Here is a 57,671-nt window from a genome sequence, read left to right on the forward strand (position 1 = left end):
CTCAAATGGCTGCAAACCATGTGAAAGGCGTACAAAGTCAAGGGATTGGAACGTCATTAAAACATTTCGCTGCTAATAATCAGGAGCACCGCAGAATGTCTGTAGATGCAATTGTTGATGAAAGAACTTTGCGTGAAATCTATCTTGCTAGCTTTGAGGATGTCATTAAGGAAGCACAGCCTTGGACAGTGATGAGTGCTTACAACAAGATAAATGGTGAATATGCTTCGGAAAATAACTATTTATTAAATGATATTTTAAAAGATGAATGGGGATTTGAAGGTTTTGTCGTTTCTGATTGGGGTGCAGTAAATGAGCGTGTTGCAAGTTTAGCGAATGGCTTGGAGTTAGAAATGCCTTCAAGCTTTGGAATTGGTGAGAAGAAGATTGTTGATGCAGTTAATGGTGGTGAGCTATCTGTAGAAAAGCTTGATCAAACTGTAGAGCGTCTTCTTAACATTATTTTTAAAGCAGTGGATAACCAATTAGAAAACGCTGTGTATAGTAAGGACGCACATCATCAGCTTGCTAGAGAAGTTGCTAGTGAAAGTATGGTTATGTTAAAAAATGAAGATTCCATCCTTCCGCTGAAAAAAGAGGGGACAGTAGCGATAATTGGAGAATTTGCAAAGCAACCACGTTATCAAGGCGGCGGAAGCTCTCATATTAATCCAACAAAGCTTGAAAGTATTCTCGAAGAAATCGAAATGGTATCAGGTGAAAAAACAAACATATTATTTGAACAAGGCTATAATCTTGCAAGCGATGATGTAGATGAAAACATGATTAATGAAGCAAAAAAGATTGCAGAAAGCGCAGATACAGTGGTCCTTTTTGTTGGACTTCCAGATCGTTATGAGTCAGAAGGTTTTGATCGAAAGCATTTACAGATGCCAGAAAATCACGTGCAATTAATTGAGGCTATTGCTGAAGTTCAAAGTAATATCGTTGTAGTTTTAAGTAATGGTGCTCCAATTGAAATGCCATGGATAGGTAAAGTAAAAGGAATACTTGAAGGCTATTTAGGTGGACAAGCATTAGGCGGAGCAATTGCTGATTTATTATTTGGTGATGCGAATCCAAGCGGGAAATTAGCAGAAACATTCCCGAAAGTTTTAAGCGATAATCCTTCTTACTTAAACTTCCCTGGTGAAGGTGACAAAGTAGAATACAAAGAAGGTGTCTTCGTCGGATACCGTTATTACGATAAAAAAAATGTTGAACCATTGTTCCCATTTGGTTTTGGGTTAAGCTATACAAACTTTGAGTATAGTAATCTTTCAGTAGATAAGAAAGAAATAAAGGATACGGAGACAGTTTCTGTAACTGTAAACGTGAAAAATATTGGTAGTACGGTAGGGAAAGAAATTGTTCAACTCTATATAAAAGATGTTGAAAGTACTATGATTCGTCCTGAAAAAGAATTAAAAGGATTTGAAAAAGTAGAATTGCAGCCGGGAGAAGAAAAAACGGTTAACTTTACTTTAAATAAAAGATCATTTGCTTATTATAATGTTGAATTGAAGGACTGGCATGTTGAAACAGGTGAATTTGAGATTTTAGTAGGTAAGTCTTCAAGAGAGATCGTTTTACAAGATAACATGTATGTTCAATCAACGACTATAATTCAAAAAACAGTGCATCGTAATACTTTGCTAGGAGACATATTTGCAGACCCAATTTTAGCACCAATTGCAAAAGGGCTTATGGAAAAAGCATTAAAAGATAGCCCGTTTGGTAGTATGGCTGAAGGGGATAGTGATGTCTCTGAAATGATGGATGCTATGCTGAACTATATGCCATTACGAGCATTAGTAAACTTTAGCGCAGGTGCTTTTACAGAAGAAATGTTGAGTAAAATTATTGGGACTTTGAACGATGCGCAGATGAATTGATAAGTATGAATGAACTTTTTATCACATATTAATGGCCCGGAAATGCCCGATTGGTTTGGGTTAATAATCAGTGGGGGATGGACAAAATCCCACTGATTTAAGTTTTATGTAGGACGTTTCTCCAACAAAAAAAGAAAATGAGAGTTAGAATCTCATTTTCTTTTTTTTGTACTTATGCTGCTAAATATAGAAGCATTCGCTTGTCTATCATCTTTAATCATCACTTATAAATATGAACGATGAGCTGGCCATGAACCTTGGAGTTTACGAAGTTGTATAATTTGTCCTGTATGATAAGCATCGTGCAAAAGGATATTCATATATTGTTGCCAAACAGGTAGAGAAGGACTTGGTTGATCCAGTTCTGCTTCTTGAAGGGATGTTAATGAAGATTGTAAGGCAGCATGTACTTGAAGCGTTCGCTTCACTGTTTGCTGCCAAGCATCCTCATCATTAGGTCCACCTTGGACAAACGTGTCATCATTATTTTGTGGAGCAACAAATGTGTCATCTTGATGTAAGCGAGAAAGTAAGCGCTCTTTAAAGGTTAGTAAATGGTTTGCATTTTCCCAAATCGTATTACTGGCCTTTCCTTCTGGTTGCCAACATGCTTGTGCAGCGGTAAGATTCTTTAACGCTTCTGATATCGGTGGGTACCATTCTTCATCGTAAAAAACTTGTTTGACTCCATTTTGCAATATTTCTTTTTTACCCATCCATATAGCCTCCTTAACTATGAGATAGACCAACAATAAGTGTTAGAGAAATTAGGTACGTTTCTAAAAGAATAATATGACGCCGTTGTAGCAATTGCAGAAATAAACTTATGCTTTCTAACTCATTTTTCTTACTGCAATAAATTCTCCTTTCTCTTCAAGAAACCTGCCTCATAGTTGAACATGAAAAGCAACTGCAGCTTAAATTTAAAAAATTGTAGTGAAATAAATTTCGGAATGTTTCAAAATTCTAAAAAAATAGAAGGTATAATTCGATAAATATAGAATTTATTACTTAGCAAATAAGGAGGGGATTAAATGGAAGTCTTTCACGTAACGAGTAGAAAAAGGGAAACGTATAACGTTCAAATGAAGTATTCGATACTTTTCGAATGTGTACTTGGCATTGCAGCAATTACTCATAAAAGGTTAATCGACACGCTTGAAAAGCCTCAAAGCGAATGGGAAGAAATTAGAAAATCTTTATCTCATGAAATGATAGAGCATTTGCAATTTGTCGAGAAGCACAATACGTGGAAAGCGTTGCTACAGTTACTGTATGATGGAGATTTTACGGATTTATCTCAGTTTGTTCATAATATCAATTCGCTATCGGAAGTAGATTTTAAATATGTGTGCTTACCGTTTTTAGGAGAAATCCATCAAGAAAAAAGACATTTAGCAGCTAGCGGAGAAGTTTCAGTAGCACAAGAACTAATGGAATTAACACAGGAACATCAGTTTTTCTCTGCGTATATTGAGTTTATATGTAATACAGATATGCAAGTATTAAAAGCGCATTTAATCGCTGTTATGACAGGATGGTATGAGAGTGTTATTAAGAAAGAGGAAGAGGAACTACTTTCTATACTAGAGCGAGATTATGAAGCGAAAAATGAAATGAATAAAAAGATGAAACCGGAAGAGTTTGTCGAGTGGGCAACAGGTGGAGTTATATACATGCCAGAACCAAGTGTGCATCATGTACTTCTTATCCCGCAAATCACATACAGACCGTGGAACATAGAAGCAGATATTGAAGACACGAAAGTATTTCATTATCCGGTCGCAAATGAAAGTATTCATCCGGAAGATCCATATGAGCCGAGCTATTTTTTAGTACATAAACATAAGGCGCTTGGGGACGAGGCGAGATTGCGTATTGTAAAACTATTATTTGAACAAGAGCGTACACTGCAAGAAATAACGGAAAGATTACAACTAGGAAAATCGACAGTACATCATCATTTGAAACTTTTACGTTCAGCAAAGTTAGTTGATATTCATGATGGGAAATATGTGTTAAGAAAGAAAGCATTGCAGTCTTTAGCGAAAGAATTAGATGCATTTTTGAATAGATAGTATACAACGAGAATGTACATAAAGGGAGGAATTTAATAGAAAAGTTGGTGAGCTATAGTGAATAGTGTATTGAAAAATCGTTCGTTCTTTTTTATGTGGATTGGCAGTGCAATTTCAGAATTAGGTGGGGCTTTCGGGACGTTATGTAATTCAATTCTTGTTTATGAATTAACAGGATCAAAAACAGCATTAAGTAGCATGTGGTTACTATATTTTATCCCGTCTCTCATATTGCAACTTATAAGCGGGCCATATATTGATAAATGGAGCAGAAAGTGGATTATGATTTTTTCGCAATGGATGCGAGCTGTGGTTTTCTTATTGCCGTTAGTCATGTTAGTTACTAGTAGTATAGAAGTTTGGCATGTGTATGTCGTACAAATTATAATCGGGCTTATTACGCCGCTGTATACACCTGCAAGTCAGGCGATTACACCAAGTATTGTAAGTAAAGAGAACCTACAAGAAGCAAATGGATATATTGATGGAATGACTCGTCTTATGATGTTTCTGGGGCCCGTATTAGGTGGAGTAGTCATTCATTTTATTGGAACAGAACTTACATTATCTTTCGTATGTATTTGTCTATTTATTAGCGGTGCATTATTACTTAATATAAAAGAAAAAAGAACAACACAACCTATTCGGAAAACGTGGCTAGAACAGTTTCTTCACGGGTTTACATACTTTTTCACAAAACCAGTCATCGTTTGGCTCGGGGTATTTCTTACTTTCGTTCAATTTGGAGTAGGGGTAACGATGGTCACAAACCTTCCGTATATAAAAGACGAGCTGTCAGCGGGATATGCGGAGTATGGCTATTTTATGGCAGGGTTCCCGCTTGGCTATGTAGTTGGCTCCATGTTAGTTGGGAAAGTGAAGAATAGAAGTCGTCGACTACTTATGCTTGGAGGATTATTCGTAGGGGGACTTACTTACATTTCACTAGGTTTAAATAATAGTATTATTATTGCGATTGTAATCGAAGTAATTGCCGGTATATGTATTGCATTTTTCAATGTTCATAACACAACAATATGCCAACAAACTGTCCCAAATAATATGATAGGAAAAGTATTTTCAGTGCGACTCTTTTTCATACGATCAGCTATGCCATTAGGTGTGTTATTAGGAGGCATACTGAGTGAAATGTGGGGAGTGAGAGCACTATACTTTATCATCGGTACGATTATATGTGTCACTTCTTTAATAGGGATATTGCTACCGTATTTTAAATTTTTAGATGAGTCGATTGAGGAGAAGTCTGCATAATTCTAAAAATTTGAAACTTTTTAATTGAAAATAATTATCATAATCAATTATAATAGGAGAATACTAGTATTGGTATTACAAAGAGGGAGTGGAATATATGTTTATCGAAACGAAGACATTTACAGTAAAAGAAGGTACATCAAATATAGTTGTGGAACGCTTCACTGGAGAAGGAATTATTGAAAAATTTGAAGGATTCATCGACTTAAGTGTTCTTGTGAAAAAAGTAAGACGCGGAGACGAAGAAGTTGTAGTTATGATTCGCTGGGAATCGGAAGAAGCATGGAAAAACTGGGAAACGAGTGAAGAGCACTTAGCTGGACATAGAGCGGGCCGCGGTAAGCCAAAACCAGATCATATCATTAAGGTTGAGCACGGGGTTTATTATGTGAAATCATCGAAATCGGCTTATCAACAGTCGTAAAAATACATTTGTTTAATTATATTCTTTCGAATAAATAACCATCTATCTGCTTACTGATAGATGGTTATTTATATTGAATAAAGAGAATGATTCGCATGTGATGTAAGGAGAATTAACGGACAGGTTAAAACTAGAAATGTTATAATATAAACTCGATCAGTGAGTAAGATTAGGAGGGACAATAATGGTTCAATCGATAGTTCATATTGCATTAGTAGTAAAAGACTATGATGAGGCAATAGAATATTATACAAAGAAACTAAATTTCACATTAGTTGAAGATATTTATCAGCCAGAAGAAAACAAACGTTGGGTAGTGGTATCTCCTCCAGGTTCAGTCGGCACCACAATATTATTAGCTAGGGCATCTAAACCAGAGCAAGAGCCCTTTATTGGTAATCAATCAGGTGGTAGAGTATTTCTTTTCTTAAATACTGACGATTTTTGGAGAGATTATAATGAAATGATTTCAAGAGGAATAGAATTTGTGAGAGAACCGAAAGAGCAATCATATGGAATTGTGGCAGTATTTAAGGATTTATACGGGAATTTATGGGACCTGTTGCAACTAAAAGATGATCACCCAATTGCACAAAGAATTAATAGAAAGCAATGCGACTAAGCATTTCGCAAGTATGTAAAAATTAGCAGTGTTTATAATGGTAATGTATGAGAAAAAATATAATTCAATATCGTTTAAAAGGTGTTTGCGTATTTTAGAAACTGAGAAATATCGATATATTCTTATAGGAATTATATTACGTGCTCAATAACTTGGAGGGTAAAAATGATAGAAAATCTTTCATTTATTACATATGAAAACCATAAAGAGTTAGTACATAAAATTCTAAATGAGCATATAGATAGGAAAGATGAGAGTGGATTAATGCTCATCGGATCTATCGCAAGAGGTGACGCATACCCCGAATCCGATTTAGATTTATACGTTCTTTTAGGGAATGGACAAAAGAAAGATTTTCATTCTGAAAAGAGAGAAGGTATTTTAATTGAATATAAGTATGCAGATTTTAAAAGAATTCAATTAAACTTTAAAAATAATCCAATGGAATTATACTCTTTTCTAGAAGGAGAAATTTTATTTGATCGTAACGGTGAGTTGAAAAGGTTAAAGGAAATAGCTCAACATAAATATGAAAACTATTCTGTTTCTAGTGATAAAGTAAAAGGCATTTCTCATTGGTTACATAGTTCGCTTATTAAAATTCAGGCTGCTTTAAAAGCAAAAGATGAGTTAAAAGCTTCATACATAGTTCACACATCAATGTGGACATTGCTAGAGGGAATATGGGCTATTAATAACAGACCAACACCTCCAGCTGGATCTGCTTTAAGGTATATTCAAGCATTATCTATTAAACCGACTAATTTTGATGATTTACTTAATAAAGTGTTTTTAGGAGATACGACAGAGCGGATCTCTTCAGCAATTTCCTTGATTGAGTGGATTTTACTTAATTTGTAGACTAAATAATTTGGCTATAACACTTGTCAACTTATATAGGTAAATCGATACTCCATGTCGAATTGTTCATATGATTGCATTCCTTTCGAAAAACGTTCTAAGCTATAGGAAAAAGCATAAGACTATAAAAAAGTCTTAGACGGTATATCTTTCTTTACATATGTAAGTGTTATCAATATGAGTATATATTACCCTCTGCTTAAAAGGAGATGAGTAAATGAAGTTAAATCATATGAATCTATGTGTTGATGATTTATCAGAAGCGAGACATTTCTTTGAAACATTTTTTGATTTTCAATTTTTGGAGCAAAAGGGAAAGGCACTAGTAGTGATGAGTGATGAGAGTGGATTTATACTTGTGCTAAGCGATCCCAAAGCATTTAAGGGGAATAAGGAAGTTACGTATCCGGAAGCTTTTCATATTGGTTTTTTAGTGGAAACTTCAAGTGAAGTTGATCAAGCATATAATCGATTAGTAGCTGGTGGCATTGAAATAGACAAGGAACCGTATGCAATGAGAGGTAGTAGTTATGGTTTTTATTTTACAATGTTTAATGGATTGTTAATTGAAGTGTCTTGCCTTGACTATAAAGATGGTAAGAAAGTTCCAAAGCTTAATGATGCTCATCAAGAGTAGTTGTTTGAAGATGTAAATATAGCCCCTATCCAGTTTGGAAAGGGGCTTGATCATTTTATTTGTATGATAAGTGAAAAACAAACTGTTAATAAACTAGAGGGTATTCATCTTAAAGCCAATATTGTATGTTTAAAATAAAGTTGTATAAAAAGGTCTATTTTTTAGAGGAATTGCTTATGCATAAAAGAACTCTAATTTTTTTGTGCTGTTGCTAGAAAATTTAGAGAATCAATCTTATTTTTGATGTGATGAGGTGCGAAACTATTATGAGTAGTACAGTGATATAAGTAGGAGGTTCTCACTATGACAACTTCATATAAAGCTATGGCATTCCAGCTGAAAACGGAACGACTCGACCTGAATATGTGGGAGGAATCCGATGCAGTCTGGCTGAGAAAATTAATTGGCGAACGTGGTGTGGACATGCCAACCATTGACTCTGTTCGTAGCTATCTTATTGAGATGCGCAAGAAAGCAGCTGAAAATGGTATTTCTCTTCTCACTATCCGTAGGCGAGACGAAGGCGATTTCATCGGATACTGTGGCTTAATTATCGGTCGTTCAACGCTTGAAGAGCCGGAGATTGCATACGAGTTGTTCCGCAGTGCTCATCGCAAGGGTTATGCGACAGAGGCAGCATCAGCTGTGCTGGAGGCTGCGATTGCTACGGGGCGCCAAAGACTTTGGTCGACTGTAGGCGCTTGGAATGTTGCGTCCTTCCGGGTATTAGAAAAGATAGGATTTAAGCGGCATCACAGTACGTGGGGTGAGCGCGGTGAGATTGTTTGGAACGTACGCGATCTGTAGAAATCTGACCAAATTCGGAACAATAAAAAATGTAAAAGAAAGCCCATATGTTAGGTTACTCAGTAATCTAACATATGGGCTTTTCCTTATAGTAAATATAGATTTTGTATATATTTAAGTGTAATAGTCTGTCTTTTACCTTAATTTTTCACATCATCATAAAGTTCCAGCGCTTCTTTCACATTCAATCTATTTTTTACAATGCCATGAATTGCTTGAATCATCGCAGCTGGATGTTCGGATTGCCATATGTTTCGGCCCATGTCTACTCCGATTGCGCCTTCTTGGAGGGCGTTGTAAGTAATGTTTAATGCGTCTTCGATTGAATCTAGTTTCGGACCGCCCGCGATTACGACTGGAGCAGGGCAAGTGCTCGTTATTTTTTCGAATCCTTCGCAGTAGTACGTTTTAATAATGTCAGCTCCCATTTCAACACATACGCGGGAGGCGAGCGCTAGAAAGCGAGCTTCACGTTTTTGTAGTTCTTTCGCAACGGCGGTAATACCGAGTACTGGCAGGCCATAATCGTGAGCTTCAGATACTACATTTGCGAGATTTGAAACGGTTTGTGTTTCATAGTCTGATCCAACAAAGACAGAAACGCCGACGCCAATTGCGTTTTGTTTAACTGCTTCTTTTACAGGTGTAACAATTGCTTCATTCGCTAAATCTTTACCGACGACGGTTGCCCCGCCGGATACACGCATAACCATCGGTGTGTTGCAGTTTTCAGGTATACAGGAGCTGAGTACACCTCGTGTTAAAAAGAGGGAGTCTGTATAAGGAAGTAAGTTTTTAACTGTTTCTAACGGTTGTTCTAGTCCATGAATTGGTCCTAAAAAGTAGCCGTGATCTATCGCTAACATAACTGCTCTGCCATCAGGTAAAATTTTGTTTAATCGATTTTTAAATCCCCAAGTCATTAGGAATCACTCCTTCGTTAATGTTGGATTTTCAGTTTGTACTGTATCTTTATTTGGTAAATGTGGTGATTTTATAAAAACAGCTTTAAAAGGTTTGTCAGAATGGTTAATAAGATAGTGAGATTCATGAGGGCGAACTTGCAAGACGTCACCTTGTTTGATTGGAACTCTTTCATTATTTACATAGAAGTCTATTTCTCCTTCTAATGCATAAAAGACTTCTTCGCACGTTGTATGATAATGATTTTGAAACTCTTGCCCAGGCTGAATAACAACAAGGCCAAGATCAATATTTGGACCTTGTATTAAATATTTCGGCCCGTTATCACCGAAGCGATATGTGAAATCATCTTCATTCACTTTTAGCATAGAAATCACTCCTTTATGTAATGTGTTACAGTGCACCGGGGGCAATCCACATATGTGATGTGAAACCTTTATCGGCTAAAGAAAGTTGGCTAGCATACACTGTTTTCCATGTTTCATAGAATCCTTTATAGAGCTCATGATTTTCAGCGTTTGGCATAAATGTTTTTTCCCACTGTACAAATTGCTCGGCAGTTTCTGGCATTGATTCATATATGCCTGCACCAACACCAGCGGCAATTGCTGTACCTAAAGCAGCTGCTTCTTTAACAACTGGTACTTTGACTGGGATTCCAAGAACGTCTGAAAGAATTTGCGGCCAAAGCTTTCCTTTAGCGGCACCGCCAGCAAAGATTACTTCAGAAGGGAATTTACCAGTGAGAGCTTCAATTAATTTCAAGTTGCCAAGTGTAACGAAGGCCGCATTCTCTTCAATTGCACGAAACATCTCTTTCTTCCCACATTTATCAGCATCTAAGCTCAAATTTAAAAAGGATGGTGCAGCATGTCGCCAAGAAATATAATTCATTACATTTGAAAAAGTAGGAATGATGCCATGTGAACCTACAGGAACTTCTTTCGCTTGTTCTTCTAATAATTCATATGCATCTACACCGAGTTTTTCAGCGAGTCTTTTTTCTTCTTGGCAAAAGGCATCTCGAAACCATCTCATAACAAGGCCAGGGAAGAAAGCGATTGTTTCGTATTGCCATAGGTTAGGAATGACGTGGCAATTTACACGAATCGCCGCATTTGGATCAGTTTCTGATTTTGTTATATTTACTTCTTGTTGCCAAAAACTGCCCCCGCATATAAATGTTTGTTCAGGTTTTACAACTCCAGTTCCAAGTGATGCCATTTGTGCATCTCCGCCGCCAGCAACGACAGGAATTCCTTCATGTAATCCTGTTAATTCAGCACTTCGTTTTGTGATATTCCCGATAACTGTACCAGCTTCATTTACTTTTGGAGCAAAGGCTAGAGTAAGACCGCATTGCTCAGCAACCGATTTATCCCAAACTCTATTTTGTAAATCGAATATACCGGACGTACATCCGTTTGAAGGATCAATTTGTAGTACGCCGCACAATTTATATAAAATCCAATCGTTTAACATCGTGAAAGAATGGATGTTCCTGTATACGTCTGGTTCATGCTTTTTAATCCAAAGTAAGCGAGGTAAAGCACCTAATGAAAAAGTTTGACCAGATTTTTTATATAAATCCTCTTCAATTTCGGAACGAATTTGTTTTAGTTCACTAACTTCCGCTGATGCGCGGCCATCAACATTTGCACAAGCCCATATTTCTTGCCCGTTTTTATCGTATAAAACAAAGCCTTCGCGCATGCTTGTTGCACTAATACCTTTAATAGAAGAGGAGGACGTATTACTTTTTTGCAGAACATCCTTCGTACACTCTTGAACGAGTTTCCAGTTTTCTTTTACATCAAAATTCATAGAACCGGGATAACGACTATCTGATTTATGAATCCATTCTTTTTGACTAACAGCAAGCTGATTTCCTTGTAAATCAAAAAGGACTGCTCGAATACTTCCTGTACCAGCATCGTAAGCTAATAAAGAGGACATTAAGAGTCACCTTCCTTTCTTAATAAGGAGAGGGCAGTATCTTCATCGGTAATTAATGTATGAATGAATGTTCCTTTTAAGGCACCATAAATTGCATCTATCTTTTCCGTGCCGCCAGCTACACCAACGACATGCTTCATATTTTTAAGAACAGAGAGTGGTGTGCCGATAAGACGATTATGATGGGGAAGTTCTAATTGTTTTCCAGCAGTATTATAAAATTGCCCTAAAATATCTCCGGCCCCGTACTGACTACGTATATATGTCATTTCATGTAGCGTTAATTTTTCTTCTTTCACAATAGTGGCGTCTTGAGAGAGGCTGCCAATGCCAACTACTGCTGTATGGGCAAGTGAAGCAACGTGAAGCATATCTTTCACACTCGGCTCTGATAGAATACTTTGTGCCATTTCGTTAGTGGATGCTAGAAAAGGGGTAGGAATGATGTGAAGATCTCCTTGCATGTAGTTCAAGTAGTTTTGTTTTCTCGGAATATAATGGTTAACACCGCCTGTAAGGGTAACGATTGAAAGATTCATAGAAGTTTCAAAATGAATATTTTCTAGCATTTTACTTATCGTTTCGCCCCAGCCGATGCCGAGTAAACCTCCTTGTTGCAGATGAGTTTCTAAATATTGTGCAGAGGCTTTTCCAAGTGATGATGCATAATCTTCAGTTGGTGTTGGAATAACGAAAGCATCTTTTAGATGGAATTTTTTCATAAGGTCACGTTCGATGCTTAAACAGTGTAAACCAGTACCTTTGACGTGAAATGTGACGACACCTTCCGCACGTGCTTTATCTAACAACCGAACAACTTTATTTCTTGAAATGTGGAGAAGTGAAGCTATTTCTTGTTGCGTTAGTTGATCTTTATAGTAATACCATGCCACTTTTGTTAACAAATTTTCTTCAAAGTTCAGCTGTGACATTCTCTTCATCCCTTTCAACAATTGACCACTGCTTAAACATATGTGTTCGTTATTTTGTTTATTCCAGTTGAAACGATAGTTAGTCCAGTGAAAAAAGTGTTCTAGATATGAAAAAAGGAATATACAATGCTACAAAACAAGTAGAACAAAAAATCATTTTCTCAAAAAATGTTCTGCATAAAGGCAGGTAATATCATGTGGAGAGCGTGCCCTTATTACAAGTTACAAAGATGAGTAAATCATTTGCAGATCAACTCGTATTAAAAGAAGTCAATTTACAATTAGAGCGTGGAGACGTATACGCTTTAGTCGGTGGAAATGGTGCCGGGAAATCAACGTTAATGAAAATATTAACGGGTTTGCATTCATACGATTCAGGTGAGTTGTTTGTAAAAGGGGAAGTACAACAGTTTTCAAACACAGCAGAAGCGCATCAACATGGCATTTATTTAATACCACAAGAGCCCCTCATATTTCCTCATATGACAATTGAAGAGAACATTTGTATCGGAATGAAAGCGAAAAAGCAAGAGCTTCGAAATAAGATTAATAAGTTGCTAGAAGAATTAGGGTGGAACATTCAACTTCATGATCTAGGGTTATCGTTATCCATTGCCCAGCAACAATTGGTAGAAATATTGAGAGGATTAATAAGGGAAGCTGAGATTCTTATTTTAGATGAGCCAACATCGACATTAACAACTCACGAAATTAAGAGTCTTTTTGTGTTGATGAAAAGTTTAAGAGAAAAAGGAATTGGCATGATATATATTACGCATCGTTTTCCAGAAATTTTTGAAATTGCGAATAAAGTAGCGATTTTGCGTGATGGAATAATTGTAAGTCAAGGTAATGTATCGAATTATACATACGACATGCTAATGGAGGGATTACTGCCGAAAGGATATAAACTTGAGGAGAAGAAAGAAAGTGTGCATGAAGAAATAGAGCCTTCGGAAAAAATATTAGATGTCACGAATGCGTCTAGTTACGCGTTTCAAAATGTATCATTAACTGTACATGCTGGAGAAGTTGTTGGGATTGCAGGTATCGTCGGATCAGGTAGGACGGAATTAGCTGAATCAATATTTGGATTAATACCTTTGAAATCAGGTTCCGTCTTATTAGAGGGGAAATCCATTACGAAGTATTCGGTACATAAGAGAATAAAAGAAGGGATGGTGTATGTGCCGGAGGACCGGGCAGGGAATGGCATATTTTCAATTGCGTCTGTTAAGGAAAATATAACATCTGCATCTTTAAACAGTATGAGTAGCTTCTTTTTAAATAACAAAAAAGAAAGCGCTTTATCCGAATCGTATATAAAACAATTTCGAATTGTTGTCTCTCATATAAATGAAGAGATGACGTCTTTATCAGGTGGAAACCAACAGAAGGTTGTACTGGCGAAATATCTTGCGTGTAATCCGAAAGTGATTATTCTTGATGAACCGACCCGCGGTATTGATGCGAAAGCAAGACTAGAAGTATACGAAACTATATTAAGTTTGAAGAGAAAAGGACTGGCGATCATATTAATTTCTTCAGATGTAGAAGAAATTGTTCAATTAGCAAATCGTGTATATGTCATGAGAAACGGAGAATTTGTATCTCATTTAGAAAAGAAGGAAATTAGTATAGATGAAGTTACACGCCTGGCATATGGAGGAAAGGGAGGTGTAACGGAGTGAAACGTGTATTTAAGATGCATGAGACGTCTATTATTATTTTATTACTTCTTTATATAGCCTTCGTTGGAGTAATGAATCCTAGTTTTATTCAGTTTAGCTCATTATCTTTAATGCTGAAATCAAGCGTTATTTTAGTTGTTTTGGCAATTGGTCAATCTTTCGTATTATTTACGAAAAATATTGATGTATCAGTAGGATCTATTATGGGCTTAAGCGCTGCGGTTTGTGGGATGTTGTTAACAGATGGATACAGTGCCTTTATTTCAATATTTGCGGCAATTATACTTGGTGCTCTTATTGGTATGGTAAACGGAATTGGCGTTACGAAATTTCGAGTGCCAGCTATCATTATGACATTAGGAATGCTCGGGATTATTAGAGGTGCAATGTTACTATTTACGGGCGGAAAGTGGATTGAAGATATTCCGAATAAGTATAAACAGATTTCTTCTATTATGATGCTCGGTATTCCGATAACCGTATGGACCGTTCTTATCATATTACTGCTACTATATTTCTTTTTAATGAAAGTACAAATTGGAAGATATTTTTATGCGGTAGGTGATAATGAAGATGGTGCAAGGCTTATTGGAATACATGTAGATAAAGTGAAAATATACGCGTTTATCATATCAGGCATAAGCGCTGGGATCGCTGGATGCATATTCGTAATGAATATTGGGTTCGTTCCAAATCAAACAGGTACAGGGATAGAATTGCAAGTGATCGCCGCTGCTGTTTTAGGTGGTATTCATTTAAAAGGAGGAACAGGTTCTATATTTGGAGCGGCATTAGGTGCATTCTTTTTAGAAGTTATAAGCAGCTCACTTGTCTTTTTAAAAATACCTGCATTTTGGAATAGTGCTATTTCAGGATTTTTACTTTTACTCATCATTATATTAGATAGCGTCTTAAAAAAATGGAAGAAACTCCAGCAATTAGAAGAAAGGAGGGTGAATCTATGAGGGGAATACGTAGTTTGTATAGATGGGAAGGGGTTCTTCTCTTATTGCTTCTCATAGAATTCATTTTCTTTAGTATCATAAATAGTGATTTCTTAAACATTAGTAACCTCCTTTTTAGCATGAACGATTTCCTCATTATTTCAATTGCGGCTATTCCGATGACATTTGTCATTGTAACTGGCGGAATTGATGTATCAGTAGGATCTATTATGGGGCTTACTTCGATTCTTATCGGCGTACTTTGGATGAATGGTATGCCGATACTGTTGGCAGTTATCATTGCGCTCGTAGTAAGTTGTATAGCCGGCGGATTAAATGGACTTATTATAAAAATGACAGATGTAGAACCTCTTGTCGTTACACTTGGAACGATGTTTTTATATGCAGGAATCGCCCTTGTTATTTCAGGTGGTTCGGGGGCAGCGGGCTATGAAGGAATTAGTGGTTTACCAGATTCGTATGTGCAATTGGCAAATGGTAGTTTTATCGGTATACCTAATTTATTATGGCTCCTTGTCATTTTAACGATAGTATTTACGATATTGTTTCACCATACAACATACGGTCGTCACGCAAAACTAACTGGCGCAAATGAAAGTACGGCGAAATACTCCGGGATTCGAACGAAGAAAGTAGTGATTATTGCATACGTACTTTCTGGGTTAGGAGGTGGATTAGGAGGAGCTTTCTTAACAGCGTATTTCGGTTCTGCTCGTGCTGATATTGGAAGTGAAACGATTTTGCCAGTTATTACGGCAGTTGTTTTAGGTGGAACACTTATTACGGGCGGAAAAGGGAGTATTATTGGGACAGTACTAGCGAGTATTTTTATAGGACTTATGCAGTACGGTTTGCAAATGACTGGCTTAACGAATGAACAATCCAATGTAGTAATTGGTATTATCCTTATTCTTTCAGTTATTATGAGACATTTCAAATTACATCAATTCTTAGCGGGGAAAAGACGGAATTTGCATAAGGGGGAAATGTCATGAAGAGAAAACTGGGGATTGTTATTATTATGTGTATTTGTTTAATCGGTTTAATCGCTTGTTCTAGTCAAACAGCGGATAAGAAAAAAGCAGATGATGTAAAATTTGCGTTCATTCCGAAATTAACAGGAGTTGGCTTCTTCACATCAGGCGGTGAAGGTGCAAAAGAGATGGGGGATAAGTTAGGTGTACAAGTGAAGTATGATGGACCGTCTGAGGCGAGCGTATCAGGGCAAGTAAAATATATAAACAATTTTATTAACCAAAACTATGATGCGATTATGGTTTCATCTACGTCAGTTGATGGTCTCTCGCAATCACTGCAACGTGCTAAGAAAAAAGGGATGACGGTGTTAACATGGGATTCTGATGTGAATCCGAAAGACCGTTCTTTTTATATAAGCCAAGGAACGCCAGACCAACTTGCAAATTTATTAATTGAAATGACTTCTAAGCAAATAGGGGATAAAGGAAAAGTAGCATTCTTTTATTCAAGTCCGACTGTAACAGATCAAAATCAATGGGTAACGAAGGCGAAAGAAATTATTAAAGAGAAATATCCGAATTGGGAAATTGTAACGACGCAATATGGTGAAAATAATGCACAAAAATCTTTATCAGTAGGGGAGAGTATTTTAAAAACGTATCCGGATATTAACGCAGTAATATGTCCAGATGCAACAGCACTTCCAGCGATGGCGCAAGCGGCTGAGAACTTAAAAATGGATAAAAAGGTAGTCGTAACTGGGTTTTCAACGCCGAACGTTATGCGTGATTATGTAAAACGAGGAACAGTAGAGCAATTTGGTTTATGGGATGTTAAACAACAAGGTGCACTTGCAACGTATGTCGCAAATGAAATTGTTGTAAAAGGGAAAAAGTTAAAAGTAGGGGATAGCTTTGAAGTAAAAGGAATCGGAAAAGTGAAAGTAGAACCAAACTCTATTCAAGGGTATGACTATGAGGCAGAAGGAAATGGTATTATCGTATTACCTGAACGAGTTGTATTTACGAAGGATAATATTGATAAGTATAATTTCTAGTTGAGAGTTAAAATGAATTTGTCGTTTCTTGTGGGTAAGTCGATATAAATTTATCTACTATTATTTATTCGCAAGACAAAGTAAAAAAACGTCCGAATACATCGGACGTTTTTATTATGTCGTTTTTTTAATCTATCCGTTAATTGTGAACAGCTTCTTTTTCATTTAACCCAAGTGTGCGTCCTGTTGAAGCGTGAAGTTCTTGGAACAGTCTTGGATTTTCCGTTAGTGATATGCCATAAGAAGGGATCATCTCTTTTATTTTTGGCTCCCATGCTAGAATGCGTTCTGGGAAGCATTTTTCTAATACTTCAAGCATAACGTGAACTGCAGTAGAAGCACCTGGAGAAGCACCAAGTAACGCAGCGATTGATCCGTCAGATGCACTAACAACTTCCGTACCAAATTGCAATGTTCCTTTACCACCTGCATCAGTATCTTTTATTACTTGCACACGTTGACCAGCAACTACAATATCCCAATCTTCACTTTTCGCGTTCGGAATAAATTCACGCAATTCTTCCATACGCTTTTCATGTGATAGCATAACTTGTTGGATTAAGTATTTTGTTAAGCCCATTTCTTTTACACCAGCTGCTAACATCGTTAAGACGTTATTCGGTTTTACAGAACCGATTAAGTCAAGATTTGAACCAGTTTTTAAGAATTTAGGTGAGAATCCAGCGAATGGTCCAAACAGTAAAGCTTTTTTATTGTCTATATATCTCGTATCAAGGTGAGGTACAGACATTGGCGGAGCACCAACTTTAGCTTTACCGTAAACTTTAGCATGATGTTGCTCTATAACTTTTTGGTTTTTACATACCATAAATAGTCCACTTACTGGGAATCCTCCAATATGTTTTGATTCAGGAATACCAGTTTTTTGTAGTAGAGGTAGACTACCGCCACCGCCTCCGATAAAGACGAATTTTGCAGTATGGTGTTCGATTTTACCACTATTCATATCATGTACTTTCACTTCCCACAAACCGTTCTTCGTACGTTTAATATTTTCGACACTATGTTTGTAGTTTAGCTCGACATTTTTAGTTTTTAAGTAATCAAACAACATGCGCGTTAACGCACCAAAGTTAACATCTGTTCCAGAATCAATTTTCGTTGCAGCCATCAGTTCATTAGAGTTTCGACCTTCCATAATAAGTGGAAGCCATTTTTTTAATGTGTCAGGAGCATCAGAAAATTCCATTCCTTGGAATAGAGGGTTTTTTGAAAGCGCTTCAAAACGATTTTTTAGAAACTCGACATTTTTTTCCCCTTGCACCAAACTCATATGAGGTAGTGGCATAATAAAATCTTGTGGATTACGAATTAAGTTTTTCTTAACAAGATATGCCCAAAATTGTCTTGAAAGTTGAAATTGCTCATTTACTTTTACAGCTTTACCAATATCTATAGACCCGTCAGATTTTTCGGATGTATAGTTAAGCTCACATAGCGCAGAATGTCCTGTACCGGCATTATTCCATTCGTTAGAACTTTCTTCTCCGGCATTTGCGAGTTTTTCAAATACTTTAATTTCCCATTCAGGTGCCAATTCTTTCAGTAATGATCCTAACGTTGCGCTCATAATTCCAGCGCCAATTAAGATAACGTCTGTTTTTTGCTGCATGTTGCTCATGATAATCTCTCCATCCCCTATATTGGCAAAAAAGAGTAGGTGTTTTTATGTCTAAGCCGTAAGAAGAAAACACCACCTAGGCCCCACCTAGGTATTTACCTTTTTTGTCTCAATTATATAACCATCTCATACTCTATTATAATAATTAATAGACTAAAATATCTAGTGTTATCTGATAATTTTAAACTATTTAACGCTTTATTTTGTAGAATTCTTCTGCCATAAGGGTAAAAAGCATTGTAGTAAAGCGGAATTTGGAGAAGAATTCCAGTTTGATGTTATCTCAAAAAAACTTACTAATACTTTTATTTTTAAGTTTTAATCTTTGGGAATTTGTAAAAATCTGTTTTTATTACATCTTATTTGAAAAAAATAACAAATAAATGATAAGATTATTCTGAAAATAATTAAGGAGGGATACCAATGCTTACGAAAGAAAAAGTCGCAAACTTATTTCGAAACTTTTCTGTGAATGAATGTAAAGGATCTAGTGACTTATACGAATATTTATCAATAAAAATTTCTGAAGATGAGGAAGTTCTTACGTTAGCTTCCTACGCACAACCTGGTAAACCAGTCCCAAACTTATTATTAGGTGCAGTACACTATTTATTGTTAAAAGGAAAAGAACATACTTTAAAAAGGTATTATCATAGTTTAGTTGATAATGCTGATACAAATTTTGAGAATGCCTTTTACCAATTTAAAGATTTTTGCCATGTATATCGAGAAGAAATTATCTCTTTATTACAAACGAAACTTGTTCAAACGAATGAAGTAAGACGATGTGCCTATTTATATCCAAGTTTCTGTTACATATTTAATAAAGTGAACAAACCGTTAGCGTTAATAGAAATTGGTACAAGTTCAGGATTACAACTATTTTGGGATCAATATAGTTATTCATATGGAATGGAAGAAGTGTATGGAAATACACAATCGAATGTTCAGTTAACCTCTGAAATAAGAGGGGAGAATATGCCGAATCTGCTAAAACAAAGTCCACCTGTCGTAGAAAGAATCGGACTAGATTTACACGTGAACGATTTAAATGATGACGAAGACTATTTATGGTTACGAGCGCTTATTTGGCCAGAACATAAAGAAAGACTGGTACTATTCGATCAAGCAGCAGAACTTGTAAAAGAACAATCAGTGCAATTAATTGAAGGAGATGGTGTAGTGCTTCTACCATCCATTGTAGATCAAATAAGAGAAGATGCAGTGATTTGTATTTTCCATACACATGTAGCGAATCAAATATCAGAAGGTGTGAAACATACGCTAGAAAAACAAATTAAAGAAATTGGTGCAAAACGTGATGTATTCCACCTATATAACAACATGTGGGACCGGGACCTTCATATTGATTATTATATTAATGGAAACGAATATTGTGAAACGGTTGGGGAAACGGAAGGGCATGGAAAATGGTTTAGTTGGGGATTGGGGGATAAAAAATTTATGCTAAAGTAAACCTAATAATTATGGGTTTCATCACCAAAATTCGTAATAAAAATAGTTGATGGAAGACACTCCATCAACTGTTTTTTACTTTTCATAAAACTCATTAGGTATCTAAGGTAAGCGTCAAATATTCCTCACCTACAAGTTGTAAATAGCCCATGAGATTCATCTTCTTACATCTAAGGATTTAAAGAAATTGGATTATTAAAACCTGACAGGTGTCAAAAAAGAACATACCGGTTAATCAGCTATATTACTGGTTCAAGAAATTATTACTTCAAACGGAAGAGCCGAAGGGAAGTAAATATTTAAAATGAATATATAATACATGCGAGAAAGAGCACAATTTGATAGGGAGGCTTCCAAATGCATATGGATGAAAAAATGAATTTGCAGTTAACAAGCCAGGCTCTTCAGGTAATGAATAACGGAATTGCTGTCATAAGTCATGATGGAATCATCACATTCAGCAACCAACTATTCTGCAGCATGTTACATAAAAAAGAAAATGAAATAATAGGTAAGCATATATCAACGATTATTCCTGATCGTAAAAAGCTAGTAGTGAATCAAATTGATAGTTTGTACAAGTACGAGTGTAAGGTGGGCAACCAAGTATTGATTATGAATGAATCCCGTGTATATCAGAGCGGAAAAGAAGATGGATCAATTGCCATTTTGGAAAACAAGGAAAAAAGTATACAGTCCTTGGAAAGTATCATCAGTCGATATGAAAATGCCTTAAATTTACTGTCGGAGTGTATTCTAGGGGTAAATGAACAAGGGATTGTCAATTTTTTAAGTGGTTCTTATGCACAATTTTTAGGGATTGATAATCCAAAGGAAGCGATAGGTAAGCATTGTACGGAGGTTGTTGAGAATACGAGGATGCATATTATCGTGAAGACGGGACAGGTGGAAATTGGGCATATACAGCGCATAAATAACCGGAATATTATCGCAACTCGCATACCTATTGTTAAGGACGGTGAGGTTATTGGTGCGATTGGTAAAATTATGTTTCATGATATACAGCAGTTTAAAGCTTTGGGGGATCAGATTAGTGCAATGGAATCAAAGTTATCTTACTATCAAACTGAATTACAGCGGTTGCAAGAAGGTAGGTTGTCCTTTCAAAGTATTATAGGAGAGAGTGCGAAAATGAAAGAAGTTAAAACGATGGCCTTGAAGGTTTCTAAAAGTCGGTCGACTGTTTTGATAAGAGGAGAGAGCGGTACAGGGAAGGAGCTCTTTGCGCATGCGGTACATCGTGCAAGTCCGCGTGCTAGGGGTTCATTTATTCGTTTGAATTGTGCTGCGATTCCGAGGGATCTTTTGGAGGCTGAATTATTTGGGTACGAAGAGGGGGCTTTTACAGGAGCGAAAAAAGGTGGTAAGCCTGGGAAGATTGAGTTGGCCCATAAGGGAACTTTGTTTTTAGATGAGATCGGTGACATGTCTTTGGACATGCAGGTGAAGTTGCTGCGTGTGTTGCAAGAGAAAGAAATTGAAAGAATTGGTGGTACGAAAATTCAAAAGATTGATGTCCGTTTCATTGCGGCGACACATCGAAATCTTCGTGAAATGGTGCAAAGAGGGGAATTTAGGGAGGATTTATATTATAGGTTGAATGTGTTTGCGATCGATATTCCTCCGTTACGAGAGAGAAAGGAAGATATGATACATATAATGGAATTTTTAATTCAGAAATTGAATGGGGAGCTGGGTAGTAGCGTTCTTTCATTGGATGAGAGAGTAAGGGATATATTCATGGAGCATGATTGGCCAGGGAATATTAGGGAGCTAGAGAATGTGTTAGAACGAGCGATGAATGTTATAGAAGGAATAATTATTCAAGTGCATCATCTTCCTGTCTATTTGCGGAAAACAGATTTGGAAGATGAGTTATATCATGAAATATTTGCGGTGGATCAAGAGAAGAATGAGATGAGTTATTCACTGCAGGAGGAAGTGGAATCGGCTGAAAAACGGGCGATTACAAGGGCTTTGGAAAAGACAGCTGGAAATATAAAAGAGGCAGCCAAGCTTTTAGGGATTCATCGGGCTAGCTTATATCGAAAAATAGAAAAATATGGAATGTTATGAAGGCAAGTAAAGGGCAAACAGGCCCTTTTTTTATTTGGTTTGCAGTAATATAAACTGTCTCTTTTTTGCGACACTTTCTTATAGATGCGACATGATCGTAATCATTTGTAGCGCAAATGCGACATGTGAAGGTGGACATGTAAGGGAGACTTGGGGTATGTCCCTGAAGGAATAAGAGAATAGGGAATGAGTCGATTTTTGGCATGTTTCTTGCTATATAAATAAAAAAGATTATAGCCAGAAGGGATGGAATTCAATGCTGGAAAATCACAGTTTGCCGCATTTTATTATGCAAAGTATTGAAAAAACACCAAGTAAGGTGTATTTACAATTTGAAGAACAAAAAGTTACGTATGAGGAGCTCTATCATCGAATTACAAAAGCTGCAGCGGGATTTTGTGAGCTCGGTATTCAAAAAGGGGACAAGGTTTGTATTATGCTTAATAATACTCCTGAATATCTGGATGTATGGTTTGCTTTATCTTTTATGGGAGCAATTGCAGTGCCTCTGAATGTGCATTTAAAAGGAGAGGGCCTACAGTATATTTTATCTCACTCTGATTGTAAGCTAATTATCGTTGAGAAGGAATTTGTTCCTCAAATTGATTCTTGTTTGTCTTTTATGCAAAGGGACATTCAAATTGTTGCTTACGGAAATAATGAAAGCGTAATCATTACGAACGATGGTAAAGAACGGCTCGTAATCGAATTGAAAGATGTACTGAATACAAATAACCATCACCTTCCAACTGAATTTGTTTCCTCCTCTGCTATTAACAGTATCCTTTATACCTCTGGAACGACTGGATTACCTAAAGGGGTCATGTTAAGTCATTCTGCCTATGTAAATTCTGCGCAGTCATTTGCCGCCTATATGGTTGGCGCAAGTTCAAAAGATGTTTTATTTACAGCGCTTCCGTTATTTCATATTAACGCCCAGGCTCATACAGTACTCGGAGCTATTTCTTCCAATGCGACGATTGCTCTTGGCAAGCGGTTTAGTGCTTCTAGATTTTGGGATGAAATTCGTGGTCATGGAGCGACCATTTTTAATTCTTTAGGATCTATGATTCCTATTCTCTGCAAGCAACCAGAAAAGGAAAATGATAATGAAAATTTTGTAAGGGTGACGGCTTGTGCTGCTACGCCTAAGGAATTTTGGAAGCCGTTTGAGGAAAGGTTTGGCGTCCAGATTGTAGAAGGTTACGGATTAACGGAAACGACGGGTTTTTGTGTAACGAATCCATTGAATGCCAATAAGCCGCCTTCTATTGGAAAGCCTTATTCTTATGTAGAGACGAAGATTGTCAATGAGGATGGAAATGAAGCTCGGACTGGTGAAATTGGAGAGATTTTTATACGTTCCTTACAGGGACAAGCATTCATGGAAGGCTACTATAAAATGCGGGATAAAACAGAAGAGGCGATGAAGGAGGGATGGTTCCATACAGGAGATCGTGGTTATCTAGACGAGGAAGGTTACTTATATTTTTGCGATCGAATCAAACAGTGTATCCGGAGGCGTGGAGAAAATATCTCCTCTTGGGAAATCGAAAAGGTATTGAATAATCACCCGAAAGTACTTGAATCAGCGGCCATCGGTGTTCCATCGGAAGTGGGAGAAGAGGATGTCAAATTATATGTGATTGTAAAGAAAGGAGAAACGATGTCCCATGAAGAGATTATAGATTGGTGTCAAGAACGTATGGCTTACTTCATGGTGCCGCGATATGTTCAGTTCAGTGAAACTTTTCCAAAAACCGCGACGGAACGGATTCAGAAGTTCAAGCTGAAGGAGGAAGGGATCGGTACTGCTTGGGATAGTGAAAAGGTCGGCTATGTAATTAAAAGAACGAATTGATGTGCTGACGGTAGTAAAAGTATCTCATTACATATTGGAAAGAAGGGATTGAATTGGAAAATAAGCGGGTTGTTACATGGTCCAAAGAAAAAGGAATCGCGACAATCATCATTGATAATCCTCCTGTGAATGTATTGAGCGGTGCTGTGGTGGAGCAACTGACGGTAGTGGTCGATGAAATTGAACGGGATGATGAAGTGATTGCTGTACTTTTAACTGGAGTTGGAGAAAAGGCCTTTGTTGCAGGAGGGGATATCAAGTCATTTCCGGACTGGATTGGGAAAGGGAGTGAATATGCAGAGGGAAAATCATTGTGGCTTCAGAATCCATTAAATAAAATAGAAAGATTGCCTAAGCCTGTAATCGCTGCTATTAACGGTTTAGCGCTTGGGGGCGGGTGTGAATTAGCTTTATCATGTGATTTACGGATTATAGAAGAACATGCTCAAATCGGGCTTCCGGAAGTGAAGTTAGGCTTGTTTCCAGGTGCGGGAGGAACGCAACGTTTGCCTCGATTAATAGGAACTGCAAGTGCGAAAGAAATGATGTTCACTGGTGAACCACTCACTGCCGAAGTAGCTTGGCGAGTTGGTTTGGTGAATCATGTTGTCCCGCGTGGCGAATCGCTGAATAAGGCGAAGGAACTAGCCGTGAAGATGGCTCGATTTTCCCTTCCTGCTTTATCTTTGATGAAGCAATCTATCAATAAGGGATTATCTTCTTCTCTTGAGGAAGGACTAAAAATAGAAGCTGAGAATTTCGGACATGTATTTCAAACGAGTGATGTAAGAGAGGGAGTGGAGGCTTTTATAGAAAAAAGGGTACCACTTTTTCATCATAAATAAAAAGCTATGAAATAATATGCAAAAAGCAATGCCTGCCTTTGGCAGGCATTGTAACAATATATACAAACATAAAAGAATGTAAAGTTAAGAGAATCCATTTTATTGAGGGGGATTACGGTTATGGATTTATTGATTGTATTGCTATCGCTTGGCTTGCTTATATTTGTGGCTTACCGAGGATTCTCAGTCATTTTATTCGCTCCGTTATGTGCATTGCTAGCTGTGTTTTTAACAGAGCCGGAGTACGTTTTACCGTTCTTTTCCAATGTTTTTATGGCGAAGATGGTCGGATTCATAAAATTATATTTTCCTGTGTTTTTGCTTGGAGCGATATTTGGTAAAGTGGTAGAAATTACTGGAATAGCAGAAAAAATCGCGAAAATTATCATACGTTTTATAGGTGTGAAAAGAGCGATTCTTTCCATCGTGTTAATGGGGGCGATTCTTACATACAGTGGTGTCAGTTTATTTGTCGCAGTATTTGCGATTTATCCATTTGCGGCGCAATTATTTCGTGAGGCGGATATTCCGAAACGTCTCATTCCAGCGACAATTGCATTCAGTGCTTTTACGTTTTCGATGGATTCGCTTCCTGGATCGCCTCAAATCCAAAATGTTATTCCAACTACGTTCTTTAAAACAGATATTTATGCGGCTCCTACATTAGGAATTATAGGAGCATTGTTTATCTTTATATGTGGCATGCTGTATTTGGAAAGCTGTAGGAAAAAAGCTGCTGCTAAAGGAGAGGGGTACTTTGGTAAAGGCGGTGCCACTTCTGAACTTGCTGCCACAACTAGCGCACAATCGGTGCAAGCGCCGATTGCTTCCAGCGATGTTATTCCAGCTAGTTACTGGGTAGCTTTTCTTCCGCTTGTACTGGTTGGAGTGATGAATAAAGTCTTTACAGAATTCATCCCCGTTTGGTATACAAAGGGATTTGATTTTGCATCCATTGGTTTGAAGGAGTACGGAACGATTGATATGGGACAAGTCGTGGGTATTTGGTCAGTGGAAATGGCACTTCTTATCGGAATATTGGCTGCTATATTATTAAACTTCCAAGCGGTAAAAGAACATTTTCAATCTATTACAAGCGTAGGCGTAAGTGGTTCAATCTTAGCTGCCATGAACACTGCAGCCGAGTATGGATTTGGTGCCGTTATAGCAGCTTTACCCGGATTTGTCATGATTCAAAATTCTTTGACAGGGACATTTTCAAACCCTTTAATTAGCGGAGCGGTCATGACGAATATTTTGTGCGGTCTGACGGGATCAGGTTCGGGTGGAATGAGTATTACATTAGGTTTAATGGCAGAAAAATATATTGAAGCGGCAGCGAACTTTGATATTCCGTTAGATGTGCTGCATCGTGTAATTGCAATGGCAGCAGGAGGTATGGATACTTTACCTCATAACGGAGCAGTTATAACCTTACTTGCTGTTACAGGATTAACGCACCGGGAAGCTTATAAAGAGATTTTTGGTATTACGATAATTAAGACGCTTGCCGTTTTCTTCGTTGTTGGAGTGTATATGATGTTTTCTATTGTATAGGAGGGAGGTTGATTGGCTGTTATAAATAACGCAGCCATCAAGTTAAGATTATGTATAATGGTAAACAGAAACAGCCATCATTTCATGGAATGATGGCTGTTTGTATGTTTTCAATGAATTTCACAAAAAACTTCAAGTGTAGATTGGAATTGAACTATCCACTTGGTTTAGAGGAGGGGGATAAAGCCCATGAATCTTTATTACTTACACTAGGTATGCTAGATACAATTGTCGTTCAAAAGGATCCCATCTGTACGTACTAAATTTAGTGATGATGCAAAAGTTACAGATCGGGATACAAAGCAAGCTCTTACCTCTTTAGTTCAAAGTGTAGTAGACGAAATAAAAGGATAATAATTTAATTTGTATAAAAACGATAATGGGATCTTTAAAATTATAAAGAGGGAAAAAGGCAATACTACCGATAGTATTGCCTTTTATATAGTTAAATATATTTACTCAATATCTCTCCAGGTAATCCATCAATCTCACAAACTACATCTGATGTAAAACCAACGTTAATTAATATTTTTCGAGAGGGGATATTATTTGGATCGATAATTGCCTTTAGTACGTTTACATCTGTCTGCTTCGCTATTTCAATTAATTCTCTTGCAATATAACTACCATATCTTTTTCCCCAGTGCTCTGGCAAAATCATATACCCAATTTCAGCTTCTTTTACATGATCTTCATGCACTGTTACATGTCCAAGGCCGATAAATTCATTTGTTGCACTGTCATAAACTGTATAAGACCCAACCAGTTTATGTTTTTCATTGCGCCTTAACAATTTTTCATAGTCGTTTTGTGCCTCTTCTAGCAGAATAGCACGCTCTGTAATTTGTGCCATCACTCTTTCATTTGATACGAGCTGAAAGTATAGATTAAAATCTGTTGCTTCAAATTTTTTGAAATGTAGTTTATGCATCGGATTCCTCCAAACGAATTTTTAATTGTTCTTCAGAAAAGATAAAACGACAGTTAAATAGTAATCTCTATTTGATTACCTCCCGGATCGCTTATTACACTTTCATAATAGCCATCTCCAGTGAAACGTGGTCCATTTAATAAAGGATAACCTGCTTCTTTTAACGTTTTTGTTAGTTCATTTACACGTTCTTCACTACCAACAGAGAAAGCCATATGTGCATAGCCAGTTATATTTAGGTTAGGCTCGTTTTCTATGCCTTTCTTACGCATAATTTCAAGACGCGCTCCAGATTCGAACGTAATAAAATATGATTCAAATTGTTTTGCTTCGTTATGATATAAAGAGTTTGTTTTGCCGTTGAAATACTTTGTATAAAAAGTACGCATTAATTCTAAATCATTTACCCAAATTGCTATATGTTCGATTTTCATTCGTTTCACCAATCCTATCTTTATGTAAATTTTAAAAAGTATACTCTGTAGTAATTAGCGGAGGTGAACAACACTAATTAGATGTTCACTTTATTAAATTTGCAATCATATTTCAAGAAATAGGAAAAAGCGGATTGTAATAAAAAAGTTTTATTAATGGTATTAGATAATTTTTAAGTCATAACATGCATACAATGTCTAATTAAGTGAATTACGTACGTCAAAATTTCAAATAAGGAGGGGCATTTGTGGGGCAATTTGAACAAATGATGATTGTCGGTATTTCCATGTCTTTTATACTATCTATTATGATATTAGGGTCTACATATTATAACCCTCGCCTTTGGTTAAATGATTATCCGAAAGATATTCAAAAAGTAGTTTTGCCAAAATCGATAAATGAAAAAAAACAAACGTTTTATTTCGGAATTATTTACAATATTATTCTCTTCGGAACACCTTTCATTTCTACATATATACTACATCACCATGTGAAATTATTGTATATTGAGGCTTATTTACATACTTTTGGGATTGTAATGATTTTTAATTTAGTAGATTTATTAATAATCGATTGGCTTATATTTTGCTGGATTACTCCGAGGTTTGTTGTTATTCCTAGTACTGAGGGAATGAAAGGATATAAAGACTATAAGTTTCACTTAAGAGGTGCAATAGCTGGAACGCCATTTTTAGCAATTGTAAGTTTATTTTTGGCAGGAATTGCGACAACTATTTAGTATAAGGAAGAGAGGGACGAAACGTTAATACTTATACTTAAAGGAGTAAATAATGAGCCTTGTGATTAGAAAACTAGAAATAAATGATTTAGACCATTTACCTGAAATTGATGATAGTTTTACAGTGAATGCTCGGTTAGTGCTTTCTGTTTCAAAAATAAATAACCGAATAGAATATACAGTAGAAAACGTACCTAGTTATGAAAAAAGTTATTCAGAAAATCAGTATGATGACGATGAAGAAGAACTAGCTTACAATGAATATATAAATAATTCTAATCAAGTAATTTACATAGCGCTTTTACATAACCAAATCGTAGGAGTTATCATATTGAAAAAGAATTGGAATCGCTATGCATATATAGAAGATATAAAAGTGGATAAAGAATGTCGAGAACTCGGAATTGGTAGAAGGTTAATAGAACAAGCAAAGAAGTGGGCAAAAGAAGGTAATATGCCAGGTATTATGCTTGAAACACAAAATAATAATGTTGCAGCGTGTAAGTTTTATGAGAAGTGTGGATTTGTAATTGGGGGATTAGATTTTCTCGTATATAAAGGGATAAATGAGAAAAATGATGAAGTTGCGATTTATTGGTATTTAAAATTTGCAGCGTAATTATGTTAGTAAAGTTAAAGGCTAGGTGTACCTTATGAGAGAAGTAAGAGAGATCATTCAAACAAGGAAAACAGGAGTAGACGAAATAGATATAAAGGAAACGGAAGAAAAGTTAGGTGCTATTTTCCCAGAGCAATATAGAGACCTTTTCAAATTAGTTAATAACGCTGAAATAGGGGAATGGATACTATATCCTATTAAAGATAGTAGAAATCTAAAAAAAACATGGGATGATATTATTAGACAAAATATTGAAATGAGAGAAGAAGATATACCTGAAAACCTTATTATAATTGGTGATGATGGTTCAGGGGATAAGTTGTGCTTCAAAATAAATAATGGAGTAATGAGTGATGTAATATATCTTTGGTATCATGAAGATGCAGAGATTGAAGAATATGCCCAGGATTTAAAAGGTTTTATCACAGCAACTACTCAGGAAAATTGAAAAGATTTTATTGATTTAAATGAAGCGAGGATTAAAAATGACAATGGAATTATATGGCGAACATTGGGATGGAATAAAAGGGTATAGAGTAATGGAAGGGAAAGATTCATATAATCATTATTTCGGTGGTCAAGATTGTGAATTACCATTGTGTAAGTTATGCGGTGAGAAAATGCATCAAATTTTTTGTTTTGATTTGAAAGATGAGAGACTTGCTGAACTTAAAAATGATGAAATGAATGTGTTACCATTCGTCTCTTGCTTAAATTGTGCGATGGTGTGGGAGCCGCAATATTTTCAATTAAGTAATGGGGGCAAAACGGTACAAATAATAAAACAAGACAATACGGAAGAGTGGATTATGGAAGCTGAGGATAAGCTACCGGCCAATCTTCCAAAAACTAATGTAAAGCTAACGAATATGAAAAATGAAGATATACCTACTGATGAAGATAGTTACTGGGAAGCTTTTGACTTATTCGGTTCGGAATATGTATGTAGATTGTTAGGACCGCCTTTATATGGTGATGTTCCAGAAGATTTAGGATGTCCAACTTGTTCGAAAGAGATGAAATATGTTGCTACAATTACACAAGATCTTGAGGGACGGGAACTTATTTCAGTAGTTGATTTTCAGTTTGGGGAAATGAATATATATTATTACTTATGTAAAGATTGCTCCTTAATGAAAACCGAAATACAAGGTACATAATAAAGTAAGACTGACATAATGAGTCAGTCTTATTTTTGTTGCGTCACATCATTAACAATCGCATGAAATATGTCTTTTTGCGTGAAATCATCTGTAAAAATAGTTTCTCTATCAACTTCAATTGAATCGTGCGGGTTATACCATTTACTTAATAAATCTTCTCCAAATTCAAGTCTTTTTTCTCTCGTATTATGCCGTCTAATTGTTTCTTCAAGTGATAAATCAAAATAATATGTATAAGCGTTTCCTTCAAAATAATGTATTAATTCTTTTAACATATCACCGTATCTACGACTGTTTAGTATACCTTCTAAAATAACAAATTCACATTTTCCTTTTCCGTACTTCGTAATTTCAAAAATTAAATCGTGAGACAGATTTCCCATTGTGTCGTGAACTTTTAACATATCTCTACGAACTACATCTTGAGAGACTAGTAGTGTTCCTTGCCCGAAATGTTCTTGCAGTTCTTTTGCGATCGTTGTCTTGCCACTTGCGGAGTTTCCTCGAAGAATGATTAATGTTGATTTCAAAGTCTCATCTCCAAATTGTAAGTGTTTTTTAGCGCTTTATGTGGGAAAATCTCTTAGTTGGATAAGTAATAGTTTATGGCATTTGTTCTAGGTTGAACAGTTTAAATTTTATTTGTAAAGATACAGCGAATAGCGAATAGGTAAACTCATCGTAAGTTAAAAGATTGTAATCGACAAATCTTATTTTGCTATAAAACTTTTGTACAGATATGTTGTCAGGGTGAACTGTTAAACGAATTCGCTGACAACATATAAATTATAAAAGTAGAAGTAGTTTTCAATTGTAATGTTTTGTGTATTATTTAGAATTTTTTTACAATTTAACAAAATAAAGTGTATAATCAATGTGATGAAAAATAAAGAGGGGATAAAGTAGGTGGGAGATATAATTACAAAAGGACAGCCTGTATGGAAACGGACATGGTTTGGCTATTTAGAGGCAGTTTTACGTATTTAATTACTATTTATTATTTGTGAAGTCACTACATGGGCACCACACTTTAGAACGGGTGGAGAATTTTTTAATACAATATTAAACTCTCAATTTTTCACGGAATGGTTCGTACCATATCAAATCCCACAATTTAATGTATTTACAGCGTTTTTTGCGATAACATTACTACCAAATGCGTTAATAGGTGCAATTAAAGATTTAATCTTGAGAAAAAATATAAATAATTAATAAGAGGTACTACATGCTATTTCAAAAAGAAAATTTATCGGTTAGGTACGTAATAAAAAAAGATGCACCTATCATTTCCACATGGTTAACAAACCCAGAAGTTTTACAGTATTACGAAGGACGAGATAATCCGCAATCTGTAGAAAAGGTACTTGCTCATTTTATACATAATCCAAACAGTAATGAAAAAAGATGCTTAGTAGAATTCGACGAAATGCCGATCGGTTACATTCAAATGTATCCAGTTGATTTTGAATGGAAAGCGTTATATGGATATGAAGAATCACAAAATGTATGGGGAATGGACCAATTTATCGGTGAACCACCCTTTTGGGGAAAGGGAATTGGAACAAAACTCGTTCAAGCAGCAATTACATACATTATGAAAGAAGAGGGGGCAGAAACAATTGCAATGGACCCTAAAGTAAATAACGAACGTGCGATAAAGTGTTATGAAAAATGCGGATTTAAAAAAGTGAAGATTTTAAAGGAACATGAACTGCATGAGGGGAAATTAGAAGATTGTTGGATGATGGAATATAAACAATTATAATGATTTATGAAAGGGCTTATACAAACAAAGGGAGCTGTGTAAAATGAAAAAAGCATTAATAGTAATTGATGTGCAAGCGGGTATGTATACAGCAGGAATCCCAGTACATAATGGGGAAAAGTTTTTAGAAACATTACAAGAACTTATTGGGGAATGTCGTTCAAATGGTATTCCGGTTATTTACGTCCAACATAACGGGCCAAAAGATCATCCATTAGAAAAAGGGACAGATGGTTGGAAAGTACATGCGGCAATTGCTCCGCAAGAGGATGATAGTATCGTTGAAAAGACGACACCCGATTCATTTAATAAGACGAAATTGAACAAAGTTTTACAAGAAAAAGGCATAGAGCATGTTATTATTTCAGGAATGCAAACCGAGTACTGTGTTGATACAACAACGCGTAGAGCGTTTAGTGAAGGATATAAAGTAACATTAGTAAGTGATGCCCATAGCACGTTTGATACAGATGTATCACGTGCTGAAGATATTGTGAAGCATCATAACGTCGTGTTGGGATCATTTGCAGATGTTATTGCGTTAAAAAATTTAAAAGTAGAAGCGTAAGTAAGTGTTGAAGGAGAAGCTATTCTAAATGGAAATTTGGAACAGCTTCTTTTTATTTTTATCGATAAATCGCAAATATAATTTCATTCACCGTAAAGATAATGTAAAAAAGGAGCACCAGATTATCAACAAGGGTACTCCTTCACCAAAACGTTATTTCTTCTTATCTTTATCCAACACATTCTGTTCCTCAGCAAACTCCGTACCATATGCAAATCTGCGATTAATACGAATATTATCGTTGTTATGACGAGTACGTGAATGAGAAAAGCGATGAACAATTACTTCAGATAATGTAAAGACGATGGCAGAAAGGATACTGCCCCAAGCAATTTGCATGTAGTTGTCTAATAAAATATTTCCGAAGATCCAAACGCTTAAATACGTAAGTAAAAAGTTTGTCATAATGGCAGCAGAATCGCCAATTCGATTTAAAATGATTTTATCAACAAACATATAAGAAACGATTGTGACAAATAGACTAAAAGAAATAATTTGGACGAACGTAGCAGGGAAAAATAAAGCTAATCCGATACTAAAAGCGATGATACACGATATAAATTTAATTACTATTACAGTAAAATCATTCAACATTTACACCTCCGATTTATACATAGTTTTACAATAAATTCAGGAGTTCATACATTGGAACTGATTTATTTAGATAAAACTTTTTCATGTTTGAATTTTTGTCTAAATATTAAAAAAACAGAAGAAAAATGTTATAGTAAAATGAGAGCGTATGACATTTTTAGGTAAGGGGGAATCCGGGATGTGGATAACTTCAGAAGTAGAAATTCCAGATGAGTTAATCGATCACCTTGAACAAGGGAAGTTAGTATTATTCGTTGGAGCAGGAGTTTCTATGAAGGGGAAATCAAACTTACCGAATTTCGATGATTTAGTTGATGAAATTTCGAAAGCTTTATATGTCGAAAAGCGTGAGATGACAGAACCCCACGATTATTATCTTGGTAAAATTGCGAAAACGAAAGATGTGCATCAAGTTGCAAGAGATCTCGTTAATATAGATAAATCAAAACCAAACCCATTACACTATGCTATTCCAAGGCTGTTCCCAGTAGATACGGATGTTCGTATTGTAACGACAAACTTTGATCAACATTTTACATCTGTAATCGCTGAAATGAAAAGAGAGCTGAATATTTATTATGCGCCAGCTTTACCGACAGGGAGAGCGTTTAAAGGATTGGCTTACATACATGGAAATATAGAACAGGAGAAAGAAGCTTTAATTTTAACAGATGGTGATTTTGGAAGGGCTTACTTAACAGAAGGTTGGGCGAGACGATTTTTAGTTGATTTATTTTCTAATTACACCGTTTTATTCGTTGGTTATAGTCATAATGACCCAGTAATGAAATATTTAGCAACAGGTTTACCACCGAGTACAAGGCGTTATGCTTTCGTCGCACAAGGTGATAATACATACCACTGGGAACATTTAGGAATAAGACCGATTGTGTATCCGAATAAAGCTAATAATCACCAGTCACTTGTGAAAGCGGTGAAACGATGGGCGGAATTAATGGGTGATAATTATATTACGAAAAGAATGCGTATTCGTGATATTGTAACCGTTCCTCCATCAGTAGAACAGGAGCAATTATCATATATAAAACAATCAATAAAAAAAATCGAAACAGTTCGGTACTTTGTTGAATTTGCTCGTGATTACGAGTGGGTGGAATGGCTTGAAGCAGAGGGGAAACTAAGAAATTTATTTCAGCTTACAGCAAATTATGATGAAGTAGATGAATTACTTGCAGAATGGTTAGTGGAGCAATTCCTTTTTACTCATCAAAAAGAACTATTTCAATTGATTTTTAAAAATCATTCTAAAATATCCCCGTTATTGTGGCGAATAATTTGTACTTACTTGAACGAAACGAAAGAAACGATGGATCCTTTGTTGTTTGCAAAATGGACATTGCTTATATTAGAAACGGCAGAAAAAGATAGTAGCTCTATTGAAATGATTTCATACTTACTGCAAAAATGTTCTTTCCCAGAGCATAAAGAAATTGCTTTATTGTTACTAACGTTTATTTTAGATGGAAAACTTAAATTGAAGCGTGTAAGAAAATGGGGAAATGATACGCAAGAATCAATTGAACTAGAGGAATCGAGTCGTTTACCGGTGTCTAAATTTTCTCATGTGGAGCTAATTTGGAATGATAAGATGAGACCGCATATTACTTATTATGCTGTTCCCATCATGATGATGGGATTAGAAAAGATTCGCCTGTTGTCATTAAGACAAACAGCACTGAAAAAAAGAAATAAGGATAATGTGGAGAGAGAGTTTTATCAAAATGACCTCGCATTTTTAATTCAAATTGTAAAAGAGTGTCTTACATATTTATGTGAAAACAATGAGAAAAAAGCGGATTATTATATTACAGAAATGATAGGAACAGATAGTATACTTCAAAAGCGAATCGCGATTGAAGCGATGAATAAAAATGTGTTCGTTACTGCGGATGTCAAATTGAAGTGGTTACTACATGAAGGCCTTCTGTTAGATTTCACATATAAACATGAAGTGTTTCAACTGTTAAAGAATTATTATGCAGATGCTTTAGAAGAAACAAAAGAAGAAGTGATTCAAACTGTATTAGAACATCTTGCAGAAGAGAGGGCGTTTGATGCTTGTCTCGTATTAGATTCATTATTTGCATGCGATGCGAATAGTCGAAGCACGATAGAAGGATATGAATTAATGAAACAGAAGCACCCTCATTTTTCTTCTGATCGATACAGTGTTCCGAAGAAAGAATCTATTGAACAAAGCATTACTTGTAATGTAACAGCTGATGGATTACTACAGCTGAAAGACGATGAAATAATGAAGCAAGTTCTGCAGTTTTCTCAAGATGGTGTTTTTGAGCAACGCCATTTTTTAGAGATGTTATCAAAAGCATGTAAATTGAATGTAGAGTGGAGTATTTCGTTTGCTTATCAACTAGTAGGCGTACATGAAATTAGTAATGAAGTTTGGTTTGTTTGTATTAGAGAATGGCGAAATAATAGGAATTTAACGAGTGAGCAAATTCAAAGGATTATTCCGTTATTGCAGAAGTTTTCTCGAAATACTACTTTTCATTGGCTAATTAGTAGTTTTCTATATGAAATTAGCAATCGATTAGAAGAGCTAGAAGAAAATAGTATACGGGTTGTAAAGCGCTTTGCTTTTTCAGTATTTCCACAAGTTATGAGAGGGGAAACAGATTTTAAAATTGGAAAACAAGAGTTTTACAATGAGTCTATACAGCATCCTGTTGGGAAGATGACAGCTGTATTACTAAAACTGTTAGCGTATGATCACTTATATGATCGCAATGTGTATGAATATTTATTTTTATTTGAGGAACAGGTAAGGGTTACTTCGGAAAGAACGAACTTTATGTTAACTCGTTTAACAGCAGATATTACGTTTTTATACCATATTGAGAAGCAATGGTGTCGAAAATATTTATTACCTTACTTAGATTTAAAGAAAGAAAATGAGCTGACCAAATATGCGTGGGCGGGATTATGTTATACGCAAATTAATTTACCTCTATTTACAGAAATAAAGAGATATATTAAATATGCGGTAGAACATTTAGAGGTGCTGCACCCGTATACGAGAGAAGCGTTTTTAAAATGGCTTAGCTTTGTATTTATTAAATGTGTACTGTATTGGGAGCAAAAAACAGATTGGTTATACCCACTCTTAATGCAAGTAAACGAAAATAATAAAATTAAATTTATGCAGTATGTATGCTACTACGTAAAAACGTTAAGCGGAAAAGAACAACAAAAATTTTGGACAGCATGGCTAAGTGTATTTTTAAGAGAACGTCCGAAAATGGGTGTAATAACTACGAGAGAATATATGATGCTTTTACGTATTGTATTATGTATGGATGAAATTTTAGAAAAAGGACTTTGTATTATATCAAGTAAATTTCTAGGTGTAGAAGGGCAATGCAATCAAGAGGAAATGAAACAGTTATTTACTGAGATGCTTGAAAAGAAGAATGGCATGAAAGAATATAAAGGGCTTTATGCAAATGTCTTTTTTATTTTACTTCAAACACGTCAAGAAGCTGATTTACTTGAGAAGGAAATCATACAAATAAAAGAACAATTAACCCAGTATGGAGTAGAAAAACACGTATTAAAATTAATTGAAAATGAGATGATTCGTATCGGAATAGTAATGGAGAATTTGCACGAAGAATTCTAGGGTGAAAGCGGAATTTTAAAAAAATAAATAAAAAGTTGTTGACAGTGTTTTAAAAAGCGTTCTATAATACGAATCATACTTATTCAATTTCAAAAACATTTGAATAAACAAAGTGCAATGAAGAGATCACAGTAGTGGTTAGTCTTACTGTAACAGAGAGCTGGTGGTTGGTGTGAACCAGTACAGGGATAATCATGAATTACAGTCTTGGAGCATCTTTTTCGTAGTAAAGATACAATTGTCTTTATGAAGAAAGAGCGGTCAAATGATCGTTAACAGTGAAGAGAGGTAGACGGAAATTTAGTCTACAACTAGGGTGGTACCGCGATAAATATCGTCCCTACTGATTTATTCAGTAGGGACTTTTTGTATTTTGACGGTCCAACTTGAAAATATAATAAACATGCGTTGAAAGGAAAAGCAGTAGTTGTTGTTTCCCTGTAACAGAGAGCTGGTGGTTGGTGCGAACCAGTACAAAAACAAGAGCGAATTACAGTCCTGGAGCATCTTTTTCGTAGTAAAGATATGTATCTTTATGAAGGGAAAGACGGTCACATTGATCGTTAACAATGAAGAGAGGTAGACGACAGTTGTCTACAACTAGGGTGGTACCGCGATAAATATCGTCCCTACTGATTGAATCAGTAGGGCTTTTTTGTACAAAAAAGTGGCTTATTAACTAGTAGTTAGTGTCTTTATGGTAATTATTAGTTTAAAATAAGAAGAGGTATCGATTCCACTTTAAATTTGTATAATTAACCAGTTCTGAAAATAGAGAATTTTTCATTCTCTTACTATACTTTTAAAACATTAGAGGAGGATTTCCAAATGGCAAATCATGAATTAGATCAATTACGTAAACAGGTAGATGAAATTAACTTACAACTATTACACCTATTAAACAAACGCGGTGAAATCGTTCAAAAAATCGGGGAACAAAAACAAGTACAAGGTACGAAACGTTTTGACCCAGTACGTGAGCGTGAAGTGCTTGATATGATCGCAGAGCATAACGAAGGACCATTCGAAACGTCAACGGTTCAACATATTTTCAAAACGATTTTCAAAGCAAGCTTAGAATTACAAGAAGATGATAACCGTAAAGCGTTACTAGTATCACGTAAAAAGAAAAAAGAAAATACAATCGTTAATGTGAAAGGCGAATTGATTGGAAACGGAACACAAACGTTCATTATGGGACCTTGTGCAGTAGAAAGCTTAGAGCAAGTTCGCCAAGTAGGGCAAGCGATGAAAGATCAAGGGCTAAAATTAATGCGCGGTGGTGCTTTCAAACCGAGAACATCTCCATACGATTTCCAAGGTTTAGGAGTAGAAGGATTACAAATTTTACGCCAAGTAGCAGATGAGTTCGACTTAGCGATTATTAGTGAAATTTTAAATCCGAACGATGTTGAAATGGCGCTAGACTACGTTGATGTAATTCAAGTTGGAGCACGTAACATGCAAAACTTCGATTTACTACGAGCTGTAGGTAAAGTTAACAAGCCAGTATTACTAAAACGTGGATTAGCAGCAACAATTGATGAGTTCATTAACGCAGCGGAATACATTATTGCGCAAGGTAATGACCAAATTATTCTTTGTGAGCGCGGTATCCGCACATACGAAAGAGCGACACGTAACACATTAGATATTTCAGCAGTTCCGATTTTAAAGAAAGAAACACATTTACCAGTTATCGTTGACGTAACACATTCAACTGGACGTAGAGATTTACTATTACCAACAGCGAAAGCAGCACTTGCTATTGGAGCAGATGCAGTAATGGCGGAAGTACATCCAGACCCAGCAGTTGCTTTATCAGATTCTGCGCAACAAATGGATATTCCGGAATTCCATAGATTCATGGATGAATTAAAAGGTTTCAAAAATAAATTATCTTAATTCCATATCATATATGCGCTGAAGAGGAAACAGTAGTGCTTATCTCACTGTTAAAGAGAGCTGATGGCCGGTGTGAATCAGTACAAAGGTAAGCATGAATTACAGCCTTGGAGCATCTTTCCCGCCAATTTGTGGAGGGGAAGACGGTCAAACGATCGTTAAAGAAGAAGAGAGGTAGACGATAGTTGTCTACAACTAGGGTGGTACCGCGATAAACATCGTCCCTACTGAGCGCTCAGTAGGGACTTTTTTGTACAAAAAAATAGTAAAGGGGCAAGAGAAATGAGATACATTACAGCTGGAGAATCACATGGTCCGCAGTTAACGGTTATTTTAGAAGGTGTACCGGCAGGTTTAACATTAACAGCGGAACATATTAATAAAGAATTATTAAGAAGACAAAAAGGACATGGGCGCGGAAGACGCATGCAAATTGAAACAGATACTGTTGAAATTGTAAGTGGTGTTCGTCACGGGATGACACTTGGCTCACCAATTACGTTAATCGTAAAAAATGATGATTTCAAACATTGGACGAAAGTAATGGGTGCAGACCCGATTTCAGAGCAAGAAAGTAAAGAAATGAAACGTACAATTACAAAACCACGTCCAGGACATGCAGATTTAAACGGAGCTATTAAATACGGTCATCGTGATATAAGAAACGTATTAGAGCGCTCATCTGCAAGAGAAACGACAGTTCGTGTAGCTGCTGGTGCAGTTGCAAAACAAATTTTGAAAGAGTTAGGTGTGGAAATTGCAGGGCATGTGCTTGAAATTGGTGGAGTGCAAGCGAAGCATATTTCAAACTTACCAATTGAAGAAATTAAAACGATAACTGAAAATTCACCTGTTCGATGTTTAGATAAAGAAGTAGAACAAGAAATGATGGATGCAATCGATAATGCGAAAAGCAGCGGAGATTCAATCGGTGGTATTGTTGAGGTAATTGCAGAAGGTATGCCAATTGGCGTTGGTAGCTACGTTCATTACGATCGTAAATTAGATGCAAAACTTGCTGGTGCTATTATGAGTATTAATGCATTTAAAGGTGCTGAAATTGGTGTTGGTTTTGAAGCGGCAAGACAACCAGGAAGTAAAGTGCACGATGAAATCCTTTGGGATGAAGAAAAAGGATACACGAGAAAAACGAACAATGCCGGCGGTTTAGAAGGCGGTATGACAACGGGAATGCCAATTGTCATAAGAGGCGTAATGAAGCCAATTCCTACATTATATAAACCGTTAGCAAGCGTAGATATTGATACGAAAGAAGCATTCCAAGCGAGTATTGAGAGATCTGATAGTTGCGCAGTACCAGCAGCAGGTGTAGTAGCTGAATCTGTTGTGGCATGGGAACTTGCAGATGCACTAGTCGAACAATTCGGAAAAGATCGTATGGAATTATTAAAGCAAAACATTACACAACATAACAAATACGCAAAAGAATTTTAAAAAAAGGTGGGTTTAACATGCAAGTAAAAGATCAACTATCATCATTACAACCATATAAACCAGGTAAATCCCCAGAGCAAATGAAAGAAGTATACGGAGATCATTCGTTTGTGAAATTAGCATCGAATGAAAATCCATTCGGTTGTTCACCACGAGTTTTAGAAGAGTTGCAAAAATCGTGGTTGGAACATGCTTTATATCCTGACGGAGGTGCGACAACGCTCCGTCAAACAATCGCAGACAAATTAAATGTTCAAATGGAACAAATACTTTGCGGCAGTGGTTTAGATGAGGTCATTCAAATAATAAGTCGCGCAGCATTACGAGCTGGAGATAACATCGTAACGGCTGGCGCGACATTCCCACAGTACCGTCATCATGCAATTATTGAAGGCTGTGAAGTGAAAGAAGTTGCTTTAAATAACGGTGTATACGACTTAGACGAAATCTCGTCAGCCGTTGATAACAATACAAAAATAGTTTGGATTTGTAATCCGAACAACCCGACAGGCACATATGTGAATGAGCGAAAATTGACTCAATTCATTGAAAGCATTAGTGAAAATACGTTAATTGTCATTGATGAAGCGTACTATGAATACGTAACAGCAAAAGATTTCCCTGAGACATTACCGCTTCTAGAAAAACATAACAACATTCTTGTACTTAGAACGTTTTCTAAAGCGTACGGATTAGCTTCTTTCCGAGTTGGTTATGCGATTGGACAGGAAGAGTTAATCGAGAAATTAAATGTCGTACGTTTGCCATTTAACGTATCTTCATTAGCGCAAAAAGCAGCGACGATTGCTTTTAACGATGAAGAGTTTATTGAAGAAATTGTACGTGTTAATACAGAGGGATTACAACAATACGAAAGTTTTTGTAAGGAAAACGAAATTCCATTTTATCCGTCGCAAACAAACTTCATCTTCTTACCAGTGGATAATGGGGGAGAGATTTATGAAGCTTGTGCACACGCAGGATTTATTATTCGTCCGTTCCCAAATGGTGTCCGTATTACAATCGGAACTAGGGAACAAAATGAAGGAGTGATTTCAGTGTTAAAACAACACTTTGAAAATAAAAAAGGTAAGTCTCGAGATGAGGCAAATGTGTAAAAAGGTAGTATTAATTGGAACAGGTTTAATAGGAGGTTCTCTCGCATTAGCAATTAAAAAAGAACACGACGTAACGATAACAGGCTATGACATATTTAAAGAGCAAGTAGAGCGTGCGAAAGAATTACATGTAGTAGATGAAGTAGCAGTAGATTTACAGCGTGCATGTGAAGAGGCACATTTAATCGTCTTTGCCTCTCCAGTTGAAGAAACGAAAAAGTTATTACACAAACTTGCATCATTTCATTTACGAGAAGATGTTATTGTTACCGATGTAGGAAGTACGAAAGGGACAATCATGAATGAAGCGGAAGCTTTATTATCAAAGAAAGTTGCTTTTATCGGTGGACATCCAATGGCAGGTTCTCACAAAACAGGAGTTGAAAGTGCGAAGGCGCATTTATTTGAAAATGCATTTTACATTTTAACACCGATGAATCATGTATTAGATGAGCGAGTAGAAGAGTTGAAAGAATGGTTAAAAGGAACAGGATCACATTTTCTCGTTTTAAATACAGAAGAACACGATTATGTAACAGGGATCGTTAGTCATTTTCCGCATCTTATCGCAGCAGGATTAGTAAAACAAGTTGAGAAGCATGCTGGTGATAATCCGCTTATTCATCAACTAGCGGCTGGTGGTTTTAAAGACATTACACGCATTGCATCAAGTAGCCCGAAAATGTGGAGTGATATTGTAAAGCAAAATCGCGGGCATTTATTGGAACTATTAGAAGAATGGATCTCAGAAATGGAAGAGTTATATAAGACTGTTTCTAAAGGAGATGCAGGTGAAATACAAAACTATTTCGCTGACGCAAAAGAATACCGTGATTCTTTACCAGTGCGAAAGAGAGGTGCAATTCCTGCCTATCATGACTTATACGTCGATGTTTTAGATAAAGTAGGGGCCTTAGCTCATATTACGAGTATTTTAGCAGAAGAGGAAATTAGCATTACAAACTTGCAAATTTTAGAAGCACGCGAAGGATTGCTCGGGGTACTTAGAATTAGCTTCCAAAGAGAAGAAGATCGCATGAAGGCAAAGCTGGCGCTAGGAAAAGAAGAATACCAAACGTATGAAACAATTTAAAAAGAGGGTGATAACGTGAAAGAAACTACAATACAAACAGTAACTAACGGATTGAATGGCACAATTACAATCCCTGGAGATAAATCAATTTCCCATCGCGCTGTCATGTTTGGCGCAATTGCAGAGGGAAAAACAACAATTAAAGGATTTCTTCCTGGTGCGGATTGTTTAAGTACTATTTCCTGTTTTAAAGAAATGGGAGTAGAGATAACGCAAAATGGAGAAGAAGTTACGGTAATTGGAAAAGGATTAGAAGGTTTGCAAGAGCCAAAAGCTGTATTAGATGTTGGTAATTCTGGTACAACGATCCGATTAATGTCAGGGATTTTGGCTAACACACCATTTTTCTCTTGCGTACAAGGTGATGCGTCCATCGCAAAAAGACCGATGAAACGTGTAACAAATCCATTAAAGCAAATGGGTGCAAAAATTGATGGCCGAGAAGAAGGAACGTTTACACCGCTAACAATACGTGGCGGAGATTTACAAGCAATTGAATACACTTCACCTGTAGCAAGTGCACAAGTAAAGTCAGCTATTTTACTTGCAGGCCTTCGCGCAGAAGGTGTAACAGCAGTTACAGAACCACATATTTCACGCGACCATACGGAAAGAATGCTTGAAGCATTTGGAGTTAAAGTAACTCGCGAAGGAAAAACAGTGAAACTTGCAGGTGGGCAAAAGTTAACAGCAACAGACGTTCAAGTGCCAGGTGACGTATCATCAGCAGCCTTTTTCTTAGTAGCAGGCGCAATCATTCCAAATAGTAAACTAGTATTACAAAATGTAGGGATGAACCCAACACGTACAGGTATTATTGATGTTTTAGAGAAAATGGGTGCTATGTTCACTGTAGTGCCAATTAACGAAGGATCATCAGAACCAGCTGCAAACATTACGATCGAAACATCTTCATTAAAAGGAATTGAAATTGGCGGAGATATTATCCCAAGATTAATCGATGAAATTCCTGTTATCGCTTTAGCGGCAACACAAGCAGAAGGCATTACAGTTATTAAAGATGCACACGAGTTAAAAGTAAAAGAAACGAACCGTATTGATACAGTCGTTGCGGAATTAACGAAACTCGGAGCCCGCATTGAAGCAACTGATGACGGAATGATTATATACGGCAAATCAGCTTTAAAAGGTAGTGCAGTAAATAGTCACGGAGATCATCGCATTGGCATGATGCTTGCGATTGCCGGCTGTATTGCTGAGGGAGAAACAACAATTGAAGATGCAGAAGCGGTAGGTGTATCATATCCTACATTTTTTGAAGAACTACAAACGTTAGCTAAATAAAGTGATGAGAAGCAGATATGTAATGTATCTGCTTTTTTATGTTGGCTTTTTTCGTAAATAATGTTGCTTTATTGCGTAAGAATTTTATCCTTATTGATTTTATGAGATTTTTACGCATAATTGTAACTAAGGGAGATGATTCCAAGTTGAGTAAACAGAATATCAGCACAACAGTTTCAGGGGATTTAATTGTTACCCATCTAATTGGTAAGATTAATACAGCTGATGTTTATGAATGGTTTAATGGCTTCGAGCAGGTTTGTCAGCAATTCATTTCCGAGGGTCGGAAATACAAATTGTTGGTGGATAGAAAAGGATACACGCCAGATCATTTTTCTGTTCAAAAAGCATGGAAAGATAAGTTCTTCAATGAAACCATTTTGAATCACAGTAAGGCAATTGCGTTTCTCCTTGAAGAAGGGGAAATAATGAATTATTTACAACAATCCAATACAAAAGAATCCGTAAAATTTTTCGATGATTATGAACAAGCCTTAATTTGGTTGAATGAATATCCAATATAAAACCTTTATTGAACCAGTTTCTCTCAATCAACTGGTTTTTTTATGCCCGTAATGTTGCCGTTGTCATAAGTTTCATCACTTTCAAGGGTACCTCTTAGCTTCGCAAACCCAAGAGAACGCAAGGCGTTTAATATTCAGAAAGCAGTTGAAAAGAGCCTTTATGTTAGATTGTTTCTAAATCGATGTCTTTTGTTGAAACATCCTCGTAATTTCACTTACCGAACTTTAATAGTTTGAATTATGATATAATTCAAACGAGGAATGGAGGAGAAATATATGAACGTTATACAATTAAAAGAAGAAAAGTTTAGAGAAGCATTACGTTTATCAGAATATGCTTTTCAATATAAAGCAAATGAAGAATGGATAGAGCAGAAAATTGCAAGAATGAAGGAAAGCCATCAAATATACGGTATTATGGAAGGAGAAGAGTTAGCTGCAAAGTTGCACTTAATTCCTTTTCATATTTACATAGGAAAAGAAAAGTTTAAAATGGGTGGCGTTGCAGGGGTAGCAACGTATCCTGAGTATAGAAGAAGCGGTTATGTAAAAGAGCTACTTCAGCATTCACTTCAAACGATGAAAAAAGATGGATATACAGTATCGATGTTACATCCATTTGCAGTGTCATTTTACCGTAAATATGGATGGGAACTTTGTGCGAATCGCCTCGTAAGCCATATGACAAAGAGCGATTTAATTATGAAAAAACAAGTGAATGGAACTATAAAACGATTCAACAAAGAAAACCATATAGAAGAAGTAGAGAAAATATATGAATCATTTGCTGAACGTTTTTCAGGCATGTTAGTTCGCAGCGAAAAATGGTGGCTACAATCAGTCTATGATGATTTAACGTTAGCAGTTTACTATGATGAAAATAAAAATGCAGCTGGTTACATGCTATATAAAATAGAAAATAATAAAATGACAGTAGAAGAATTTGTTCCGTTACATAATGAAGCAAGAATTGGTCTTTGGAACTTCATCTGCCAACATGATTCTATGATTAAAGATCTAGAAATGATACTAAGTGAGACAGAACCACTTCTTTACACATTACAAGAACCACGAGTAAAAGCAGAAGTAACTCCATATTTCATGGGAAGAATTGTAGATGTAGAACAGTTTTTCAAACAATATGAATGGAACTGGAACAACGAAGAGCAAGAAGTAATTTTACATATTACAGATTCATTTGCACCGTGGAATAACCTATCAGTGAGGCTTGCAAATCATGAAATAACAATTATAAAGGAAGAAACAAAAGACAGAGGAATTGAGCTGGATATAAACGCACTATCTACAATAATGTTTGGCTACAAACGTCCGTTAGAACTAAATGAATTAGAATTAATTAGCGGAAGTGATGAGGAGATACGTGCATTTGAGAATTTAGTTCCAGTGCGTAAGCCGTTTATTTATGATTTCTTTTAATTAATGTCATGTGCTATGTATGAGTAACAAAGTACTATAATGATAAACTTTATATTATAGTACTTTTCTATTAATAGAGTGAAATCATTATTTTAGGAGGAAAAATAGAATGATTAGGCAAGCTGTAGGTGCGGTCGTATTCCAACACAGTGAATTTTTATTGGTACATAAGGTGAAAATTAGCGACATAGATGGAGAAAATGCTATGTCAAAGGGGGAATGGGATTTTCCTAAAGGTGGAGTGAAACATACAGATAATGATTTAGAGAGTGCTATTTTGAGAGAGCTAGAAGAAGAAACTGGATCTACAAAGTTTAAAGTTATTAAGCAATTTGAAGATAAAATTTGCTTTGGCTTTCCTGAAGAACTCAAAATGAAAATTGGCTATGAAGAGCAAGAAACTACTATGTTTTATGTAGAATATATAGGTGACAGAATAGATTTACATCCAAAAGATAATGAAATAAGTCAAGTTCAATTTTTTAAGATACAAGATGTATTGAGGGTTTTAAGTCATGATGATACAAAGAAATTTTTTGAAGGGATAACGCAAAAAATGTATTAATAACCTAATTGAGTGTATTTTTTGGATAAATGCCATATGAGCTTATTCACACACTTGACTTTTAATCCATGTAATTTATAATTAAAAACGGAATGAATTTTCATTCCTGAAAATTGAGGTGAGAAAAATGGCTAAAAATAAGCAAGAGGATATTTTTGATGCTGCTATAAAACTTTTCGCAGAGCGTGGTTACGATGGTACGACAATTCCGATGATCGCTGAAAAAGCAAATGTCGGCGCTGGTACTATTTATCGCTATTTTGAAAATAAAGAGGCACTCGTTAACTCACTATTTTCAAAAAGCATGTTGCAATTATCTGAAATACTAAAAACTGATTTTCCTGTTGAAGCAAATATTCGTGAACAGTTTAGTCATATTTATAACCGTTTATTTGAATTTGCGAGAAACAATGTGGATGCTTTTCTTTTTACAAATTCTCACTGTGATAGTTATTTTCTTGATGAACAGAGTAACAAAATATTTGACGATTTTATAGGCTTCTTTATGAATATTATAGAAGATGGAATCGCAAAAGGTTTTCTCCGTCCATTGCCTCCAGTTGCTTTAATTATTATTGTATATCAACCGTTAGAAAAATTAACTAAAGTAATGGCGACAGGGCAATTAGAATACTCAAAAGAATTAGTAAAAGAATTGGAAGAAAGCTCTTGGAATGCTATTAGAATCATTTGATTCTATAGCTTTATAAGGACAGGAATGAACATTCATTCCTAAATAAATATAAAAATGATTACAGGAGATGATATATCTGCACAATTAAAGGAATGAATATTCATTCCGTAGGTAGTGGTTTGATAGAATTGAAAAATAATTTAATAGGATAATAGGAATGAACGTTCATTCCTAAATGATATTTTCAAAAATAAGGAATGAATATTCATTCTCTATGCACCATGAAACTCTAATAACAGGAGATGATTCAAATGAGCAAGCTAAAAAGTTGGAGAAGTTTATCTTTCCTATTATGGATAGTTATTACTATTGCAATGGTCGTAACGATGCCTAATATGGATCAGTTAGTGAAGGAAAAAGGGCAAATCACAATCCCTAGTACAGAACAAAGCAGTATTGCTGACAAGATGATAAAAGAGATGGATAAAGAAGGGGCTGAAAAGTATGAAATTATAGCTGTCTTTAATAGTGGAAGTAAGAAGGCTTTAACAAATGAGCAAAAAGCGGAAATAACGAAAACGATCAATGCCCTGCAAAATGAAAAAGAGCAATTAGGAATTAAAGAAGTAGTTTCACATTTAGATAATAAAGACCTGGAAAAACAATTAATTTCGAAAGATAATACGACTGTTTTAACGCAAATATCGGTAGATAAAAAACATGGTAAAATATCAAAAGTTGCAAATAATCTTCATAAAAAAGTACAAACGAAAGGAGTTACAACGTACTTAACAGGAAGTGATTTAATAGCGGGTGATTTTCTTACATCCTCTCAAGAGGGCGTGAAAAAGACAGAAGTTATTTCAATCATTTTCATTCTTGTAGTATTAATCATTGTATTCCGTTCACCAGTTGTTCCGATTATTTCTCTTCTTACAGTTGGTGTTTCGTATTTAATTTCAATGGGGATTATTGCCCATCTTGTAGATCAATTTAATTTTCCGTTTTCAAACTTTACGCAAGTGTTTGTAGTAGTCGTCCTGTTTGGAGTGGGAACAGACTATAACATTTTATTATATACAAGATTTAAAGAAGAATTAAGTAAACAAGAAAATGCATTTTTGGCTACGAAAGAAACGTTTAAATCGGCAGGTAAAACCGTTTTATATAGCGGGATAGCAGTACTAATTGGCTTTGCATCTCTTGCTTTAGCGAGTTTTAAATTATATCAATCTACTTCAGCAGTAGCAATTGGTGTCGCAGTATTACTACTCGTATTAACTACGTTAAATCCATTTTTTATGGTGCTTTTAGGAAAAGGAATGTTTTATCCAGTTAAAACATTTAAAGGTCATGAGGATAGTCGCTTATGGGGATTTCTTGCGAAAAATTCAGTAGCAAGGCCATTTGTCGCTTTAATCATTGTATTCGTGATATCGATTCCTTTCGTATTAAAATACTCTAACATACTTAATTACAATGATTTATTTGAAGTAGATAATAAGTATGAATCAAAGATGGGGATTAACGTAATAGAAGATCATTTTCCTCCTGGTTTTTCTTCACCAAGTACGTTAGTCATTCAATCGAATAACAAGTTAGATGAGGCGACTTCTCTACAAACTTTAGATGAACTAACTGATAAAATTTCGAAAGTTAAAGGAGTTTCAGAGGTATATTCACCGACGCGTCCAACCGGTGATAAGATAAAAGAATTATATATAAATAAACAAGCGGGAGAACTGAATACAGGATTAGGAGATGCCAATGGTGGCATAAAAGAAATCAATGATGGATTAACGGATGCGAAAGATAAAATGGGTAGTAATGATTCAAATAGTCTCGCAAATGTTCAAAAGTTAATTGATGGAACGAACGAGGCGAAAAACGGTGTATCAGCATTAGGAACTGCTTTAAATCAATTATCGAATGGCATAAACGACGGTGCAAAAGGAGCGCAGCAAATCGAGAGTGGTTTAGCTTCAGTAAACGAAAATATAAGTGTATTATCAAATGCAACTTCACAGCTTCATGCTGGTTATGCACAGTTAGAAAAAGGTTTAAGTTCTTACGATCAATATTTCGGAAGTATTTCTCAAGCGATTGATGGCGCGAAAAAAGGTTATGAACAAATTGAAATGTTAATGACTAATTTCATTCAAACGAAACCAGAATTAGCAAATGATCCGAACATACAGCAAACGTTAGGAATTGCTAAAGAAGCTCAAAAACAATTAACTGGATTTTCAAAAGAATTAAATCAATTGGCGGTGCAGCATAAAGCAGCGATGAATTCATTTAAAGAAGCGAATCAATCGTTATTGAAAGTCGATAATGGTTTAAAAGAAATGAATAATGGCGTTAACGAGTTACAAAAAGGAACTACTGGACTGAAAAACGGATTAAACGAAGGGGCTACAGGTTCAAAACAAATTGCGAACAAATCAGCTGAGTTACAATCCGGATTAACGAAAATAAACGAGGGGCAAGGACAGTTATTAACTGGACTGAAAGACCTGCAAGAACAGATGGGGCAATTACAATCAGGATTATCTAAAAGTACAGAAGGGCTTGGAAAAGTAAGTAACGGCCTAGGGGATGCTCAGAAATATTTAGGCGAACTTAATGAATCAAAAAGCTCTGAGAAATTTTATATTCCAAAAGAAGTTTTAGAGGGAGAAGATTTCCAAAAAGCATTGAATACGTACATGTCACATGATAGAAAGATTGCTAAAATGACAATCATTTTAGACGTAAATCCGTATTCAAAAGAAGCGATGCCAATCATTCAAGAAATTAATAAAACGATAGACGGTACGTTAAATGGTACAGAATTAAAATCAGCAAAAAAAGCGATCGGCGGGACAACAGCTAGAAACGTTGATTTAAAAGAAGTAACCGGGCAGGATTTCTTACGTACTGCTACAATTATGTTAATTGGAATTGCGATTGTATTAATCGTTATTACTCGTTCATTCTTAAACACAATCTTTATTATTGGATCATTAATATTAGCGTACTTTGCATCACTTGGTATTAGTGAACAAATTAGTGCACACTTATTAAACGTAGGGTCATTAAGCTGGAATGTTCCATTCTTTAGCTTTATTATGATTGTCGCTTTAGGAGTGGATTATAGTATTTTTGTAATGATGCGATACAATGAGCTAGAAGGGGATTCAGTAACGAAAATTGTAAATGCATCTCGTCACATAGGAGGAGTCGTATTATCAGCAGCACTTATTTTAGGTGGAACATTTGCAGCATTAGTCCCTTCAGGAGTATTGACACTTATACAAGTAGCATCCGTTGTTGGTGTTGCACTTTTACTATTAGCTTTAATCGTGATGCCAATATTGTTACCTGCTTTAATAGGGTTAACGAGTAAAATGAAGAATTATACAAAGAAATTAAGTAATAGAAAATAAAAGAATCCCCCTTTAAAGAGGGGGATTCTTTATTTAATAAACTTGTCCAGCACATCTTTATATTTTGCAAATTCTTCGTCTTTCATATCGCCATTCATCTGTAAAAGGACGTTACCTTTTTCGTATGTATGAGAGAAGAACAGAGGAGATGAGTTTCCTAATTCATCGTAATCTTTCTTAACTTTCTCTAAGTCGTCTTTCTTTGTAATTTCGAATAATCTATCGCCTTTATCTTCACCGAGCGCAGGCACGATAATACGTTTTCCTTCTTTTCGAAGATTACCAAATTCTTTTTCTGGAAGTCCAGTTGGATTTTCTGTTTGTAGACCAGCACTCTTAAATTCAGAGATGATTGAATTTACTGTTACTTTCGTTTCTTTTTTTCTTGTTTTGATTCAGTAGGTGTTTTTGCATTGTTATTACCACCGCAGGCAGTTAAAGAAGCTAAAGATATACATAACGCACCAATTATTAATGTTTTCTTCAAAAAAATCCTTCTTAAAGTTTATTTTATTTCTGTACAATCTTGTTTCGTTAAAAATAAGGATTTTATTCATGGATGAAAAGAGATGAATAGCAATCAACCGTTGCTATTCATCCATCTTCTACTATATAATAGCTATAGTCTACAATAATTGAGTCGTAATATGCGATTTTTTAAGACAATCGGTGAGAAAACGCTGAAATAAGCGGTATTAGTAGGAGGACACAAATGATTACAGTAAGTAACGTTAGTTTGCGTTTCGCGGATCGCAAATTGTTTGAAGATGTTAACATAAAATTCACGCCAGGTAACTGCTACGGTTTAATCGGAGCAAACGGTGCGGGTAAATCAACATTTCTAAAGATTTTATCTGGAGAAATCGAACAATCAACAGGTGATATACATATTACGCCAGGTGAGCGTCTAGCAGTATTAAAACAGAACCACTTCGAATATGAAGAGTTCCCAGTATTAGAAACAGTAATTATGGGTCACACGCAACTTTATAAAGTAATGCAAGAGAAAAATGCCATTTACATGAAAGAAGACTTTAGTGATGAAGATGGTATGCGTGCTGCTGAACTTGAAGGTGAGTTCGCTGAGCTTAACGGTTGGGAAGCAGAATCAGAAGCTGCAATCCTTCTTAAAGGTTTAGGTATTGGTGAAGATGTTCATGATAAGAAATTGTCAGAATTAACTGGGGCAGAGAAAGTAAAAGTATTACTTGCTCAAGCATTATTTGGTAAACCTGACATTCTATTACTAGATGAGCCTACCAACCACTTGGACTTAAAAGCGATTCAATGGTTAGAAAACTTCTTAATGAACTTTGAAAATACAGTAATCGTTGTATCCCATGACCGTCACTTCTTAAATAAAGTTTGTACGCACATGGCTGATCTTGATTTCGGTAAAATTCAACTTTATGTTGGTAACTATGACTTCTGGTATGAGTCAAGCCAATTAGCTTTAAAATTAACACAAGATGCTAATAAGAAAAAAGAAGAGAAAGTAAAAGAGTTACAAAACTTCATTGCACGCTTTAGCTCAAACGCATCTAAAGCGAAACAAGCAACTTCTCGTAAAAAATTATTAGATAAAATTACATTAGATGATATTAGACCATCATCACGTCGTTATCCATTCGTTGGCTTTACACCTGAGCGAGAAATAGGAAATGACTTGTTAACTGTTGAAGGTCTTTCTAAAACAATTGATGGTGAAAAAGTGTTAGATAATGTGTACTTCACTTTAAATAAAGGTGATAAAGTTGCATTTATCGGTCGTAACGATATTGCGATGACAACATTATTTAAAATCCTTATGGGTGAAATGGAGCCAGATAGCGGTTCATTTAAATGGGGCGTTACAACATCTCAATCTTACTTCCCAAGAGATAACTCTAAATACTTTGAGAACAGTGACTCCAACTTAGTTGATTGGTTACGCCAATTCTCTCCACAAGATGAGTCAGAAAGCTTCTTACGTGGTTTCTTAGGCCGTATGTTATTCTCAGGTGAAGAAGTTAAGAAGAACGTTTCTGTATTATCTGGAGGCGAAAAAGTTCGTTGTATGCTATCTAAAATGATGTTAAGTGGTGCGAACGTAATCACACTTGACGATCCAACGAACCATTTAGATCTTGAGTCTATCACTGCATTAAACAACGGTCTAATCGCATTTAAAGGTACAATGTTATTCACATCTCATGACCATCAGTTCGTACAAACAATTGCAAACCGCATTATCGAAGTAACGCCAAACGGTGTAATCGATAAAGAGGCTACTTACGATGAGTTCTTAGAAAATGAAGAACTTCAAAAACAAGTAGATGCAATGTACAAAGGTCAATAATAAATAGTGAAAACCCTCGCTTTCTTTATGAGAGCGGGGGTTTTGTTGAAAAGAAATACAATCTTCGCATTTAAATAAAGGTGGGCTAAAATGAATAATTATTCAAAAATAACATTAACGATGGTAAGGGATTTTGATGTTGCACCAGAAGAAATTTTTGAAGCATGTATAAACCCTGATATGATGAAGAAATGGTTTTTTACGTTGGAAGGGACGAATAAAATAACAAAAAATACTCCTGAGGTAGGCGGAAGCTGGGAAATTGTCGACCATCGTAATGGAAAAGATTATCGAGCAATTGGGGAATATATTGAAATGAATCGTCCTAAAAAATTAGCATTTACATTTAAAATGCCACAGTTTGGTGAATTAGAAGATACAATTACAGTTGAAATAATGGAGAAACAACAAGGATCTGAAATGATATTTTCACAAAATATTATCGTTCCGCATGAGGAGAATTGGACAAAATCCGATGTTGAAAAAGCACTTAAAGACTATCATGATGGTTCTGAGCATGGATGGAATTTAATGTTTATGGGGCTAAAGGAATTAGTTGAAACTGGAGAAATTAGTTATAAAGGATAAGTTTGTAGAAAAAGTGTAGTTTGAGCAATTATTTCAAACTACACTTTTTCTTATGTGAAATATGTTCCAAAATTGGAGATAGATTAGTTTGCAAATGAGGAAATAAAGGATTATAGTTTGTGGAGTCATAATTAGTGGATGAGCCTTGGGAGAAAACAGGAAATGTTACAAATTTATTTTGTTAAATAGAAACCAAGGTCAAAATGTTTAGAAAGAAATAGTTGAATAAATAAAAGTTACAAATTATAATTACTAATATTCTTCATATAGTTAAACAAATAAAATCTATTTGAAGAAGAAAAATTGAATAGAGAGACAGACTTATACAAAATAAGCCTTGGATGATCAAAAGAGGTGGAGAGATGCAACAATTTTTATTAAAGAGTAAACGAGTATTAAGTAATCATTTTGGATTTTTCGTATTTGCCGTTATTTTACTTTGGTTAAAAACATATGCAGCATATGTGACAGAATTTAATTTAGGGATATCGAACACAATCCAAAAATTCTTACTGTTTTTCAACCCGTTAAGCTCAGCAGTTCTATTTTTAGGTCTAGCATTATTTGCAAAAGGGAAACGAGCTTACATTTGGTTAATTGTTATTAATTTGTTAATGTCTATACTTTTATACGCAAACGTAGTATATTATCGCTTTTTCAGTGACTTTATTACGTTCCCGACATTAACACAAACGAATAACTTTGGGGATTTAGGTGGTAGTATTTTTGCATTGCTACACTTATATGATCCACTATATTTCTTAGATACGATCATTCTAATTGTTTTAGTCGCAACGAAATTTGTAAATCCTAAACCAATCCGTGTTGCGAAGCATAAATTATCTCTAGTATTCGTAGCAGGTATTTTATTCTTTAGCGTTAACTTAGGTCTTGCAGAATCTGACCGTCCTGAATTGCTAACTAGAACGTTTGACCGCAATTATATCGTGAAATATTTAGGGGCGTACAACTTTACGATTTATGACGGTATTCAAAGTGCGAAAGCATCAACCGAACGAGCATTAGCTGATGGAGATAATATGACAGAAGTTAGAAACTATCTTTCATCAACGTATGCAAGTCCAAATCCTGAGTATTTTGGTAAAGGAAAAGGAATGAACGTAATTTATATTCATTTAGAGTCATTCCAAAACTTTTTACTAAACTACAAATTAAATGGTCAAGAAGTTACACCGTTCTTAAACTCATTTACAAAAGATGCGAATACGTTATACTTTGATAACTTCTTCCATCAAACAGGACAGGGTAAAACATCTGATGCTGAGTTCATGTTAGAGAACTCAATGTTTGGATTACCGCAAGGATCTGTTTTTACAAATAAAGCTAATAACACATATCAATCAGCACCAGCTATTTTAGGTCAACAAGGATATACATCAGCAGTGTTCCACGGGAACTACAAAACGTTTTGGAACCGTGATGAAATTTATAAATCATTTGGTTTTAATAAATTCTTTGATGCGTCATACTATGACATGAACGAAAAAGATGTAGTAAACTATGGTTTAAAAGATAAACCGTTCTTTAATGAATCGATTCCGTTATTACAAACGTTAAAACAACCGTTCTATACGAAGTTCATTACGTTATCGAACCATTTCCCTTATCCTATTGATAAAGCGGAAGCAACGATTGAACCAGCTAAAACAGGTGATTCATCAGTAGATACGTACTTCCAAACAGCACGCTATTTAGATGAGTCTGTGAAAGGATTCATTGATTACTTGAAACAATCTGGTTTATACGATAACTCAATTATCGTTATGTACGGTGACCATTACGGTATTTCAGATAATCATAGCGCAGCAATGTCTCAAATAATGGGTAAAGAAATGAACTCATTTGAAAATGCTCAATTACAACGTGTACCTTTAATCATTCGCGTACCAGGAATGGAAGGCGGCGTACAACATCAGTACGGCGGAGAAATTGACGTTCTTCCAACGTTATTACACTTACTAGGTACAGATACGAAAAATTATGTCCAATTCGGATCAGATTTATTATCACCAGAGCATAAACAAGTCGTTCCGTTCCGTAACGGTAACTACGTAAGCCCAACAGTTACTGCACTTAACGGCAAATACTATGATACAGCGACTGGGAAACCTGTAGAATTTACAGATGAAATAAAACAAAATGAACAAATGGTTCAAAAATCACTAAAATACTCCGATCAAGTTGTTAACGGTGACTTATTACGATTCTACACACCAGAAGGATTTACACCAGTAGATCGTTCTAAATATAACTATAACAATCGTGATAAAAGTAAAGCGAAGGTGAAGACGACTGAAGTCGAGGAAACGAAATAAATAATAAAAAACCCTACTCGTATAGAAAACGAGTAGGGTTTTTTGTTTTAAGATATACTTTCGGATTTTTGGATTGCTACTTTTTTAGGCATAAAACATGCAATAATCAAAGCTATAAAGGATAAGACTAACATAAATACGTAGGCATCACTTGAGCTGAAGATAGAAGCTAATTTCGTTACTTGCATAGCTGATACGCTTCCGTTCTCACTAGATAACTGCAAAGTATGTGCAGTGGATTGAATAGTATACACAGTGATAATGACTGCTGTTCCAATAGCACCTGCTAATTGGCGAATTGTATTATTTACTGCTGAACCATGTGAACCCAGTTCTCTTGGTAAAGCATTTAAGCCTGCTGTATTTAAAGGCATCGAAATGAAACTTAATCCAATTCGTAGAATAATGGTACGAACCATTAAATACATATAAGCTGTGGATTCGGTCAAACCAATTACACCCCACATCGAAATAATGATACATATTAATCCAGTAATGAATAGTGGTTTTGCGCCGTACTTATCAAACATTTTCCCTGTGATAGGTGATAAGAAGGCATTAATCACAGCTCCAGGTAATAGAAGTAAACCTGATTCAAATGCAGTAAAACCTCGTCCATTTTGCAAGTAAATCGGTAAAAGAATTAAATCTGCATACATAATCATCGTAATGAGTACGTTAATGACTGATGTAAGGGTGAAAATTTTATATTTAAATACGGATAAATTTAATAGTGGATCGCTAGACTTTATTTGACGTAAACAGAATAGAGTTGTAACGATTATTCCGATGATAATTGTAGTAATAACAACTGGATGATCCCATCCTTTGCTTCCTGCACTACTAAATCCGAATATAACACAACCAAAGCCAATCGTTGATAAAATGACACTTATGATATCTAATTTTGCATTTGTTGTCTCAGCAACATTCATCAAATATTTAAGTGCGAGAATAATAACAATGCATACAAATGGAGCTAATCCAATAAATAGCCATCTCCATGATACATATTCAATGATAAAGCCAGATAATGTTGGAGCGATGGCTGGCGCAAAAATTATGGCGAAACCGATGGTTCCCATAATGCTTCCACGCTTTTCACTAGGGTACAAATATAAAATAACAGTCATCATTAGTGGCATAATAATTCCTGCTCCAACTGCTTGAATCATTCTTCCTGTTAACAGAGTGCCAAAATTCATGGCACATGCACAAAGAACAGTACCAATAAACAAAGAGAGCATCGAGCTAATAAATAGCTGCCTTGTTGTAAATCGTTTCATTAAAAATGCAGTAATTGGCACGAGAACACCATTTATGAGCATAAATCCTGTCGATAGCCATTGCACTGTAGCAGCCGTAACATCAAATACTTCCATTAAATTACTCATTGCCACATTTAATAGAGTCTGATTTAATGTTGATAAAAAACAGCCGGATATGAGGACAACTAATATAATTTTTTTATTTCTTTCAGATATTTCCTTTTGCATTCGTAAACTCCTTCGTTGTCACCTTGATTTATCGACAATGTGTCGATAAAATTAATGGTAACAAAATAAATTTTCTTTGACCATGAACAGTTTTGTTGAAAATGTTCACTACTCGACATAGAAGATGTGCACTGTCGAGTAAGTAAAGAGAAAATCTATAAAGGAGTTCCAAAATGTCTACAACTAAAAAAGAAGATCCTCGTACAGTACGTTCAAGAGAAATGTTTAAAAATGCTGTTTTTTCTCTCCTATGTGAGAATCCTAGTATTTCAAGCTTAACAGTTCAGAAAGTAGCAACAACGGCAGGATTAAATCGAACAACATTTTACTTACATTATCAAGACATTCAAGATTTACTAGACCAAATCACTAATGAGATTTTAAATGAGCTTTCTAA

At 35.7% G+C, this 57,671-nt stretch carries 49 protein-coding genes, 3 pseudogenes and 3 other annotated features (2 of these 55 cut by a window edge); of the genes and pseudogenes, 40 read left to right on the plus strand and 12 right to left on the minus strand.

The genetic code is table 11. From position 1 onward, the window contains the following. Positions 1-1,895, plus strand: partial view of a glycoside hydrolase family 3 C-terminal domain-containing protein gene (locus tag BAU23_RS10005; RefSeq protein ID WP_071734316.1) — the 3' portion only. Its footprint begins 394 nt before the window's first position; 1,895 of the gene's 2,289 nt are visible here — the last part of the coding sequence; its start codon lies off the left edge, out of view; it ends in the stop codon at positions 1,893-1,895. A gap of 224 nt (positions 1,896-2,119) precedes the next feature. Here BAU23_RS10005 and BAU23_RS10010 read toward each other — a convergent pair whose 3' ends face one another. Further along, a complete protein-coding gene (locus BAU23_RS10010; protein WP_000516600.1) occupies positions 2,120-2,611 on the minus strand; it encodes a DinB family protein in 492 nt (163 codons plus the stop codon). Positions 2,612-2,929: 318 nt separating this feature from the next. On the opposite strand from BAU23_RS10010, the gene BAU23_RS10015 reads away from it, so the two are divergent. The 7 genes from BAU23_RS10015 (at position 2,930) to BAU23_RS10045 (ending at position 8,596) form a co-directional block, all read left to right on the plus strand. Further along, the gene (locus BAU23_RS10015; protein WP_000451636.1) at positions 2,930-3,973 is read left to right on the plus strand and encodes an ArsR/SmtB family transcription factor; all 1,044 of its coding nucleotides are present in this window, start codon (positions 2,930-2,932) and stop codon (positions 3,971-3,973) included. Between the two features lie 57 nt (positions 3,974-4,030). Continuing rightward, positions 4,031-5,245: an MFS transporter gene (locus tag BAU23_RS10020; RefSeq protein WP_001089635.1), complete on the plus strand. Its 1,215-nt coding sequence runs from the start codon at positions 4,031-4,033 to the stop codon at positions 5,243-5,245. Positions 5,246-5,342: 97 nt separating this feature from the next. Next, complete coding sequence (gene hmoA, locus BAU23_RS10025; RefSeq protein ID WP_000469495.1) at positions 5,343-5,669, plus strand: heme-degrading monooxygenase HmoA; 327 nt, start codon at positions 5,343-5,345, stop codon at positions 5,667-5,669. Between the two features lie 184 nt (positions 5,670-5,853). Next, the gene (locus tag BAU23_RS10030) at positions 5,854-6,291 is read left to right on the plus strand and encodes a VOC family protein (protein WP_071734318.1); all 438 of its coding nucleotides are present in this window, start codon (positions 5,854-5,856) and stop codon (positions 6,289-6,291) included. Positions 6,292-6,456: 165 nt separating this feature from the next. Further along, on the plus strand, positions 6,457-7,152 hold the full coding sequence (locus BAU23_RS10035; RefSeq protein WP_000572076.1) for a nucleotidyltransferase domain-containing protein: 696 nt from the start codon (positions 6,457-6,459) through the stop codon (positions 7,150-7,152). A 217-nt stretch (positions 7,153-7,369) separates the two neighbouring features. Next, the gene (locus BAU23_RS10040; protein ID WP_000773093.1) at positions 7,370-7,789 is read left to right on the plus strand and encodes a VOC family protein; all 420 of its coding nucleotides are present in this window, start codon (positions 7,370-7,372) and stop codon (positions 7,787-7,789) included. Between the two features lie 303 nt (positions 7,790-8,092). Next, positions 8,093-8,596, plus strand: a complete 504-nt coding sequence (locus BAU23_RS10045) for a GNAT family N-acetyltransferase (protein ID WP_000213828.1) — start codon at positions 8,093-8,095, stop codon at positions 8,594-8,596. A gap of 140 nt (positions 8,597-8,736) precedes the next feature. Here BAU23_RS10045 and lsrF read toward each other — a convergent pair whose 3' ends face one another. Genes lsrF through BAU23_RS10065 form a run of 4 tightly spaced genes read right to left on the minus strand, consistent with a single transcriptional unit; the run spans position 8,737 to position 12,408 of the window. Continuing rightward, positions 8,737-9,519, minus strand: coding sequence for a 3-hydroxy-5-phosphonooxypentane-2,4-dione thiolase (lsrF, locus tag BAU23_RS10050; protein WP_000219755.1), 783 nt, complete (start codon positions 9,517-9,519; stop codon positions 8,737-8,739). Between the two features lie 6 nt (positions 9,520-9,525). Continuing rightward, on the minus strand, positions 9,526-9,888 hold the full coding sequence (locus BAU23_RS10055) for a cupin domain-containing protein (RefSeq protein WP_000921867.1): 363 nt from the start codon (positions 9,886-9,888) through the stop codon (positions 9,526-9,528). Between the two features lie 25 nt (positions 9,889-9,913). Further along, the gene (gene lsrK, locus BAU23_RS10060; RefSeq protein ID WP_000096586.1) at positions 9,914-11,476 is read right to left on the minus strand and encodes an autoinducer-2 kinase; all 1,563 of its coding nucleotides are present in this window, start codon (positions 11,474-11,476) and stop codon (positions 9,914-9,916) included. Continuing rightward, positions 11,476-12,408: a sugar-binding transcriptional regulator gene (locus tag BAU23_RS10065; RefSeq protein ID WP_000080657.1), complete on the minus strand. Its 933-nt coding sequence runs from the start codon at positions 12,406-12,408 to the stop codon at positions 11,476-11,478. Before BAU23_RS10065 ends, lsrK begins: the two co-directional genes overlap by 1 nt. 197 nt (positions 12,409-12,605) lie before the next feature. Between BAU23_RS10065 and BAU23_RS10070 the strand changes: the two genes are divergently transcribed. Genes BAU23_RS10070 through lsrB form a run of 4 tightly spaced genes read left to right on the plus strand, consistent with a single transcriptional unit; the run spans position 12,606 to position 17,099 of the window. Then, complete coding sequence (locus BAU23_RS10070) at positions 12,606-14,099, plus strand: sugar ABC transporter ATP-binding protein (RefSeq protein ID WP_000446739.1); 1,494 nt, start codon at positions 12,606-12,608, stop codon at positions 14,097-14,099. After that, entirely contained in the window at positions 14,096-15,064 is a 969-nt protein-coding gene (locus tag BAU23_RS10075; protein ID WP_000832012.1) for an ABC transporter permease subunit, read from the plus strand. The genes BAU23_RS10070 and BAU23_RS10075 overlap by 4 nt, the downstream gene beginning before the upstream one ends. Next, positions 15,061-16,059, plus strand: coding sequence for an ABC transporter permease (locus BAU23_RS10080; RefSeq protein WP_001214097.1), 999 nt, complete (start codon positions 15,061-15,063; stop codon positions 16,057-16,059). Before BAU23_RS10075 ends, BAU23_RS10080 begins: the two co-directional genes overlap by 4 nt. Beyond that, the gene (lsrB, locus tag BAU23_RS10085; RefSeq protein WP_000823642.1) at positions 16,056-17,099 is read left to right on the plus strand and encodes an autoinducer 2 ABC transporter substrate-binding protein LsrB; all 1,044 of its coding nucleotides are present in this window, start codon (positions 16,056-16,058) and stop codon (positions 17,097-17,099) included. The genes BAU23_RS10080 and lsrB overlap by 4 nt, the downstream gene beginning before the upstream one ends. A 139-nt stretch (positions 17,100-17,238) precedes the next feature. Here lsrB and BAU23_RS10090 read toward each other — a convergent pair whose 3' ends face one another. After that, a complete protein-coding gene (locus BAU23_RS10090) occupies positions 17,239-18,741 on the minus strand; it encodes a malate:quinone oxidoreductase (RefSeq protein WP_000069135.1) in 1,503 nt (500 codons plus the stop codon). A gap of 423 nt (positions 18,742-19,164) precedes the next feature. Here BAU23_RS10090 and BAU23_RS10095 point away from each other — a divergent pair, with 423 nt between their 5' ends. The 6 genes and pseudogenes from BAU23_RS10095 to BAU23_RS28985 all read left to right on the plus strand — a co-directional run. Further along, positions 19,165-20,217, plus strand: coding sequence for a DUF2332 domain-containing protein (locus BAU23_RS10095; RefSeq protein WP_000956162.1), 1,053 nt, complete (start codon positions 19,165-19,167; stop codon positions 20,215-20,217). A gap of 357 nt (positions 20,218-20,574) precedes the next feature. Next, positions 20,575-22,314 carry a sigma 54-interacting transcriptional regulator gene (locus tag BAU23_RS10100; RefSeq protein ID WP_071734320.1) on the plus strand — a complete coding sequence of 580 codons (1,740 nt, stop codon included), beginning with the start codon at positions 20,575-20,577 and terminating at the stop codon, positions 22,312-22,314. A 256-nt stretch (positions 22,315-22,570) separates the two neighbouring features. Further along, positions 22,571-24,175 (plus strand): ATP-dependent acyl-CoA ligase, encoded by a 1,605-nt coding sequence (locus BAU23_RS10105; RefSeq protein WP_071734323.1) that lies wholly within the window; start codon positions 22,571-22,573, stop codon positions 24,173-24,175. Positions 24,176-24,228: 53 nt separating this feature from the next. Beyond that, the gene (locus BAU23_RS10110; protein WP_000428757.1) at positions 24,229-25,020 is read left to right on the plus strand and encodes an enoyl-CoA hydratase; all 792 of its coding nucleotides are present in this window, start codon (positions 24,229-24,231) and stop codon (positions 25,018-25,020) included. A gap of 120 nt (positions 25,021-25,140) precedes the next feature. Beyond that, positions 25,141-26,577: a GntP family permease gene (locus BAU23_RS10115; RefSeq protein WP_000364903.1), complete on the plus strand. Its 1,437-nt coding sequence runs from the start codon at positions 25,141-25,143 to the stop codon at positions 26,575-26,577. Between the two features lie 176 nt (positions 26,578-26,753). Beyond that, a pseudogene (locus BAU23_RS28985) lies at positions 26,754-26,931 on the plus strand (flavoprotein); the annotation flags it as partial. A 91-nt stretch (positions 26,932-27,022) separates the two neighbouring features. On the opposite strand, the gene BAU23_RS10120 reads toward BAU23_RS28985, so the two are convergent. Next, on the minus strand, positions 27,023-27,508 hold the full coding sequence (locus tag BAU23_RS10120; RefSeq protein ID WP_071734325.1) for a GNAT family N-acetyltransferase: 486 nt from the start codon (positions 27,506-27,508) through the stop codon (positions 27,023-27,025). Between the two features lie 53 nt (positions 27,509-27,561). Then, positions 27,562-27,942, minus strand: a complete 381-nt coding sequence (locus BAU23_RS10125) for a VOC family protein (protein WP_071734327.1) — start codon at positions 27,940-27,942, stop codon at positions 27,562-27,564. A 248-nt stretch (positions 27,943-28,190) separates the two neighbouring features. Between BAU23_RS10125 and BAU23_RS10130 the strand changes: the two genes are divergently transcribed. Genes BAU23_RS10130 through BAU23_RS29735 form a run of 4 tightly spaced genes read left to right on the plus strand, consistent with a single transcriptional unit; the run spans position 28,191 to position 30,461 of the window. Beyond that, positions 28,191-28,682 (plus strand): hypothetical protein, encoded by a 492-nt coding sequence (locus BAU23_RS10130; protein ID WP_000529637.1) that lies wholly within the window; start codon positions 28,191-28,193, stop codon positions 28,680-28,682. A 52-nt stretch (positions 28,683-28,734) separates the two neighbouring features. Further along, a complete protein-coding gene (satA, locus tag BAU23_RS10135; RefSeq protein WP_000060576.1) occupies positions 28,735-29,301 on the plus strand; it encodes a streptothricin N-acetyltransferase SatA in 567 nt (188 codons plus the stop codon). Between the two features lie 34 nt (positions 29,302-29,335). Beyond that, complete coding sequence (locus BAU23_RS10140) at positions 29,336-29,749, plus strand: SMI1/KNR4 family protein (protein ID WP_001209497.1); 414 nt, start codon at positions 29,336-29,338, stop codon at positions 29,747-29,749. Between the two features lie 37 nt (positions 29,750-29,786). After that, positions 29,787-30,461: a hypothetical protein gene (locus BAU23_RS29735; protein WP_000177657.1), complete on the plus strand. Its 675-nt coding sequence runs from the start codon at positions 29,787-29,789 to the stop codon at positions 30,459-30,461. 29 nt (positions 30,462-30,490) lie between these two features. On the opposite strand, the gene BAU23_RS10150 is transcribed toward BAU23_RS29735, so the two are convergent. Next, complete coding sequence (locus BAU23_RS10150; RefSeq protein ID WP_000843216.1) at positions 30,491-30,994, minus strand: kinase; 504 nt, start codon at positions 30,992-30,994, stop codon at positions 30,491-30,493. A 376-nt stretch (positions 30,995-31,370) separates the two neighbouring features. On the opposite strand from BAU23_RS10150, the pseudogene BAU23_RS10155 reads away from it, so the two are divergent. From BAU23_RS10155 to BAU23_RS10165, 3 genes and pseudogenes are all read left to right on the plus strand, one after another. Next, positions 31,371-31,676 (plus strand): annotated as a pseudogene (locus tag BAU23_RS10155) (YfzA family protein). Between the two features lie 13 nt (positions 31,677-31,689). Then, positions 31,690-32,229, plus strand: coding sequence for a GNAT family N-acetyltransferase (locus tag BAU23_RS10160; protein WP_016079415.1), 540 nt, complete (start codon positions 31,690-31,692; stop codon positions 32,227-32,229). Between the two features lie 43 nt (positions 32,230-32,272). Further along, positions 32,273-32,797, plus strand: coding sequence for a cysteine hydrolase family protein (locus BAU23_RS10165; RefSeq protein WP_071734329.1), 525 nt, complete (start codon positions 32,273-32,275; stop codon positions 32,795-32,797). Between the two features lie 153 nt (positions 32,798-32,950). Here BAU23_RS10165 and BAU23_RS10170 read toward each other — a convergent pair whose 3' ends face one another. Next, entirely contained in the window at positions 32,951-33,388 is a 438-nt protein-coding gene (locus BAU23_RS10170; protein WP_033656767.1) for a YndM family protein, read from the minus strand. A 151-nt stretch (positions 33,389-33,539) separates the two neighbouring features. On the opposite strand from BAU23_RS10170, the gene BAU23_RS10175 reads away from it, so the two are divergent. The 11 genes from BAU23_RS10175 to BAU23_RS10225 all read left to right on the plus strand — a co-directional run bounded on the left by BAU23_RS10175 (position 33,540) and on the right by BAU23_RS10225 (position 50,516). Continuing rightward, positions 33,540-37,052: a DUF4020 domain-containing protein gene (locus BAU23_RS10175; RefSeq protein ID WP_071734331.1), complete on the plus strand. Its 3,513-nt coding sequence runs from the start codon at positions 33,540-33,542 to the stop codon at positions 37,050-37,052. Between the two features lie 108 nt (positions 37,053-37,160). Beyond that, positions 37,161-37,397, plus strand: a binding site (T-box leader). 54 nt (positions 37,398-37,451) lie between these two features. Further along, positions 37,452-37,686 (plus strand) — a binding site (T-box leader). 194 nt (positions 37,687-37,880) lie between these two features. Next, positions 37,881-38,957: a bifunctional 3-deoxy-7-phosphoheptulonate synthase/chorismate mutase gene (locus BAU23_RS10180; RefSeq protein WP_001273571.1), complete on the plus strand. Its 1,077-nt coding sequence runs from the start codon at positions 37,881-37,883 to the stop codon at positions 38,955-38,957. A gap of 9 nt (positions 38,958-38,966) precedes the next feature. After that, positions 38,967-39,186 (plus strand) — a binding site (T-box leader). A 53-nt stretch (positions 39,187-39,239) separates the two neighbouring features. Then, positions 39,240-40,412 carry a chorismate synthase gene (gene aroC / locus BAU23_RS10185; protein ID WP_001269415.1) on the plus strand — a complete coding sequence of 391 codons (1,173 nt, stop codon included), beginning with the start codon at positions 39,240-39,242 and terminating at the stop codon, positions 40,410-40,412. A gap of 17 nt (positions 40,413-40,429) precedes the next feature. Further along, positions 40,430-41,530 carry a histidinol-phosphate transaminase gene (gene hisC, locus BAU23_RS10190; protein ID WP_001197265.1) on the plus strand — a complete coding sequence of 367 codons (1,101 nt, stop codon included), beginning with the start codon at positions 40,430-40,432 and terminating at the stop codon, positions 41,528-41,530. Continuing rightward, complete coding sequence (gene tyrA / locus BAU23_RS10195; protein ID WP_000335160.1) at positions 41,523-42,623, plus strand: prephenate dehydrogenase; 1,101 nt, start codon at positions 41,523-41,525, stop codon at positions 42,621-42,623. The genes hisC and tyrA overlap by 8 nt, the downstream gene beginning before the upstream one ends. Positions 42,624-42,638: 15 nt before the next feature. Next, positions 42,639-43,928, plus strand: a complete 1,290-nt coding sequence (aroA, locus tag BAU23_RS10200; protein ID WP_016129724.1) for a 3-phosphoshikimate 1-carboxyvinyltransferase — start codon at positions 42,639-42,641, stop codon at positions 43,926-43,928. A 38-nt stretch (positions 43,929-43,966) separates the two neighbouring features. Beyond that, positions 43,967-44,452 (plus strand): SpoIIAA family protein, encoded by a 486-nt coding sequence (locus BAU23_RS10205; RefSeq protein ID WP_000879137.1) that lies wholly within the window; start codon positions 43,967-43,969, stop codon positions 44,450-44,452. Between the two features lie 276 nt (positions 44,453-44,728). Beyond that, positions 44,729-45,889, plus strand: a complete 1,161-nt coding sequence (locus tag BAU23_RS10210; protein WP_016129723.1) for a GNAT family N-acetyltransferase — start codon at positions 44,729-44,731, stop codon at positions 45,887-45,889. 109 nt (positions 45,890-45,998) lie between these two features. Beyond that, positions 45,999-46,454 (plus strand): NUDIX domain-containing protein, encoded by a 456-nt coding sequence (locus BAU23_RS10215; RefSeq protein ID WP_000620967.1) that lies wholly within the window; start codon positions 45,999-46,001, stop codon positions 46,452-46,454. Between the two features lie 127 nt (positions 46,455-46,581). Next, positions 46,582-47,148, plus strand: a complete 567-nt coding sequence (locus BAU23_RS10220; protein ID WP_001107286.1) for a TetR/AcrR family transcriptional regulator — start codon at positions 46,582-46,584, stop codon at positions 47,146-47,148. A 251-nt stretch (positions 47,149-47,399) separates the two neighbouring features. Then, a complete protein-coding gene (locus BAU23_RS10225) occupies positions 47,400-50,516 on the plus strand; it encodes an MMPL family transporter (RefSeq protein ID WP_071734334.1) in 3,117 nt (1,038 codons plus the stop codon). A gap of 29 nt (positions 50,517-50,545) precedes the next feature. On the opposite strand, the pseudogene BAU23_RS10230 reads toward BAU23_RS10225, so the two are convergent. After that, positions 50,546-50,970 (minus strand): annotated as a pseudogene (locus BAU23_RS10230) (stress protein). A gap of 258 nt (positions 50,971-51,228) precedes the next feature. Between BAU23_RS10230 and BAU23_RS10235 the strand changes: the two are divergent. From BAU23_RS10235 to ltaS, 3 genes are all read left to right on the plus strand, one after another. After that, entirely contained in the window at positions 51,229-52,854 is a 1,626-nt protein-coding gene (locus BAU23_RS10235; RefSeq protein WP_000633871.1) for an ABC-F family ATP-binding cassette domain-containing protein, read from the plus strand. A gap of 90 nt (positions 52,855-52,944) precedes the next feature. Next, positions 52,945-53,442, plus strand: a complete 498-nt coding sequence (locus BAU23_RS10240; RefSeq protein ID WP_071734336.1) for an SRPBCC family protein — start codon at positions 52,945-52,947, stop codon at positions 53,440-53,442. A 362-nt stretch (positions 53,443-53,804) separates the two neighbouring features. Beyond that, positions 53,805-55,778: a lipoteichoic acid synthase gene (gene ltaS / locus BAU23_RS10245; RefSeq protein WP_001183887.1), complete on the plus strand. Its 1,974-nt coding sequence runs from the start codon at positions 53,805-53,807 to the stop codon at positions 55,776-55,778. A gap of 47 nt (positions 55,779-55,825) precedes the next feature. Here the strand turns inward: ltaS and BAU23_RS10250 are convergent, their stop codons facing one another. Further along, on the minus strand, positions 55,826-57,274 hold the full coding sequence (locus tag BAU23_RS10250; RefSeq protein WP_001168356.1) for a DHA2 family efflux MFS transporter permease subunit: 1,449 nt from the start codon (positions 57,272-57,274) through the stop codon (positions 55,826-55,828). Positions 57,275-57,447: 173 nt separating this feature from the next. Between BAU23_RS10250 and BAU23_RS10255 the strand changes: the two genes are divergently transcribed. Then, positions 57,448-57,671, plus strand: the start of a protein-coding gene (locus tag BAU23_RS10255) for a TetR/AcrR family transcriptional regulator (RefSeq protein ID WP_000108279.1). Its footprint extends 319 nt past the window's final position; 224 of the gene's 543 nt are visible here — the first part of the coding sequence; it begins with the start codon at positions 57,448-57,450; its stop codon lies off the right edge, out of view.

The organism is Bacillus nitratireducens, from assembly GCF_001884135.1.
Classification (GTDB): domain Bacteria; phylum Bacillota; class Bacilli; order Bacillales; family Bacillaceae_G; genus Bacillus_A; species Bacillus_A nitratireducens.

Bases quoted from the DNA above. Each gene is read 5' to 3' on its own strand.
- BAU23_RS10010 (WP_000516600.1), bottom strand. From the start codon at position 2,611: ATGGGTAAAAAAGAAATATTGCAAAATGGAGTCAAACAAGTTTTTTAC.
- BAU23_RS10015 (WP_000451636.1), top strand. From the start codon at position 2,930: ATGGAAGTCTTTCACGTAACGAGTAGAAAAAGGGAAACGTATAACGTT.
- hmoA (WP_000469495.1), top strand. From the start codon at position 5,343: ATGTTTATCGAAACGAAGACATTTACAGTAAAAGAAGGTACATCAAAT.
- BAU23_RS10030 (WP_071734318.1), top strand. From the start codon at position 5,854: ATGGTTCAATCGATAGTTCATATTGCATTAGTAGTAAAAGACTATGAT.
- BAU23_RS10035 (WP_000572076.1), top strand. From the start codon at position 6,457: ATGATAGAAAATCTTTCATTTATTACATATGAAAACCATAAAGAGTTA.
- BAU23_RS10040 (WP_000773093.1), top strand. From the start codon at position 7,370: ATGAAGTTAAATCATATGAATCTATGTGTTGATGATTTATCAGAAGCG.
- BAU23_RS10045 (WP_000213828.1), top strand. From the start codon at position 8,093: ATGACAACTTCATATAAAGCTATGGCATTCCAGCTGAAAACGGAACGA.
- lsrF (WP_000219755.1), bottom strand. From the start codon at position 9,519: ATGACTTGGGGATTTAAAAATCGATTAAACAAAATTTTACCTGATGGC.
- BAU23_RS10055 (WP_000921867.1), bottom strand. From the start codon at position 9,888: ATGCTAAAAGTGAATGAAGATGATTTCACATATCGCTTCGGTGATAAC.
- lsrK (WP_000096586.1), bottom strand. From the start codon at position 11,476: ATGTCCTCTTTATTAGCTTACGATGCTGGTACAGGAAGTATTCGAGCA.
- BAU23_RS10065 (WP_000080657.1), bottom strand. From the start codon at position 12,408: ATGTCACAGCTGAACTTTGAAGAAAATTTGTTAACAAAAGTGGCATGG.
- BAU23_RS10080 (WP_001214097.1), top strand. From the start codon at position 15,061: ATGAGGGGAATACGTAGTTTGTATAGATGGGAAGGGGTTCTTCTCTTA.
- lsrB (WP_000823642.1), top strand. From the start codon at position 16,056: ATGAAGAGAAAACTGGGGATTGTTATTATTATGTGTATTTGTTTAATC.
- BAU23_RS10090 (WP_000069135.1), bottom strand. From the start codon at position 18,741: ATGAGCAACATGCAGCAAAAAACAGACGTTATCTTAATTGGCGCTGGA.
- BAU23_RS10095 (WP_000956162.1), top strand. From the start codon at position 19,165: ATGCTTACGAAAGAAAAAGTCGCAAACTTATTTCGAAACTTTTCTGTG.
- BAU23_RS10100 (WP_071734320.1), top strand. From the start codon at position 20,575: ATGCATATGGATGAAAAAATGAATTTGCAGTTAACAAGCCAGGCTCTT.
- BAU23_RS10105 (WP_071734323.1), top strand. From the start codon at position 22,571: ATGCTGGAAAATCACAGTTTGCCGCATTTTATTATGCAAAGTATTGAA.
- BAU23_RS10115 (WP_000364903.1), top strand. From the start codon at position 25,141: ATGGATTTATTGATTGTATTGCTATCGCTTGGCTTGCTTATATTTGTG.
- BAU23_RS10120 (WP_071734325.1), bottom strand. From the start codon at position 27,508: ATGCATAAACTACATTTCAAAAAATTTGAAGCAACAGATTTTAATCTA.
- BAU23_RS10125 (WP_071734327.1), bottom strand. From the start codon at position 27,942: ATGAAAATCGAACATATAGCAATTTGGGTAAATGATTTAGAATTAATG.
- satA (WP_000060576.1), top strand. From the start codon at position 28,735: ATGAGCCTTGTGATTAGAAAACTAGAAATAAATGATTTAGACCATTTA.
- BAU23_RS10140 (WP_001209497.1), top strand. From the start codon at position 29,336: ATGAGAGAAGTAAGAGAGATCATTCAAACAAGGAAAACAGGAGTAGAC.
- BAU23_RS29735 (WP_000177657.1), top strand. From the start codon at position 29,787: ATGACAATGGAATTATATGGCGAACATTGGGATGGAATAAAAGGGTAT.
- BAU23_RS10160 (WP_016079415.1), top strand. From the start codon at position 31,690: ATGCTATTTCAAAAAGAAAATTTATCGGTTAGGTACGTAATAAAAAAA.
- BAU23_RS10165 (WP_071734329.1), top strand. From the start codon at position 32,273: ATGAAAAAAGCATTAATAGTAATTGATGTGCAAGCGGGTATGTATACA.
- BAU23_RS10175 (WP_071734331.1), top strand. From the start codon at position 33,540: ATGACATTTTTAGGTAAGGGGGAATCCGGGATGTGGATAACTTCAGAA.
- BAU23_RS10180 (WP_001273571.1), top strand. From the start codon at position 37,881: ATGGCAAATCATGAATTAGATCAATTACGTAAACAGGTAGATGAAATT.
- aroC (WP_001269415.1), top strand. From the start codon at position 39,240: ATGAGATACATTACAGCTGGAGAATCACATGGTCCGCAGTTAACGGTT.
- hisC (WP_001197265.1), top strand. From the start codon at position 40,430: ATGCAAGTAAAAGATCAACTATCATCATTACAACCATATAAACCAGGT.
- tyrA (WP_000335160.1), top strand. From the start codon at position 41,523: ATGTGTAAAAAGGTAGTATTAATTGGAACAGGTTTAATAGGAGGTTCT.
- BAU23_RS10205 (WP_000879137.1), top strand. From the start codon at position 43,967: ATGTTGGCTTTTTTCGTAAATAATGTTGCTTTATTGCGTAAGAATTTT.
- BAU23_RS10210 (WP_016129723.1), top strand. From the start codon at position 44,729: ATGAACGTTATACAATTAAAAGAAGAAAAGTTTAGAGAAGCATTACGT.
- BAU23_RS10215 (WP_000620967.1), top strand. From the start codon at position 45,999: ATGATTAGGCAAGCTGTAGGTGCGGTCGTATTCCAACACAGTGAATTT.
- BAU23_RS10220 (WP_001107286.1), top strand. From the start codon at position 46,582: ATGGCTAAAAATAAGCAAGAGGATATTTTTGATGCTGCTATAAAACTT.
- BAU23_RS10225 (WP_071734334.1), top strand. From the start codon at position 47,400: ATGAGCAAGCTAAAAAGTTGGAGAAGTTTATCTTTCCTATTATGGATA.
- BAU23_RS10235 (WP_000633871.1), top strand. From the start codon at position 51,229: ATGATTACAGTAAGTAACGTTAGTTTGCGTTTCGCGGATCGCAAATTG.
- BAU23_RS10240 (WP_071734336.1), top strand. From the start codon at position 52,945: ATGAATAATTATTCAAAAATAACATTAACGATGGTAAGGGATTTTGAT.
- ltaS (WP_001183887.1), top strand. From the start codon at position 53,805: ATGCAACAATTTTTATTAAAGAGTAAACGAGTATTAAGTAATCATTTT.
- BAU23_RS10250 (WP_001168356.1), bottom strand. From the start codon at position 57,274: ATGCAAAAGGAAATATCTGAAAGAAATAAAAAAATTATATTAGTTGTC.